At 74.3% G+C, this 56,729-nt stretch carries 54 protein-coding genes (2 of these 54 running past the window's edge); 31 read left to right on the top strand and 23 right to left on the bottom strand.

Annotation, left to right across the window (positions count from 1 at the left end; translation table 11 throughout):
* Window positions 1-162: the start of a helix-turn-helix domain-containing protein gene (locus I4I81_RS09490; protein WP_218615978.1), read on the bottom strand. 393 nt of this gene lie to the left of the window's left edge; 162 of the gene's 555 nt are visible here — the first part of the coding sequence; its start codon is at window positions 160-162; its stop codon lies beyond the left edge, outside the window.
* Window positions 163-215: 53 nt separating this feature from the next.
* Here I4I81_RS09490 and I4I81_RS31395 point away from each other — a divergent pair, with 53 nt between their 5' ends.
* Together I4I81_RS31395 and I4I81_RS09475 are read left to right on the top strand one after the other, a co-directional pair.
* The gene (locus I4I81_RS31395; RefSeq protein WP_308187756.1) at window positions 216-1,334 is read left to right on the top strand and encodes an AzlC family ABC transporter permease; all 1,119 of its coding nucleotides are present in this window, start codon (window positions 216-218) and stop codon (window positions 1,332-1,334) included.
* Between the two features lie 27 nt (window positions 1,335-1,361).
* Window positions 1,362-2,777 carry an SDR family oxidoreductase gene (locus I4I81_RS09475; protein ID WP_218615977.1) on the top strand — a complete coding sequence of 472 codons (1,416 nt, stop codon included), beginning with the start codon at window positions 1,362-1,364 and terminating at the stop codon, window positions 2,775-2,777.
* Here I4I81_RS09475 and I4I81_RS09470 read toward each other — a convergent pair.
* Window positions 2,737-3,930 (bottom strand): MFS transporter, encoded by a 1,194-nt coding sequence (locus I4I81_RS09470; protein ID WP_218605987.1) that lies wholly within the window; start codon window positions 3,928-3,930, stop codon window positions 2,737-2,739. The genes I4I81_RS09475 and I4I81_RS09470 overlap by 41 nt on opposite strands.
* A 10-nt stretch (window positions 3,931-3,940) precedes the next feature.
* On the bottom strand, window positions 3,941-6,046 hold the full coding sequence (locus I4I81_RS09465) for an elongation factor G-like protein EF-G2 (protein ID WP_218615976.1): 2,106 nt from the start codon (window positions 6,044-6,046) through the stop codon (window positions 3,941-3,943).
* A 117-nt stretch (window positions 6,047-6,163) separates the two neighbouring features.
* On the opposite strand from I4I81_RS09465, the gene I4I81_RS09460 reads away from it, so the two are divergent.
* Complete coding sequence (locus tag I4I81_RS09460) at window positions 6,164-7,558, top strand: NAD-dependent malic enzyme (protein WP_218605913.1); 1,395 nt, start codon at window positions 6,164-6,166, stop codon at window positions 7,556-7,558.
* 3 nt (window positions 7,559-7,561) lie between these two features.
* Here I4I81_RS09460 and I4I81_RS09455 read toward each other — a convergent pair whose 3' ends face one another.
* Entirely contained in the window at window positions 7,562-7,738 is a 177-nt protein-coding gene (locus tag I4I81_RS09455) for a hypothetical protein (RefSeq protein ID WP_218605912.1), read from the bottom strand.
* A gap of 261 nt (window positions 7,739-7,999) precedes the next feature.
* On the opposite strand from I4I81_RS09455, the gene pdxT reads away from it, so the two are divergent.
* Window positions 8,000-8,617: a pyridoxal 5'-phosphate synthase glutaminase subunit PdxT gene (gene pdxT / locus I4I81_RS09450; RefSeq protein WP_218615975.1), complete on the top strand. Its 618-nt coding sequence runs from the start codon at window positions 8,000-8,002 to the stop codon at window positions 8,615-8,617.
* 46 nt (window positions 8,618-8,663) lie between these two features.
* Here the strand turns inward: pdxT and I4I81_RS09445 are convergent, their stop codons facing one another.
* A complete protein-coding gene (locus I4I81_RS09445; protein ID WP_218615974.1) occupies window positions 8,664-9,671 on the bottom strand; it encodes a hypothetical protein in 1,008 nt (335 codons plus the stop codon).
* Window positions 9,672-9,982: 311 nt separating this feature from the next.
* Here I4I81_RS09445 and larE point away from each other — a divergent pair, with 311 nt between their 5' ends.
* From larE to larC, 3 genes are read left to right on the top strand one after another with little or no spacing between them, the layout of a single operon-like run.
* Entirely contained in the window at window positions 9,983-10,801 is an 819-nt protein-coding gene (larE, locus tag I4I81_RS09440; protein WP_218604785.1) for an ATP-dependent sacrificial sulfur transferase LarE, read from the top strand.
* Complete coding sequence (gene larB, locus I4I81_RS09435) at window positions 10,798-11,463, top strand: nickel pincer cofactor biosynthesis protein LarB (protein WP_218604786.1); 666 nt, start codon at window positions 10,798-10,800, stop codon at window positions 11,461-11,463. Before larE ends, larB begins: the two co-directional genes overlap by 4 nt.
* Entirely contained in the window at window positions 11,460-12,620 is a 1,161-nt protein-coding gene (gene larC, locus I4I81_RS09430; protein ID WP_226363848.1) for a nickel pincer cofactor biosynthesis protein LarC, read from the top strand. The genes larB and larC overlap by 4 nt, the downstream gene beginning before the upstream one ends.
* On the opposite strand, the gene I4I81_RS09425 is transcribed toward larC, so the two are convergent.
* The gene (locus tag I4I81_RS09425; protein WP_218604787.1) at window positions 12,525-12,944 is read right to left on the bottom strand and encodes an OsmC family protein; all 420 of its coding nucleotides are present in this window, start codon (window positions 12,942-12,944) and stop codon (window positions 12,525-12,527) included. The two genes, larC and I4I81_RS09425, sit on opposite strands and share 96 nt — an antisense overlap.
* 84 nt (window positions 12,945-13,028) lie before the next feature.
* Here I4I81_RS09425 and I4I81_RS09420 point away from each other — a divergent pair, with 84 nt between their 5' ends.
* Complete coding sequence (locus I4I81_RS09420) at window positions 13,029-13,352, top strand: hypothetical protein (RefSeq protein ID WP_218604788.1); 324 nt, start codon at window positions 13,029-13,031, stop codon at window positions 13,350-13,352.
* A 4-nt stretch (window positions 13,353-13,356) separates the two neighbouring features.
* Here the strand turns inward: I4I81_RS09420 and I4I81_RS09415 are convergent, their stop codons facing one another.
* A complete protein-coding gene (locus tag I4I81_RS09415) occupies window positions 13,357-14,334 on the bottom strand; it encodes an AIR synthase related protein (RefSeq protein WP_218604789.1) in 978 nt (325 codons plus the stop codon).
* A 47-nt stretch (window positions 14,335-14,381) separates the two neighbouring features.
* On the opposite strand from I4I81_RS09415, the gene I4I81_RS09410 reads away from it, so the two are divergent.
* The 6 genes from I4I81_RS09410 to I4I81_RS09385 are packed head-to-tail and all read left to right on the top strand — an operon-like array spanning window position 14,382 to window position 22,046.
* Window positions 14,382-15,167 (top strand): phosphosulfolactate synthase, encoded by a 786-nt coding sequence (locus I4I81_RS09410; protein ID WP_218604793.1) that lies wholly within the window; start codon window positions 14,382-14,384, stop codon window positions 15,165-15,167.
* Window positions 15,164-16,102, top strand: coding sequence for an XcbA family protein (locus I4I81_RS09405; RefSeq protein WP_218604790.1), 939 nt, complete (start codon window positions 15,164-15,166; stop codon window positions 16,100-16,102). The genes I4I81_RS09410 and I4I81_RS09405 overlap by 4 nt, the downstream gene beginning before the upstream one ends.
* Window positions 16,087-18,381, top strand: a complete 2,295-nt coding sequence (locus tag I4I81_RS09400) for a pyridoxal-phosphate dependent enzyme (protein WP_218615973.1) — start codon at window positions 16,087-16,089, stop codon at window positions 18,379-18,381. The genes I4I81_RS09405 and I4I81_RS09400 overlap by 16 nt, the downstream gene beginning before the upstream one ends.
* Complete coding sequence (gene argH, locus I4I81_RS09395) at window positions 18,378-19,889, top strand: argininosuccinate lyase (protein ID WP_218615972.1); 1,512 nt, start codon at window positions 18,378-18,380, stop codon at window positions 19,887-19,889. The genes I4I81_RS09400 and argH overlap by 4 nt, the downstream gene beginning before the upstream one ends.
* Window positions 19,889-21,280, top strand: a complete 1,392-nt coding sequence (locus I4I81_RS09390) for a YlbE family protein (RefSeq protein WP_218606138.1) — start codon at window positions 19,889-19,891, stop codon at window positions 21,278-21,280. Before argH ends, I4I81_RS09390 begins: the two co-directional genes overlap by 1 nt.
* 1 nt (window position 21,281) lies before the next feature.
* The gene (locus tag I4I81_RS09385) at window positions 21,282-22,046 is read left to right on the top strand and encodes an oxamate carbamoyltransferase subunit AllH family protein (protein WP_218615971.1); all 765 of its coding nucleotides are present in this window, start codon (window positions 21,282-21,284) and stop codon (window positions 22,044-22,046) included.
* Here I4I81_RS09385 and I4I81_RS09380 read toward each other — a convergent pair.
* Window positions 21,962-22,579 (bottom strand): helix-turn-helix domain-containing protein, encoded by a 618-nt coding sequence (locus I4I81_RS09380; protein WP_218615970.1) that lies wholly within the window; start codon window positions 22,577-22,579, stop codon window positions 21,962-21,964. The genes I4I81_RS09385 and I4I81_RS09380 overlap by 85 nt on opposite strands.
* Before the next feature lie 119 nt (window positions 22,580-22,698).
* Here I4I81_RS09380 and I4I81_RS09375 point away from each other — a divergent pair, with 119 nt between their 5' ends.
* The 6 genes from I4I81_RS09375 to I4I81_RS09350 all read left to right on the top strand — a co-directional run bounded on the left by I4I81_RS09375 (window position 22,699) and on the right by I4I81_RS09350 (window position 26,541).
* A complete protein-coding gene (locus I4I81_RS09375) occupies window positions 22,699-24,048 on the top strand; it encodes an FAD-dependent oxidoreductase (RefSeq protein ID WP_218605779.1) in 1,350 nt (449 codons plus the stop codon).
* Window positions 24,049-24,050: 2 nt separating this feature from the next.
* The gene (locus I4I81_RS09370) at window positions 24,051-24,317 is read left to right on the top strand and encodes a hypothetical protein (RefSeq protein ID WP_218605780.1); all 267 of its coding nucleotides are present in this window, start codon (window positions 24,051-24,053) and stop codon (window positions 24,315-24,317) included.
* A gap of 40 nt (window positions 24,318-24,357) precedes the next feature.
* On the top strand, window positions 24,358-24,843 hold the full coding sequence (locus I4I81_RS09365) for an MSMEG_0572/Sll0783 family nitrogen starvation response protein (protein WP_218605781.1): 486 nt from the start codon (window positions 24,358-24,360) through the stop codon (window positions 24,841-24,843).
* 74 nt (window positions 24,844-24,917) lie between these two features.
* Window positions 24,918-25,589 carry a nitrile hydratase subunit beta gene (gene nthB / locus I4I81_RS09360; RefSeq protein WP_218605782.1) on the top strand — a complete coding sequence of 224 codons (672 nt, stop codon included), beginning with the start codon at window positions 24,918-24,920 and terminating at the stop codon, window positions 25,587-25,589.
* On the top strand, window positions 25,586-26,167 hold the full coding sequence (gene nthA / locus I4I81_RS09355; protein ID WP_218605783.1) for a nitrile hydratase subunit alpha: 582 nt from the start codon (window positions 25,586-25,588) through the stop codon (window positions 26,165-26,167). Before nthB ends, nthA begins: the two co-directional genes overlap by 4 nt.
* The gene (locus I4I81_RS09350; RefSeq protein ID WP_218615969.1) at window positions 26,164-26,541 is read left to right on the top strand and encodes a nitrile hydratase accessory protein; all 378 of its coding nucleotides are present in this window, start codon (window positions 26,164-26,166) and stop codon (window positions 26,539-26,541) included. The genes nthA and I4I81_RS09350 overlap by 4 nt, the downstream gene beginning before the upstream one ends.
* Window positions 26,542-26,655: 114 nt before the next feature.
* On the opposite strand, the gene I4I81_RS09345 is transcribed toward I4I81_RS09350, so the two are convergent.
* From I4I81_RS09345 to I4I81_RS09335, 3 genes are read right to left on the bottom strand one after another with little or no spacing between them, the layout of a single operon-like run.
* Window positions 26,656-27,813 carry an MSMEG_0565 family glycosyltransferase gene (locus I4I81_RS09345; RefSeq protein ID WP_218615968.1) on the bottom strand — a complete coding sequence of 386 codons (1,158 nt, stop codon included), beginning with the start codon at window positions 27,811-27,813 and terminating at the stop codon, window positions 26,656-26,658.
* On the bottom strand, window positions 27,810-29,354 hold the full coding sequence (locus I4I81_RS09340) for an AllF/FdrA family protein (protein WP_218605018.1): 1,545 nt from the start codon (window positions 29,352-29,354) through the stop codon (window positions 27,810-27,812). Before I4I81_RS09340 ends, I4I81_RS09345 begins: the two co-directional genes overlap by 4 nt.
* Window positions 29,351-30,322 (bottom strand): carbamate kinase, encoded by a 972-nt coding sequence (locus I4I81_RS09335; protein WP_218605019.1) that lies wholly within the window; start codon window positions 30,320-30,322, stop codon window positions 29,351-29,353. The genes I4I81_RS09340 and I4I81_RS09335 overlap by 4 nt, the downstream gene beginning before the upstream one ends.
* Window positions 30,323-30,372: 50 nt before the next feature.
* Here I4I81_RS09335 and I4I81_RS09330 point away from each other — a divergent pair, with 50 nt between their 5' ends.
* The 3 genes from I4I81_RS09330 (at window position 30,373) to I4I81_RS09320 (ending at window position 32,664) form a co-directional block, all read left to right on the top strand.
* Entirely contained in the window at window positions 30,373-30,987 is a 615-nt protein-coding gene (locus I4I81_RS09330) for a hypothetical protein (protein WP_218605020.1), read from the top strand.
* A gap of 80 nt (window positions 30,988-31,067) precedes the next feature.
* Window positions 31,068-32,186 carry an MSMEG_0568 family radical SAM protein gene (locus I4I81_RS09325; RefSeq protein ID WP_226363847.1) on the top strand — a complete coding sequence of 373 codons (1,119 nt, stop codon included), beginning with the start codon at window positions 31,068-31,070 and terminating at the stop codon, window positions 32,184-32,186.
* Window positions 32,187-32,199: 13 nt separating this feature from the next.
* Window positions 32,200-32,664, top strand: a complete 465-nt coding sequence (locus I4I81_RS09320; protein WP_218605022.1) for an MSMEG_0567/Sll0786 family nitrogen starvation N-acetyltransferase — start codon at window positions 32,200-32,202, stop codon at window positions 32,662-32,664.
* A 7-nt stretch (window positions 32,665-32,671) separates the two neighbouring features.
* On the opposite strand, the gene I4I81_RS09315 is transcribed toward I4I81_RS09320, so the two are convergent.
* On the bottom strand, window positions 32,672-35,824 hold the full coding sequence (locus I4I81_RS09315) for an ATP-binding protein (RefSeq protein WP_218615967.1): 3,153 nt from the start codon (window positions 35,822-35,824) through the stop codon (window positions 32,672-32,674).
* Between the two features lie 65 nt (window positions 35,825-35,889).
* Here I4I81_RS09315 and I4I81_RS09310 point away from each other — a divergent pair, with 65 nt between their 5' ends.
* Window positions 35,890-36,642: a YebC/PmpR family DNA-binding transcriptional regulator gene (locus tag I4I81_RS09310; RefSeq protein ID WP_218605875.1), complete on the top strand. Its 753-nt coding sequence runs from the start codon at window positions 35,890-35,892 to the stop codon at window positions 36,640-36,642.
* A gap of 97 nt (window positions 36,643-36,739) precedes the next feature.
* On the opposite strand, the gene I4I81_RS09305 is transcribed toward I4I81_RS09310, so the two are convergent.
* Window positions 36,740-38,947 (bottom strand): TerD family protein, encoded by a 2,208-nt coding sequence (locus I4I81_RS09305; RefSeq protein ID WP_218615966.1) that lies wholly within the window; start codon window positions 38,945-38,947, stop codon window positions 36,740-36,742.
* A 134-nt stretch (window positions 38,948-39,081) separates the two neighbouring features.
* Window positions 39,082-39,504 (bottom strand): nucleotide exchange factor GrpE, encoded by a 423-nt coding sequence (locus I4I81_RS09300; protein ID WP_218603248.1) that lies wholly within the window; start codon window positions 39,502-39,504, stop codon window positions 39,082-39,084.
* Window positions 39,505-39,532: 28 nt separating this feature from the next.
* Here I4I81_RS09300 and I4I81_RS09295 point away from each other — a divergent pair, with 28 nt between their 5' ends.
* From I4I81_RS09295 to I4I81_RS09280, 4 genes are all read left to right on the top strand, one after another.
* Window positions 39,533-41,215: an Hsp70 family protein gene (locus I4I81_RS09295; protein WP_218603249.1), complete on the top strand. Its 1,683-nt coding sequence runs from the start codon at window positions 39,533-39,535 to the stop codon at window positions 41,213-41,215.
* Complete coding sequence (locus I4I81_RS09290) at window positions 41,208-43,196, top strand: hypothetical protein (protein WP_218603250.1); 1,989 nt, start codon at window positions 41,208-41,210, stop codon at window positions 43,194-43,196. Before I4I81_RS09295 ends, I4I81_RS09290 begins: the two co-directional genes overlap by 8 nt.
* Window positions 43,197-43,307: 111 nt before the next feature.
* Window positions 43,308-44,432, top strand: coding sequence for a DUF475 domain-containing protein (locus I4I81_RS09285; RefSeq protein ID WP_218603251.1), 1,125 nt, complete (start codon window positions 43,308-43,310; stop codon window positions 44,430-44,432).
* On the top strand, window positions 44,429-45,007 hold the full coding sequence (locus I4I81_RS09280) for a TerD family protein (RefSeq protein ID WP_218603252.1): 579 nt from the start codon (window positions 44,429-44,431) through the stop codon (window positions 45,005-45,007). The genes I4I81_RS09285 and I4I81_RS09280 overlap by 4 nt, the downstream gene beginning before the upstream one ends.
* A gap of 48 nt (window positions 45,008-45,055) precedes the next feature.
* Here I4I81_RS09280 and I4I81_RS09275 read toward each other — a convergent pair whose 3' ends face one another.
* The 7 genes from I4I81_RS09275 to I4I81_RS09245 are packed head-to-tail and all read right to left on the bottom strand — an operon-like array spanning window position 45,056 to window position 51,477.
* Window positions 45,056-45,511 carry a tellurite resistance TerB family protein gene (locus I4I81_RS09275; RefSeq protein ID WP_218603253.1) on the bottom strand — a complete coding sequence of 152 codons (456 nt, stop codon included), beginning with the start codon at window positions 45,509-45,511 and terminating at the stop codon, window positions 45,056-45,058.
* Between the two features lie 30 nt (window positions 45,512-45,541).
* On the bottom strand, window positions 45,542-46,384 hold the full coding sequence (locus I4I81_RS09270; RefSeq protein ID WP_218603254.1) for an HAD family hydrolase: 843 nt from the start codon (window positions 46,382-46,384) through the stop codon (window positions 45,542-45,544).
* Window positions 46,381-47,520 (bottom strand): cysteine protease StiP family protein, encoded by a 1,140-nt coding sequence (locus I4I81_RS09265; RefSeq protein WP_218603255.1) that lies wholly within the window; start codon window positions 47,518-47,520, stop codon window positions 46,381-46,383. The genes I4I81_RS09270 and I4I81_RS09265 overlap by 4 nt, the downstream gene beginning before the upstream one ends.
* Complete coding sequence (locus tag I4I81_RS09260; protein WP_218603256.1) at window positions 47,517-48,911, bottom strand: phosphoribosyltransferase family protein; 1,395 nt, start codon at window positions 48,909-48,911, stop codon at window positions 47,517-47,519. The genes I4I81_RS09265 and I4I81_RS09260 overlap by 4 nt, the downstream gene beginning before the upstream one ends.
* A gap of 29 nt (window positions 48,912-48,940) precedes the next feature.
* Window positions 48,941-50,119: an HpcH/HpaI aldolase/citrate lyase family protein gene (locus I4I81_RS09255; RefSeq protein ID WP_218603257.1), complete on the bottom strand. Its 1,179-nt coding sequence runs from the start codon at window positions 50,117-50,119 to the stop codon at window positions 48,941-48,943.
* 55 nt (window positions 50,120-50,174) lie between these two features.
* Entirely contained in the window at window positions 50,175-50,894 is a 720-nt protein-coding gene (locus tag I4I81_RS09250) for a TerD family protein (protein ID WP_218603258.1), read from the bottom strand.
* A gap of 7 nt (window positions 50,895-50,901) precedes the next feature.
* The gene (locus I4I81_RS09245; RefSeq protein ID WP_218603259.1) at window positions 50,902-51,477 is read right to left on the bottom strand and encodes a TerD family protein; all 576 of its coding nucleotides are present in this window, start codon (window positions 51,475-51,477) and stop codon (window positions 50,902-50,904) included.
* A gap of 172 nt (window positions 51,478-51,649) precedes the next feature.
* Between I4I81_RS09245 and I4I81_RS09240 the strand changes: the two genes are divergently transcribed.
* The 3 genes from I4I81_RS09240 to polA all read left to right on the top strand — a co-directional run bounded on the left by I4I81_RS09240 (window position 51,650) and on the right by polA (window position 55,919).
* The gene (locus I4I81_RS09240; RefSeq protein WP_218603260.1) at window positions 51,650-52,120 is read left to right on the top strand and encodes a GNAT family N-acetyltransferase; all 471 of its coding nucleotides are present in this window, start codon (window positions 51,650-51,652) and stop codon (window positions 52,118-52,120) included.
* Window positions 52,121-52,251: 131 nt separating this feature from the next.
* A complete protein-coding gene (locus I4I81_RS09235; RefSeq protein ID WP_218615965.1) occupies window positions 52,252-53,100 on the top strand; it encodes a hypothetical protein in 849 nt (282 codons plus the stop codon).
* Between the two features lie 38 nt (window positions 53,101-53,138).
* The gene (gene polA / locus I4I81_RS09230) at window positions 53,139-55,919 is read left to right on the top strand and encodes a DNA polymerase I (RefSeq protein ID WP_218615964.1); all 2,781 of its coding nucleotides are present in this window, start codon (window positions 53,139-53,141) and stop codon (window positions 55,917-55,919) included.
* Window positions 55,920-55,941: 22 nt separating this feature from the next.
* Here the strand turns inward: polA and I4I81_RS09225 are convergent, their stop codons facing one another.
* Both I4I81_RS09225 and I4I81_RS09220 read right to left on the bottom strand, forming a co-directional pair.
* The gene (locus tag I4I81_RS09225; RefSeq protein WP_218605849.1) at window positions 55,942-56,439 is read right to left on the bottom strand and encodes a hypothetical protein; all 498 of its coding nucleotides are present in this window, start codon (window positions 56,437-56,439) and stop codon (window positions 55,942-55,944) included.
* Window positions 56,440-56,484: 45 nt separating this feature from the next.
* On the bottom strand, window positions 56,485-56,729 hold the 3' end of the coding sequence (locus I4I81_RS09220; RefSeq protein WP_218615963.1) for a long-chain-fatty-acid--CoA ligase. Its footprint extends 1,306 nt past the window's final position; the window shows 245 of its 1,551 coding nt (coding positions 1,307-1,551); the start codon falls outside the window, past its right edge; it ends in the stop codon at window positions 56,485-56,487.

Below are 56,729 nucleotides of genomic sequence, written 5' to 3'. Positions count from 1 at the left end.
CAGCGTCTCCACGCTCGGGTTGCCGGCGCCCGACTCCAGCTGCGACAGCGTCGACTTCGCGATGCCCGCCCGCCGGGCCAGCTCGGTGAGGGAGATCCCCATCCGCTCGCGCTCGCGGCGCAGGGCGGCGGCGATCGCCGCCAGCGGTGCTGTTCGTTCCATCGGACTCCTCGTTCGGCTTGACGAACGCTATGCGGGTGTTCAGTGTAAGGGACATGCGTTCGCTGAATCGAACGAACGGCCTGCGCGACGTCCTCGCGCTCGCCTCGGCGGTCGGGGTGGTCGGGGCGTCGTTCGGGGCACTCGCCGCCGCGGCCGGGATCCCGCCCGCGCTCACGATCGGGATGTCGTTGCTCGTGTTCGCAGGGGGATCGCAGTTCCTGGTGGTCAGCGTCGTCGCGGCGGGCGGGAGTCCGGTGGCCGCGGTCGTCGCCGGGCTGCTGATCAACGCCCGGCACCTGCCCTTCGGGCTCGCCATGGCGCCCGTCGTCGGCCGGTCGTGGCCCCGGCGCCTGCTCGGCGCGCACATCCTCATCGACGAGTCGGTCGCGTTCGCGCGGGGTCGGGAAGAGCGGGGCCGCGCGTACTGGACCAGCGGGATCGCGCTGTTCGTCTTCTGGAACGTCGGCACGGTGGTCGGTCTGGTCGGCGGCTCCGCGGTGCCCGACACCGACGGGTTCGGCATCGACGCCGCCTTCCCGGCCGCCCTGCTCGCGCTGCTGTTCCCCGGCCTGCGTGCGGCCGATGCGCGCCGGGTGGGGCTGACGGCCGCGGCACTCGCGCTCGTCGCCACGCCGTTCCTCTCCCCAGGCCTCCCGGTGCTCGTCGGCCTGCTCGGCCTGGTCGTGGCCGGGCGGGCGCCGGCCGCCGGAACACCGGCCGCCGGGACGCGTGGCGCCGGGCCGTCCACCGCCGGGCCGTCGAGTGCCGGGCCGTCGAGTGCCGGGCCGTCGAGCGCCGGGCCGCCGGCAGCCGGCACGCCGGGCGCAGACCGGCCCGCGGACCGTCCGGATCGGGGGGGCGTCGTGAACTGGGCCGCCGTCCTCGCCCTCGCCGCAGGCACCTACCTCATGCGCCTGTCCGGGCTCGCCCTGCGCGACCGCATGACGCTCACCCCCCGCGTCGAGCGCCTGCTCGACCTCGGAGCCACCGCCCTGCTCGTCGCCCTCCTCGCCACCGCGGCGTTGACGCAGGACGGCGGGTTCGCGGGGTGGGCGCGGACCGGGGGCGTCGCCGTGGGGGCGCTCGCCGCGTGGCGCCGGGTGCCGTTCGTCCTGGTGGTGGTGCTGGCCGCCGCCACGACAGCGGGACTGCGCCTCCTCGGGGTGCCGTAACGGGGCGGGTAGGGGAGGCTCGGACGCGTGCACTGTCTGGTGATCGGGGCGACCGGCTACGTCGGCGCCCGCCTCGTGCCCCATCTGCTGTCCGCGGGCCACGACGTCCGCGTCCTCGTCCGCGACCCGGCGAAGCTCGACCGCCTGCCGTGGGCCCACGACGTCGAGCGCGTCGTCGGCGACGTCGACTCCGCGGCGGACGAGGCCTGCACCGGCGTCGACGCCGTGTTCTACCTCGTGCACTCCATGGACGGCCCCGGGTACGCGGGCCGCGACCGCGCCGCCGCCGAGCGCCTCGCCGCCGCCGCGGGCGACGCGGGGGTGGGCCGCGTGGTCTACCTGGGCGGGCTGCAGCCGGTGGGGGAGAAGAACTCCGAGCACCTCGCGTCGCGCCGCGAGACCGGTGACGCCCTGCTCGCCGGCCCGGTGCCCGCCGCGGTGCTGCAGGCCGGGATCGTCGTCGGGGCGGGGTCGGCGAGCTTCGAGATGATCCGCCACCTCGCCACGATCTCCCCGGTCCTGCCGCTGCCCGACCGCGCCTGGAACGCCGTGCAGCCCATCGGCATCGACGACGTCCTGCACCACCTCACGGCCTGCCTCGACCTCGCACCCGAGGTCAACCGCACCTTCGACATCGGCGGCGCCGAGGTCCTGTCCTTCCGCGAGCTGATGACCGGCTTCGCCACCGTCGCGGGGAGGCTGCGCCCGCTGACCGTGCCGCTGCCGGTGTCGGCGCCGAAGATGCTCGCCCGCGCGGTGGAGGCACTCACCCCGGTCGACCGGCACCTCGCCGGGCCGCTGTTGGAGTCCATGGCGCACGACCTGGTGGTCCGCGACGACCCGCCGAACGGCCCCCCGCCCGGCGGCCCGACCCCGTACGCGGAGACGGTCCGGCGCGCGCTGGCCGAGGAGGGCGCGGCCGGGCGCGCGGCCACCGACCTGCCCGAACCGGTGCTGCACGGCGAGCACGTCGAGGCCGTCGACGCCCCCGCGGCGGTGCTGTGGGAGGTGATCAGCGGCATCGGCGGCGACAACGGCTGGTACACGGTGCCCGGGGTGTGGGCGCTGCGCGGCGGGATCGACCGGCTGCTCGGCGGCATCGGCGCGCGCCGCACGAAGGGGACCCGGCCCGTCGAGGGCGCGGCTCTGGACTGGTGGCGCGTGGAGGAGGTCGACGAGGGCCGCTCGCTGACGCTGCGCGCGGAGACCAGGCTGCCCGGCACCGTGCACCTGGAGCTGCGCGCCGAGCCCGTCGACGCGGGCCGCAGCCGCTACGTCCAGCGCGTGACGTTCCGACCGGACGGCCTCACCGGGCGCGCCTACTGGTACGCCCAGCTCCCCGCGCACGACTTCGTGTTCGCGGTGATGGCCCGCACGATCGCGGGGGTGGCCCGGACCCGGGCTAGGCGACGGGCGGCGACGCGGCGGGCGCAGCCGGCCTGACCAGCCGCCGCGCCGCGGGCAGGGCCAGCAGGGCCGCGCACACCGCGATGACGACGGCGAGCACGCCGAGCGGGCGGGCGAACCCGGCGTCGCCCCCGGCGAGCGAGAGCAGCAGCGGCACGCCGAAGCCGAGGTAGGCGCACGCGTAGAAGGTGCCGGTCAGGGCTCCGCGGGCGGTGGGGGAGGCGAGCTCGCCGACCATCGTCAGCCCGGCGGCCAGGCACAGGCCGTAGCCGACGCCGAGCAGCAGCGCGACCGGCACGAGCAGCGGCCAGGCACCGGTGGAGACACCCAGGAGGCTCAGCCCGAACCCCGCGGCCCCGACCGCGAGCCCCGTCGGTCCGGCGGCGACGTAGCCGATCCGGCGGCCCAGCGGCTGGGCGAACACCCCGGTCAGCAGCGTCACCCCGGCCACGAACCCGGTGATCGCCACCGCGATCTGCGGCATCGAGGGCGTCAGCAGCAGCGGCAGCACCGTGACCGCCGTGGACGGGAACGTGAACACCCCGATCGCGACGGGCAGCACGACCAGCACGAACGCGGTCCGGGTCCCGGGCGGCACGCCGAGGTTGATCCACGGGCCGCGACGGCGGTCGGCGGGGGCGAGGGTCTCCGGGACCCGCGGCAGCAGCGCGAGCCCGACCAGCATCAGGGCGACGTGCACGAGGTAGGGGAGCACCGTCGGCAGCGGCAGCCACTGCGCCAGCAGGCCCGACACCAGCGGCCCGATCGCCCAGCCGCCGCCCAGCGCCGCCGTCGTCAGCCGGGCGGCGCGGGCCGGGTCCCCGACGAGCTCGCCGAGCCACGCCGTGCCGACGCTGAACACCACGCCGGACACCGCGCCCTGCAGGAACCGGCAGACGAACAGCAGCAGCACCGACCCGGACGCCCCGAGGAACAGCAGCGACGTGACGACCGACAGCACCACGAACGGCACGACCACCCGGCGGCGCCCGAAGCGGTCCGACGCGGGCCCGGCGAGCAGCAGCGCGGGCACGAGCCCCGCCGCGTAGACGCCGAACGCGCCGGTCAGGGCGTCCGAGGACAGGCCGAGGAGGTCGCGGTAGACCAGCAGCAGCGGGGTGGGCACGTTGGTGCCGAAGGCGACCACGAACACCGCGGTCCACAGGGCGGCCACGGCGCGTCGGTGCACCCGGCGCACGCTACCCCGCGGGAGCCTCGTCGTAGCGGGCGAACCGGCGGGTGAACACGGCGGTGCCCGACGTCATCGCCCGCAGGTCGACGGCGTAGCGCAGCAGCTCGACGCACGGCACCTCGGCCCGGACGAGCGTGCGGCCGGGCGTGTCGACCTCGGTGCCCAGCACTCGCCCGCGCCGCCCGGACAGGTCACCGAGCACGGTGCCGAGGTGCTGGTCGGGGATCCGCACGTGCACCTCGTCGAACGGTTCGAGCAGCACCGTGCCGCAGGTGGCCGCGGCCTCGCGCACCGCCAGCGCCCCGGCGGTCTGGAACGCGGCGTCGGAGGAGTCGACGGAGTGCGCCTTGCCGTCGACCAGTACCGCCCGGACGTCGACGACGGGATGGCGGTCGTCGTCGAGACCGCGGTCGAGCTGGGCGCGGATGCCCTTCTCGACGCTCGGGACGAACTGCGTCGGCACGGCACCCCCGACGACCGCGGACCGGAACTCGACCCCCGACCCGCGCGGCAGCGGCTCGAACTCGACGTGGCACACGGCGTACTGCCCGTGCCCGCCGCTCTGCTTGACGTGCCGTCCGGTGACCTGGCCCGGACCGGCCAGGGTGACCCGCATCGCGACCCGCACGGGCTCGGTGTCGATCCCCGCCCCGCCCGCCCGCAGCCGGGACAGCACGACGTCGGCGTGGGCCTCGCCCATGCACCACAGCACGCTCTGGTGGGTCTCGGTGTTGCGCTCGAGCACCAGCGTCGGATCCGCGGCGACGATCTTGCCCAGGGCCTTGACCAGCGCGTCCTCGTCGCCGCGGGTGCGCGCGACGACGGCGATCGGCAGCAGCGGCTCGGGCAGGTCCCAGCAGGACAGCAGCAGCGGCCGGTCGGCCGCCGACACGGTGTCGCCGGTCTCGGCCGACCCGAGGCGGGTGAGCGCGGCGATGTCCCCGGCCACGACGGCGTCGACCTCCTGCAGCGTCGCCCCCAGCGGCACGTGGACGTGGGCGAGCCGCTCGTCGTCGTCGTGGGCGTGGTCGGCACCGCGCTGGCGGGGGACCGCGGTCCGCCCCCAGGCGGCGTGCCCGCTGACGTGCACGGCGGTGTCGGGCCGCAAGGTCCCGGAGAACACGCGGACCAGCGAGACGCGTCCGACGTAGGCGTCGACCGAGGTCCGGACGACCTCGGCGGCGAGCGGGCCGTCCGGGTCGGCGGACAGGGCGTCGCGGGGGCTGCCGTCGATGCCGCAGACCGGGGGCAGCGGGTGCTCCAGCGGCGAGGGGAACCCGCCCGCGAGCACCTCCAGCAGGGCGTCGAGCCCGATCCCGCCCGCGGCGCAGACCGGGATCACCGGGTGGAACGACCCGCGGGCGACGGCGGTCTCCAGGTCGGCGACGAGCGTGCCCAGCTCGAGGTCCTCGCCGTCGAGGTAGCGCTCCATCAGCGTCTCGTCCTCGGACTGCTCGATGATCCCCTCGATCAGCGACGCCCTGGCCTCGCGCGCGCCGTGCGGGGCCTGGCCCGCGGGGGTGCGGGAGAGCAGGCCGTAGATGCCGGTGAGGCGCTCGCCGATGCGGATCGGCAGGTAGAGCGGGGCGACCCCGGCCCCGAACGACTCCTGGCACGCGGCGATCGTGGCCTCCAGGTCGGCCCGCGGGCCGTCGCAGCGGGCGACGACGACGGCCCGCGGCATGCCCACCGCCGCGCACTCCTCCCACTGCGCCACCGTCGCGGGGTCGATCCGACCCTCGCGGCCCTCGTCGGCCGCGACGACGAACAGCGCGGCGTCGGCGGCGCGCAGGCCCGCCCGCAGCTCGCCGACGAAGTCGCCGTAGCCGGGGGTGTCGATCAGGTTGATCTTGACGCCGTCGTGGAGCACGGGGGCGACCGACAGCGCGACGGACCGCTGCTGGCGCACCGCGGCGGGATCGTGGTCGCCGACCGTGGTGCCGTCGGTGACCGACCCGGCCCGCGGGATCGTGCCGGTGTGCGCGAGCAGCGCCTCCACCAGCGTCGTCTTCCCGGACCCGGACGGTCCGACGAGCACCACGTTCCGGATCTGCGCGGGGGAGACGGCCGCCCCGACCGTCCGCGTCCGCACGCCCGCCGCTCTGCCGGCCATGGTGACCACCTCGTCCCCGTCGACGTGAGCGCCATCACACACCCCTGCTCCCGGTCGCCACAAGACCAGAACGGTCAGAACCCGGAGCCCCTGGTGCCCGCCGGTAGGGTCTGCGCCGTGGCTGTCCCCGGTCCTGGTTACGCGATCACCGCCCGTGTCGAGGTCCCCTCCTCCGCGAGTGCGGCAGGCGATCTCACGATGGCCGTCGGCCGGGTCGGGGGTGTCGTCACCGCGTTCGACGTGGTCGAGGCGGCCACCGCCACCCTCGTCGTCGACATCTCCTGCAACGCCCTCAACGAGGCGCACGCGCAGGAGATCACCGCGGCCCTGGAGGCGCTGCCCGGCGTCTCGGTGCGCAAGGTGTCGGACCGGACGTTCCTGCTGCACCTCGGCGGCAAGATCGAGGTGACGTCGAAGGTCAGCCTCCGCAACCGCGACGACCTCTCCCGCGCCTACACCCCCGGCGTCGCCCGGGTCTGCCAGGCGATCGCGGCCAACCCGGCCGACGCCCGGCGGCTGACGATCAAGCGCAACACCGTCGCCGTGGTCACCGACGGGTCCGCGGTGCTCGGGCTGGGCAACCTCGGCGCGGCCGCGGCGATGCCGGTGATGGAGGGCAAGGCGGCGCTGTTCAAGCGCTTCGCCGGCGTCGACGCCTGGCCGGTCGCCCTGGACACCCAGGACACCGAGGAGATCATCCGGACCGTCCAGATCCTCGCCCCCGCCTACGGCGGCATCAACCTCGAGGACATCGCCGCGCCCCGCTGCTTCGAGATCGAGGCCCGGCTGCGCGAGATGCTCGACATCCCCGTGTTCCACGACGACCAGCACGGCACCGCGGTCGTCGTGCTCGGGGCGCTGCGCAACGCGCTGCGGGTCGTGGACAAGAAGCTCGACGAGTGCAAGGTCGTGGTCTGCGGGGTGGGCGCGGCGGGCTCGGCGATCATCCGGCTGCTGCGCTCCGGGTCGCCCGGCGACGTGCTCGCCGTCGACATCGACGGGATCGTGCACTCCGACCGGCCCGGCCTCGACGACAACCTCACCTCGATCGCGGGGATGACGAACCGCACCGGGGTCTCCGGCACCCTCGCCGACGCCCTCGTCGGGGCCGACGTGTTCATCGGCGTCTCCGCGCCCAACCTGTTCGGCGCCGACGAGCTCGCCACGATGGCCGACGACGCGATCGTGTTCGCGCTCGCCAACCCGGACCCCGAGGTCGACCCGGCCGTCGCGCTGCAGCACGCCGCCGTCGTCGCGACCGGGCGGTCGGACTACCCGAACCAGATCAACAACGTGCTCGCGTTCCCCGGGGTGTTCCGCGGCCTGCTCGACGCACAGGCCCGCGACATCACCGACGCCATGCTGCTCGCCGCGTCCGCCGCGATCGCCGACGTGGTGACCGAACCCAACGCGAGCTTCATCGTGCCCAGCGTGTTCGACGCGGCGGTGGCACCGGCGGTCGCGGAGGCCGTGCGGAGCGCGACGGCGAAGAAGGACGTGGCCCCCGCCTGAGGCTCACCGAGGTGTGCGCACGGTCCGGGCAGGCACCGGCAGGCCGAGTACCGCGGTCGCCGCGCACACCACGGCCACCGCGACGACGAACGCCACGTCCGCGCTCGAGGAGTGCGAGTACCGCGGGCGTCCGAGGTCCATGAACGCGAACCGGGCGAGCCCGAGCCCGGCGGACAGCACGATGGCGGCCCGCAGCGCGCCGCGGCCACACCGTCGCCGTGTCCCACCGCCGTGTCAGCACGCCCACCCCGACCCAGACGACGACGAGCACGGCCGCCGACGGCGCGAACCGGACCGGCACCCGGTCCACCCAGGTCGCCCGGGCGAGGACGGCGACCACGACGGTCACGGGGGCTCCCGGGCGGGTCGGCTGATGACCGACAGGAGGGTTGCCCACGCCCGCGGGAGTGCTCCCCGGGAGACGGCGCCTACCCTGTTTGCGTGGTCCCCGTGATCGGTGTGCTGGCCCTGCAGGGCGATGTCCGTGAGCACGTGCGCGCTCTGGAGGCGTGCGGCGCGCGGGCGGTGACGGTCCGCCGCCCGGTTGAGCTCGCCGCCGTCGACGCGATCGTGCTGCCCGGCGGCGAGTCCACCACGATGAGCCGCCTGCTCGTCACGTTCGAGCTGCTCGACCCCCTGCGCGCCCGCATCGCCGACGGGATGCCGACCTACGGATCGTGCGCCGGGATGATCCTGCTCGCGCGCGAGGTCCTCGACGGCCGCCCCGACCAGGAACAGCTCGGCGGCCTCGACGTCGTGGTGCGGCGCAACGCGTTCGGCCGCCAGGTCGACTCCTTCGAGACCGATCTCGACGTCACCGGTGTCCCGGGCGACCCGGTGCGCGCGGTGTTCATCCGCGCCCCGTGGGTGGAGAAGGCGGGCGACGACGTCGAGGTGCTGGCGACGGTGCCCGACCACACGGTGACCGGCGCCGACACCGGTGCCGCGGCCGGGCGCCCGGTCGCGGTGCGGCAGGGCCACGTGCTGGCCACGGCCTTCCATCCCGAACTGACCGGCGACCTCCGCATCCACGCCCTCTTCCGCAAGATGCTGCCCTAACCCCCCACCCCCACCCCCCCCGCCCCCCGATTGCAGTGGGGTGGCTCTACTCCAACCAGGTTGGAGCAGAGCCACCCCACTGCGACGGCGGGGAAGGGTTGGTGCGCTCGGCGAGCACCGCGGGTCTCGGGCGAGCGCCGGCTGCGGTGTACGAGGCCCGGAGCTCGGCCAGCACTTCCCTGGGCTGCGTGCGCAGACGGGTGGGCAGCGTCGGGAGCACCGCCACCCCGACGGCGGTGAACCTCGCCCGCTTCTCCTGCTCCCGCGCGTAGTCCTCGGGTGCGAGGTGCCACTGGTAGGAGTTGATCTCCCAGACCAGCGCGACGTCGTCCCACCACGCGTCGGCGATCCCGAGGAAGCGGCCCGCGGCGTCGTGGACGGGCGCGTTCCACCACGGTTCGGGTAGCCCGGACCGGCTCCACAGCCTCTTCGCGTCCAGCTCGGCGGCGGAGCGGACCCCGTCGCGCACATCGCGCAGTACCCGCCGCGGGGTGGCGGATCCGTGTTGGCCGCCGGCGTCGAGCTCGGTCACCAGCTGCGCGACGGTGCAGAGGTTCTTCTGCACCGCGTCGGAGAACAGCTCCGCGATCTCGCGCTCCGAGCGCAGCAGGCGCACCGCGTCGGCGACGGCCCGTGCGACCGGCGCCAGCGGGATCCTGCCCCGGTAGACCGGGTGCGGCAGCCGGCGTGTCCGGTCGATCCGCAGGAACCAGGTGTTGCGGACCTGACGCGTGTGCGGCACCAGGAGCTGCAAAGATCCACCGGACGACGGGCCGCGGCGGATCCGGTGGCGGCGGCAGGCCTCGAGCCCCGTCAGCACGGCGTCGGTGCCCCCGTGGAGCAGCGCTGCGACCACGAGCTGGTCCGACGTGGGCGGCCCGGTCGACAGCAGCACGACGCCGGGTGCGAGGCGCTGCCACGGCCCGCCGTCACGGCAGCGGTGGTACACCGTCGACTCCGGCACCCCGAGCGCCACGAGGGTGCGGGCGGTGATCACCCCGCCGCGCGACGCGGCCCAGATGGCGGCCCGATCGGGCCCACTCTTTCGTCTCACGCCGCAGATGATGCGTCCGCAGGACCCGCCGGCGAGGCGTTTCGCACCAAATGGTGCCGGTCAGGTCCCGCCGGAGTTGCAGTGGGGTGGCTTCACTCCAACCAGGTTGGAGTGAAGCCACCCCACTGCAAGATCGGGCGGGCCGCGGGGGCCGCGGGGGCCGCGCCGGGGCGGCCGGTGACCACCAGCGAGCACCGTGGAGTGTGTCCCATCGGGAACCGTTGTCGATTCAGGTCAAGGTGCGACGATCAAGGCACCGGCCCGCGAAGCGTCTAGACTCGCCCCGGGAAGATCGCTCGCGGAGGTGTCGCATGGATGTGCCCCCGACCGCTGAGCGGCTGCGGGAGCGGGTCCGGGATGCGGGCCGCCTGCTGGTCGCCTACTCGGGCGGGGTCGACTCCGCGCTGGTCGCCGTCGTCGCCGCGCAGGAACTCGGATCCGCCGCCGTCGCCGTCACCGCGGTCTCCGCGAGCCTGCCGCGCAGCGAGCGGGTCGCGGCGGCCGCGTTCGCCCGGGCGCAGGGGATCGCCCATGTCGAGGTCTGCACCGACGAGCTGGAGCGGCCCGAGTACGCCGCCAACGACGGCGACCGCTGCTACCACTGCAAGTCGGCCCTGCTCGACGTCCTGACGCCGCTGGCAACCCTGAGCGGCGCGGAGATCGCACTCGGCACCACGGTCGACGACCTCGGCGACCACCGGCCCGGGCAGCGCGCGGCGGCCGCGCGGGGGGCGATCGCGCCACTGGTCGACGCCGGGCTGGGCAAGTCCGACGTCCGCCGGATCAGCGCCGAGCTCGGGCTCGTCACCGCCGACAAACCGGCCGCCGCGTGTCTGTCGTCGCGCGTGGCCTACGGCGAGCCGGTCACCGCCTTGGTGCTGGGACGCATCGAGCGCGCCGAGGACGCCGTGCGCGCGCTCGGCTTCGACGTCTGCCGCGTGCGCTCACACGGTGACGGCTCGGTCGCGCGGATCGAGGTCCCCGCCGCCGACGTGTCCCGCGCAGCCGACCTCCGTGCGGAGCTCGACACCGCGGTACGGGCGGCCGGGTTCGCGTTCTGCGCGCTGGACCTGCAGGGATTCGCCAGCGGCCGGATGAACGTGCTGCTCGGGCTCCCGGCCGTCCGGTGAACGAGGGCTTCGCCGACCTCGGCTACGCCCGCCCGGACCTCGACCGCGAACAGCGGTCGGGGCTGCCGGAGGTCGTCTACGGCCCCGGCAAGTCGCCGGAGGCGATCACCGGGGTGGTCCGTGAGCTGCTGGCCGCCAACACCGGACCGGTGCTGGTCACGCGGATCGAGGCCGGGGCGGCCGCGGAGGTGGCGGTGCCCGGCGGCACCTACGACGCTGCGGCCCGGCTGCTCGTCTGGCGCCCCGCGTCGGCGCGGGGGTTCCGGGTCGTCGTCGCCTCGGCCGGCACCTCGGACGCCCCGGTCGCGGCGGAGGCGGCGGCCGTCGCCTCCGCGGTCGGTCTGGACGTGCACGAGATCCGCGACGTCGGGGTAGCCGGGCTGCACCGGTTGCTCGCCGAGCGCGAGGTGCTCGGCGCGGCCGACACCGTCGTCTGCGTGGCCGGGATGGAGGGTGCGCTGGCGAGCGTGATCGGTGGGCTCGTCGGCTGCCCGGTGATCGCGGTGCCGACCTCGGTGGGGTACGGGGCCGCGCTCGAGGGCGTCACGGCGCTGCTCGCGATGCTGACCTCGTGCGCGGCCGGCGTGGTCGTCGTCAACATCGACTCCGGGTTCGGCGCGGCGATGGCCGCGCACCGCCTCGCCCACGCGGCGCGCCGGTGATCTGCTGGCTCAACCCCGTCGGCGGAGTCTCCGGCGACATGCTGCTCGGGGCGCTGCTCGACCTCGGTGCCCCGCTCGACGACGTGCGCGCCGCCGTCGCCGCGACCGGCCTGCGGGGGTGGAGCCTCGATGCCGAGCGGGTCCGGCGGGGTGCGTTGACCGCCACCCGCGCGGTCGTCACCGTCCACGACACCGCGACCGAGCGCCGGGCCGCCGTGCTGCTCGACCACGTGGCGGCGTGGCCGACCGCGGTGCGCGCGGTGCGGGCGATCGCCGAGGTGGAGGCGCGCATCCACGGCGTCGACCCGGCGCAGGTGCACCTGCACGAGATCGGCGGGCTCGACACCGTCGTCGACACCGTCGGCGTCGCCTCGGCTCTGGACCTGCTCGGCGTCACCGACCTGCACTGCGGCCCGCTCCCGTTGGGGCGGGGCACGGTCACCACCCGGCACGGCGTGCTCCCGCTCCCGGCCCCGGCCACGACCGCGCTGCTCGCCGCCGCGGGTGCCGCGGTGACGGGGGCGGGGGAGGGCGAGACCGTGACGCCGACCGGTGCGGCCCTGCTGATCGGGGCCGCCTTCGGGCCCGTCCCGCCGATGCGGCTGGGCGCGGTGGGCTACGGGGCGGGCGGACGCGACGACCCGGACCGGCCCAACGTGCTGCAGGCGCTGCTCGGCGAGGCGCAGGGAGCGGTCGCGCCGATGATCCTGCTGGAGACCAACGTCGACGACGTCACCGGCGAGGTACTCGGGCACCTCGTCGCCCGGCTGCTCGACGCGGGGGCGGCCGACGCGTGGATCACGCCGATCGTCATGAAGAAGGGGCGGCCGGCGCACACCGTGCACGTCCTGACCGCGTCGGAGCGGACCGCGGACTGCGAGCGGATCGTGTTCGCCGAGACGGGCAGCCTCGGCCTGCGGCGCAGCCCCGTGGACCGGGTCGCGCTGCCCCGTCGGGAGTCGACGGTCGACGTGGGCGGGCACTCCGTCCGGGTGAAGCACGGGCCGTGGGGGTCCAAGCCCGAGCACGACGACGTCGCCGCGGCCGCCGCGGCACTGGGACTACCCCTGCGCGAGGTCGCCCGGCTGGCCCGCGACGACGGTGATGGCCGGACCGAGCTTGAGCGTCCGGGTCACGTAGCAGACCCGTTCCGCTGAGGCGACGAGCTTGTCGAGCTCCTCGCCCGTCGGCGACTCCGTGGTGACGGTGATCCGCAGGGCGGAGAACTGCGGCCCGTCGTAGGTGCCGGTGACCACGACGTCCAGCCCGACGAGCTCGACCTCGCGCTTGCGGGCGGAGTAGGCCATCGCGAGCGTCATGCAGGAGGCCACCGAGGCGAGCAGCAGCTCGGTCGGCTGCGGCCCCTTGCCGGTCCCGCCCTCGACGGACTCCGGCTCGTCGACGACGAGCTCGAACCCCCCGGCGTCGACGACGGCGCGCAGGCCGCCGTCCCAGCGCGAGCTGACCGTGCGTTCGATCACGAGTACCTCCGGTAGTGGGACGTGCAACACACCTGCAATGAACAACTGGGAACGTGACCGCTCGCCCGACCCGAGGAGCTGTTCATGACGATCGTGACGTGTGCCGGAGCGACCGCGACGCGGGCCGCCGCCTGCACCGGCGGCTGCAGCGTCGATCCCGCCCTGCGCGCCCACCACGACCGGCTGCTCACCGTGGAGCACGACGCCGACGAGATGATCGAGCTGATGGAGCTCGCCGTCACCTGGGGCGAGCTGGAGTACGACGACCAGCCGCTGGTCGGACCCGACCAGTGGGTCGAGTTCGCGGCCACGCACATCTGGGTCGACGCGGAGCGCGCCGAACGGATCTTCTCCCTCGCCTCCGACATCGCGGCCCGCTCGACGGCGCGCGTCCGGGTCGCGGCGTAGCCGCTCACCGCGCCAGCCCCGTCACCGGCTCGCGCCCGACGTCGAACACCGTCGCGGTGGCGTCACCGAGTCTCAGGGCGAGGTGCCCGGTGTCGTCGAGGGTGCCGAGCACGGCGGCGTGCAGGCCCCGCGCGTCGAACGCCGCGGTCAGCTCGGCGGCGCGGCCGTCCGGGGCGCAGAGCAGGAACCCGAAGCTCGGGAAGCACGTGAGCCAGGCGGCGAGATCGACGCCGTCGGGGACCGGCAGAGCGGCCAGATCGACGGTGACGCCGAACCGCCCCTGTTCCAGCAGCATCGCGAGCGACCCCGCGAACCCGGCCATGCTGATGTCCTTCGCGGCCACGCACGACCCGGCCGCCGCGACCTCGGCGAGCAGTCGGACGTCGTCGGCGCACCGTGAGCCGCGCTGTTCGAAGGCGGGGAAGAACGGGAAGTCCGGACGCATCGTCCCGTCGAGCGCGTAGGCCGCCACCAGCTCCTGCCCGACGTCCATGCGCGTCACCGACAGCGGGTGCGTCGCCGCGCCGACGCCGAACGCCGAGATCGCCGGCTCCCCGTCGTGCTCGGTGAGGTGCCCGCCGATGACCGGGACGCGCAGCAGCTCGCACGCCCTGCGCATGCCCTCCAGCGCGCGCCGAGCCGTCCCCGCGTCCGCGACGATCGTGTCGACGATCCCGAGCGGGACCGCACCCATCGCGGCGAGGTCGTTAACGTTGGTGAGCACCGCGGCGAACCCGGCCCCGAACGGGTCGGCGCGCACGAACGGCGGCCACATCGCCTCGCCGCACGCCACGACCGACCCGCCGAACGCCTCGACGACCGCGCCGTCGTCGCCCGGCCCGCCCAGCCAGTCGCCGTTGTGGATGTCACTGCCGCCCAGCACCTCCGACACCAGGCCGATCGCGGCCTTGCCCCGCATCCCGGGATGGGAGCGCAGCACGGCGACGAGAGCGTCGAGCGAGTCCTGATCAGTACGAGGCACGTCTCCTATAGTAGGTGTCTCTCCACTATGTGACCTATCATCTCCTCGTGGTCGACCCGTCGTTCCTGGATCTCCCCGCGCGAGCGGCCAAGCCCCGCAGCACCGGGCTGACCCACGTGCTCGACCCCGGCATCCCGCCCGGCGCCGCCGCCGACCTGCTGTCCTCGGCCGCGGCGCACGTCGACATCTGGAAGGTCGGCTGGGGCACCGCGTACGTCGACGCCGCACTCGACGCCAAGCTCGCGCTGCTCGCCGCCCAGGGCGTCCCGGCCTGCCTGGGCGGCACCCTGCTGGAGATCGCGTTCGCGCAGGGCCGCGCCCGGGAATGCCTGGCCTGGGCGTACGACACGGGTTTCGCGATGGTCGAGGTGTCCCGGGGCACCGTCGACATGACGGTGCCCCAGAAGCGCGCGCTGATCGGCTCGGCCGCGGACCGGTTCACCGTGCTCGCCGAGGTCGGAGCGAAGTCGCCGGGGGAGCAGCTCGCGGCCCGCACCTGGCCCGCCGAGGCGCTGTCCGACCTCGACGCGGGTGCGAGCCTGGTCGTCACCGAGGGGCGGCAGAGCGGAACCGTCGGCACGTTCGACTCGTCGGGGCGTGTCCGGCCCGACGTCGTGGAGGCCGTCGCGGCGGCCGTCGGCGTCGAGCGGGTGGTGTTCGAGGCGCCCCGATCCTCGCAGCAGGCCTGGTTCATCCGCCGTTTCGGGGCCGACGTCAACCTCGGCAACGTGGCGCTCTCGGAGGTCCTGTCGGTCGAGACGCTGCGCCTGGGCCTGCGGTCGGACACCGCCGCCGCCCGGCAGGAGGACGCGGTCGGGACGGGGCCGGCGTGAGTGCACCCGCCCCCGTGCCGGCCGTCCCGACCGGGCCCAACGTCGTCCCGGGTCGCTACCGGGGTGTGTCCGTGGCGGCCCTGCCGCCCGACGTCGGCCTCGACGCGGCCTCGCTGCGCGCGTACTTCGTCGGCCGCGACGCCTACCGCCGCACCCGATTCGTCGTCGCGCGCTCGGCGGCGGGCCTCGCGGTGCTGCACGTGGAGAAGGTGCCGAACCCGCCCGACGACCCGGACGGCCCGCTGTTCGCGCCGATCGTCGGGACGACGCTGCTCGCCGGCCCGGACGAGTGCGCCTGGGTGCACGACCCGGAGGTCGACACCGCGATCCCGTCGGCGCTGGCCGCGGCCGCGGCCACGGTGCCCGGGGCGCGCGCGGTCGTCGTGCAGGGCCGCTACGAGCACGTCAACTTCATCCTCGACGCCCGCCCGCTGCGGATCGTCGTGCGCGAGGTCGTGCCCCCGGAGCCCGCGAAGCTCTTCGACCAGGCGCAGCGCCTCCTCGCGATCACCGAGGACCTGCCGCCGATCGAGCTGGTCAGCGAGCTGACCGATCTCGGCGCGCTGGCCGCGGAGCACCCGGCGCAGCACTACCTGCTGCCGTGCCGCGGTTCGGGGAGCGACGTGGAGGGTGCGCAGGTCTCCTACCTCGACGAGCACCCGCCGCAGGCCGACTGGACCCTGCTCGGCTGCACCCGCTCGCAACAGATCCACGAGTGGTTCTACGGCACCGAGGTACCCGTCGTGGACTTCTGCCCGAAGCGCGCGCCCGGCCCGCGCCCGCCGGTGCTGCTCACGAAGTGCTGCATGCAGGAGGAGCACACCGATTCCGGTCCCGGCTGGGCGACGGTGCCGTGGGGCTCGTCGCTGGAGCACGTCCGCGAGGCGCTGCGCACCCTCGCCGCGCAGCAGGAGCCGGTGTGGGCACCCGTCTGAGCAGCTCCACCCTCTACGCCCACCTCTGGGGCACCCCCGAGCTGACGGCGGTGTTCGACGAGCGCGCGATGCTGCAGACCTGGCTCGACGTCCTCGCCGCGCTCGCCCGCGCGCAGGCGTCGCTGGGCATCGTCCCCGACTCGGCGGCCGCGGCGCTGTCGGACGTCGGCATCGGCGCGCTGGACCTGGGGTACGTCGCCGAGCAGACCCGCGCCACCTCGCACTCGACGCTCGGCCTGATCCGGGGACTGCTGCGCGTGCTGCCCGAGCACGCCCGCGAGCACGTCTACGTCGGGGCGACGGTGCAGGACGTCACCGACACCTGGTTCGGGATCGTCATGCGCGACGTCGGTGCGATCGTGCGGCGCGACCTGCTCGCCGTCGAGGAGCGGTTGCTGGAGCTCGCGCGGGAGCACCGCGGCACCGTCATGGCCGGGCGCACCCACGGCCAGCCCGGGGCGCCGATCACGTTCGGCTTCAAGGTCGCGTCCTGGGCCGACGAGGTGCGTCGCCACCTCGACCGGCTGCGCGAGGGCGCACCGCGCTGGTCGGTCGGGCAGCTCGGCGGGGCCGTCGGCGCGCTCGCGTTCTTCGGCGCCGACGGCCCGGAGCTGCGGGCCCGGTTCTGCGCGGAGCTCGGGCTCGGCGACCCCGGGATCTCCTGGCTCACCGCGCGCGACCGCGTCGCGGAGTTCGGCGGGGTGCTCGCCGGGGTCTGCGGCACGCTGGCGCGGATCGGGACCGAGGTCTACGAGCTGGCGCGTCCCGAGATCGGCGAGCTGGCCGAGGCCGCACCGCCGGGGGCCGTCAGCTCGATCACGATGCCGCACAAGCGCAACCCCGAGGGCAGCGAGCACCTCGACACCCTCGCCCGCCTGGCCCGGTCCTCGGCCGCGGTGCTGCTGGAGGGGATGGTCGGCGGGCACGAGCGCGACGGGCGGTCGTGGAAGGCGGAGTGGATCGCGCTGCCCGAGGTCTGCCAGCTGACCGGTACCGCGACCTCGCTGGCGCTGCGCCTGCTCGACGGGCTGGAGGTGAACACGGCGGCGATGGCCGCGAACGCGCAGCGCTACGGCGGCGGGCTCACCTCGGAGCGGGTGCTGGCCGGGCTGTCCGGGGTGCTCGGGAAGCACCGCGCCCAGCAGGTGCTGCACGAGGTGCTGCGCGAGTCCGGCGAGGACCTGGTGGCCGGGCTCGTGGCGCGCGGTGTCGCCGACGAGGCGCAGGTCCGGGCCTGGGCTACCGGGCCCGCGGTCGACGCGGCGGCGGGGATGGTCGACGGGGTGCTGGCACGCTCGTGCGCGGAAACCGTTGCCCCGGCCACTGCTCCCGCGCACGACCGGTTCCCGCTGGGCGTGTTCCCGACCCCGCTGCACCGCGCCCGCCGGCTGGAGACCGCGCTCGGCTGCGGGCCGGTGTGGGTCAAGCGCGACGACCTCGCCGGGTTCGGCGTCGCCGGCAACAAGACGCGCCCGCTGGAGTTCCTGGTCGCCGCCGCGCTCGCCGAGGGCGCCGACGTGCTGGTCACCGGGGGAGGGGCGGGCTCCAACTTCGCCCCCGCCGCCGCGCTCGCCGCCCGCGTCGCGGGGCTGGACTGCGAGCTGCTCGTCGCCGGCGCCCCGGGCGGCGCCCTTGCCCCCAACCTGGCGCTCGCCGTCGCGTCCGGGGCCGTGCTCCGGTACACCGGCGCGGACCGCAGCCGGCTCGACCGGGACGTCGCCGACCGCGCCGCCGAGCTGCGCGCCGCGGGCCGCCGCCCCTACGCCGTGCCGCGCGGGGGATCGACCGGGCTCGGGGCCGTGGGGTTCGCCGCCGCGGCGGCCGAGCTGCTCGCGGAGCTGACCCCCGCGCTCGTCGTGCTGTCGGTCGGCTCGGGCGGCAGCATCGCCGGGCTGACGGCCGGGTTCGCCGCGGCCGGCGTCGACGTGCCGGTGCTCGGGGTGTCGGTGAGCCGCCCGCCGCCCGACATCGCCGCCCACGTCGCCGGGCTGGCCGCGGACTGCGCCGCGCTGCTGGGCGGGCCCGTCCCCGCCGCCCCGGAGTGGGTCGACGCCCGCGGCGCCGGGTTCGGCGTCGCGTCGGCGCGCGACCGCGACGCCGCCCGCCTCGCCCTGCACACGGAGGGCCTGCTGCTCGACGACTCCTACGGCGCGAAGGCGTTCTCGGCGCTGCTCGACCGCCTCCCCGCCGCCGGCCCGGTCGTGTACTGGCACACCGGCGGCGTGCTCCCCGCCCTCACCCACCTACCCGCCAGCCCCGACGTGGAGGCCCCGCAGTGACCACCCCCCGCCGCACCCGCGAGGGCGGCCCGCCGCAGGGCGGACCGGCCCGCGAGCTGGTCGAGTCCGGGTTCGCCCTGGAGAACGCCGACGCCCCGTTCCTGCACCGCGGCCTCAACCTCGCCGACATCTCCCACGTGCTCGACCTCGCCCGTCGCGGCATCGTCGCCCCCGACACCGAGCGGGAGCTGCTCGCCCTGCTGCTCGACGTCCACGAGATCCCCGCCGAGGACTTCCCCTACGACCCGGAGTTCGGCGAGGCCTACAACTCCCGCGAGCACTACTTCGTCGGCCGCATCGGCGACGCCGCGGGCTGGCTGCACGCCGGGCGCCCGCGCCGCGAGGCCACCCGGATCGCGCTGCGCCTGCACCTGCGCCGCCAGCTCGCCGAGCTCGTCGCCGAGGCCGTCGCGTTCGCGCGCGTGGCGTGCGACCGCGCCGAGGAGCACGCCCACACCCTGCTGCCGGACCAGACCTACCTGCAGCAGGCCCAGCCGTCGACGTTCGGGCACTACCTGCTCTCGTTCGTCTACTCCTGCGTCCGCGACGCCCGCCGCCTGCTCGACGAGCTCGACTGGGTCGACTGCTCACCCGGCGGGGCCGGCTGCGTCAACGGCACGCGGCTGCTGGAGGACCGCTCCTTCATCGCCGCCTCGCTCGGGTTCGAGGGCGTCATCGAGCACACCCGCGACGCGATGTGGCAGGTCGACGGCCTGATCCACGTGCTGGCGACGGCGTCGAGCCTGCTGTCGAACTTCTCCAAGCTCGCCGAGGACCTGGAGATCTTCTCCTCCAGCGAGTTCGACTTCGTCGACCTCGACGACTCGTTCACCCGCAGCTCGGTCCTCATGCCGAACAAGCGCAACCCCTACGCGCTGGCCATCGTCCGCGGCGCGTCCGGGGTGATCATCGGGCGGCTCTCGGGCTTCCTCGCGGTGACGAAGAGCCCGTCGGCCCGCAGCGACAACCTGATCTTCGCCTACGGCGAGGTGCCCCGGGCCCTGGACCTCACGCTGCGGATCACCCGGCTGTTCACCGGCGTCGTGCGGACGCTGCGCGTCAACGCCGACCGGATGGCCGAGGAGCTCGCCCGCGGCTACACGCAGGCCACCGACCTCGCCGAGCACCTCGTGCAGCGGGTCGGTGTCGACTACCGCACCGCCTACGTCGTGGTCGGGCGGACGGTCCGCGCCGCGAGCAGGGCGGGCATCCCGGGCGGCGGGATCACCGGCGACATGATCGACGAGGCCGCGCGCGAGCACACCGGCCACGACTGGGGCCTCGCCGGGGCGGACCTGTCGGAGGTGCTCGACCCGTGGCGGATCGTGCTGTCGCGGGCGGCCCAGGGCGGTGCCGCCCCCGACGCCGTCGCCGCGATGATCGCCGCACTGCGCACGAAGCTCGACGGTCTCGACGCCGAGGCCGCCGCCCGCACCGCGGGGTTCGACCGCGTCGAGGACGCCCTGCTCGAGACCGCCCGTGCGGTCGTGGACCACAAGGAGAACTGATGTTGACGCTCCCCACCGACGTCGCCGTCGTTAACGTCGGGCTGCCGATGTTCGCCGACTCCGTCCGCGATCAGGGCAGACCCGTCCAGCAGGTCGACTGGTCGCCCCCCGCGGGCGGTGACGCCGACCTCGTCGCCGCGCTCACCCGCGTGTACGGCCCGCGCGCCGCGGAGATCGACGCCGCGAACGCCGAGGTGGTCCGCCGCCTCGACGAGGGCGTGCCCACCCTGACCGGCGTCTCCCGGGTCTCCGACGTCCTGCCGGGGCTCGGCGGACGCACGCTGCTGCACTGCGGACCGTCGATCGGGTGGGAGCGCGTGTGCGACCCGCTGCGCCGGTCGATGCGGGCCGCCGTCGTCGCCGAGGGCTGGGCGTCCGACGTCGACGAGGCAGGTCGGGCCCTCGCCGACGGCACGGTGACGCTCGCCCCGGCCAACGCGCACGACATGGTGGTGCCGATGGCCAGCGCGATCGGGCCGTCGGCGCCGGTGTGGGTCGTCGACTGCCCGCAGGGCGGCACCCGCGCCTACGCCCCGATCAACCAGGGACCCGGCGAGGTGCCGTGGTTCGGCCGCGAGACCCCCGCCGCGATCGAGCGGCTGCGGTTCCTGCGCGACGTCGCGGGTCCCGCCCTCGCCCGCGTCGTCGACGAGGCGGGCCCGCTCGACGTGTTCTCCCTCGCCAAGCAGGGCGTCGCGATGGGCGACGACCTGCACATGCGGACCCAGGCCACCACCAACCTGCTGATCCGCACCTGGCTGCCGCAGATCGCCGCACTGCCGTCGCCGGAACGCGAGCACGTCGCGCGGTTCCTGTCCGGCAACCACCTGTTCTTCCTCACCGTCGCGATGGCCGGGGCGCGGTCGCTCACGGCGTGGGCCGGACAGGTGCGGGGGTCGAGCATCGTCACGACGATGAGCCGCAACGGCACCGACTTCGGCATCCGGCTCGCGGGCTCGGACACCTGGCACATCACCGACTCCCCGCCGGTCGGCGACGCGCTCTACAACGCGGGCATGGGCCCGGACGACGCCGCACCCGACATCGGCGACAGCGCCGTGCTGGAGCTGACCGGGCTCGGGGGTCCGGCGGCGGGTGGCTCACCCGCGGTCGCCGGGTTCCTCGGGGGCACCATGGCCGCGGCCGCGGAGGCCACCGAGCGGTTCGCGCGGATCAGCGCCGGTCGCAGCAGCCGGTTCACGTTGCCGCCGATGGGCTTCGTCGGAACGCCGCTGGGAGTCGACGTCCGACGCGTGGTGGAGCTGGGGATCCGCCCCCAGGTCACCACCGGGATCCTGCACGCCCACGACGGCAGCGGGCAGGTCGGCGCCGGAGTGGCGACGGCCCCGGCCGCGTGCTTCGAGGCGGCGCTGAAGGAGCTGGCGGGCTGAGGTGACGACGACGCTCGACGTGGGTCTCGGCGTACGGGAGGTGCTCGACGCACCCGCGGTCGGGACGGTCGTCGGCGTCCACCGGGTGGCGGCCTACCTGCGCTTCCCGGCCGGGCTCGTCGCCCTGACCAGCGGACTCGCTCCGCGCGGCCCCCTCCATCTGCGCGTCGCCGTGCTCCCGGTGCTGCGGGTGGGGGAGCCGGTCGCCGTCGGCGGCACGACGCTGTCCGGGCGGGCCTGGTCGCGGTCCCTCACCGCCCCCACCTGGACCGGCCCCCTCCCCCCGCACATTCCTCCCGGGGGCCGCACACGGTGCCGGACCGGTGTGCCGGGCACCGCACCCGTGTGCGAGCTGCGGGACCTCGCCGCGCGCCTCGGCGGCCGCGGCCCGGGGCTGACCCCGGAGGGCGACGACGTGCTCGCCGGGGCCCTGCTCGCGACGCGGGCCGCGTGGGGACCGGCCGTCGAACCGGAGCTGCGGGAGATCGCGGCGTCGGTGCGCACGACCGAGGTGGCGGCGGCGTTCCTGGCCTGGACCGCGCGCGGCCAGTGCATCGAACCCGCCCACGACCGGCTCACCGCCACCGAGGACCACGCCCGGCGCAGCGCGGAGCAGCGGTTGCTGGCGATCGGGGCCAGCTCGGGCGCCGCCCTGCTGCGGGGCCTGCGGTGGGGGAGCGCTCAGGCCTCCGGCACCGACATCCAGATCGCACGGCTCGGCGCGGAGCCACTGTTGGACCAGCTGTGCGGACGGTCGGTGGGGTAGTGCAGCGAGTCACCGTCGCGCAGGGTGTAGCGCTCACCGGCCACCTCGAAGTCGAGCGTGCCCTCCAGCACCAGCACCAGCTCCTCGCCGGGCCGCGGCCGGGCCCGCCCGCCGGCCCCCGCCGCGACCGTGGCGACCGCGCCCGCGGCCCGGAACCGCTCGGGCGGGCCGCTGATCCCGTCCAGGTCCACGCCCTCGATCTCGGAGCGGACGGCCGGGCGCGCGTCGGCGGGGACGTGCGCGGCCACCGGGGCGGCGTCGGCCCCCTCCACGAAGTGCCCGATGGGCCGCTCGAGTGCGGACGCGAGCTTCAGCAGGGTGGTGATGGTGGGCACCATGTCCCCGCGCTCCACCTTGTGGATCGCGGCGGCCGACACCCCCGAGCGCTGTGCGAGCTGCTGCAGCGACAGCCCGAGCTGCTGGCGGAGGTCGCGCACCTTCGGGCCGATGGCACCGACGATCGGCTCCCACGCCGCCGTCCCACCCGAACGAGGGTCGCCTGAGCTGCGCGTCTCGGGCGGTGCAGCGGTCATGTCGGCTCTCCTTGACACAGTGATCACGTTCAGTATAGTGGATTTCTCGTTGCTTATGGTGGATGCAAGCGTGATCGTCCACCGCCATTACACCTCGACCTACGGAAGCGGGTTCCACCTTGCCTCGCAAGACGGTGATCATCGGCGGTGGCGCGGCCGGTCTGGGGTCCGCCGGTGGGGTCAAGGCCGCGGATCCCACGGCCGACGTCGTCGTCTACACGGAGAACGAGGACGTCGCCTACAGCCCCTGCGGCATCCCGTACGTGCACGGCGGCGAGATCCCCGACTTCGAGCGGTTGTTCCTGGCCGGTAAGCAGGCCTACGTCGACGCCGGCATCGACGTCCACTACGAGACCGCGGTCACCGCGATCGACACCGCGGCCAAGACGGTCACGGTGGCGGGCGAGGGCGCCGTCGCCTACGACCAGCTGATCATCGCCACCGGCTGGAACTACGCCGACCCGGGTGTACCCGGCGGCGAGCTGAGCGGCCTGTACTACGTCAAGAACATCCGCCGGGCCATGGAGTGGGACAAGGTCATCTCCGAGACGAAGAGCGCGGTGGTCGTCGAGGCCGGCCCGCTCGGGCTGGAGATGGTCACCGCGCTCGCGCACCGTGGCGTCGAGACGCACCTCATCGACCCCAACCCCTACGCGCTGGCCATGATGGCCGACCCGGACATCATGAAACCGGTGGAGGACTCCTGGCGCGAGCTCGGGGTGCACCTGCACTTCAACACCACGCTCGAGGCGTTCCTCGGCGACGACGACGGCAAGGTCCGGGCCGTGCAGACCTCCGGCGGCGAGATCGCGGCCGACCTCGTCGTCATCTCCACGCACAAGACCCCCGAGAACTCGCTCGCGAAGGCGGCCGGGATCAAGCTCGGATCCACCGGGGCGATCATCGTCGACGAGCGGATGAAGACCTCCGCCCCCGACGTGTGGGCCGCGGGCGACGTCGTGGAGATCCCGCACGGACTCACGCGCACGCCGCTGCAGGGGCTCACCGGGTCCCACGCCTACGCCCAGGGGAAGACGGCGGGCACCAACGCAGGCGGCGGTGACCGCGCCTACCGCGCGGTGTACGTGCCGTGGGGCACGCCCGCGGGCAAGTGGGTCATCGGCGGCGCCTCCTTCGGTGAGGCCACCGCCACCGCGCTGGGCATCCCCTACGTCAAGGGCGAGGCGCAGGGCATCTCGCGCGCCCGCTACTACCCGGGTGTGCAGCCGGTGCGGGTCAAGCTCCTCGCCGAACCGGGCACGCTGCGCCTCATCGGGGCGCAGATGGTCGGCGGCGGCGAGGGCATCAAGGAGCGGGCCGACTTCCTCGCCCAGGCCATCCGCTTCGGCATGACGCTGCACGACCTGTCCACGATGGAGAACGTCTACTCGCCGGCGATCGGCGCGCTGAACGAGCCCATCGTGGTGGCGGCCACGAACGGCGTGGCCGAGTCGAAGAAGAAGGCCTGATCATGGCGGGCACGGGCTTCTTCGGCTGGCTGCGTAGCAACTCCGAGCACTACCTCCTGATCGCCGCCCACCAGAAGCTGGCGAAGGAACAGGGCTCCCCGGCCCCGCGCCCGCCCAAGGGTGCGAAGGAGATCTTCTGGCTGAAGGTCTTCGCGCCGACGTACGCGGTGCTGCCCTGGCCGCTCCGCAGCCGGATCATGCGCGCGATGCCCGGCAGCCACCGTCAGACCTGGGCGGCACCGCCCCGGTCCCAGGGACCCGCGGTCTGACCGCGCCCACCATTTCACCCGCACGAGAAGGAGAAACACCGTGGCTCAGATCAGCGGCGAGCGCCTCAACGAGGGCGACGCGATCGTCGACTACGACGAGAAGCTCTTCGACGACATCCAGGCCAACGAGGGCGAGAAGGCCTACATCTTCATGCACACCGTGCCCTACGAGGGCTCGGTCGGCTTCGTCAACATGCTCACCGCCACCCGGATCAACCGGAAGGGCTTCGACACCAGCATGGTGCTCTACGGTCCCGGCGTCCTCATGGCGTCGGCCACCCGCGGTTTCCCCACCGTCGGTGCGGAGGCCTTCCCCGGCCACATGAACTTCAACAACCAGCTCAAGACCTTCATGAAGGAAGGCGGCAAGATCTACGCCTGCCGCTTCGCCATGGCCGCCCTGTACGGCATGCGGGAGACCGACCTCATCGAGGGCGTCAAGCCGATGCACCCGCTCGACGTGCTCGACGCGACGCTCACGGCCCGCCGTGAGGGCGCCCTGGTCCTGCAGACCTGGACGCTCTGACCCGTACCGACACGTGGGGCGGGCGGCTGCAGCACTGCGGCCACCCGCCCCTTTCGGCCATCGAGAGGGAGACGATGAGCAGCATCGCCAACATGGGCGGCACCGACGGCTGGGGCCGCGCCACCGCGCCGACGCCGGACGAGCCGCCGTTCGCCGAGTCGTGGGAGGGTCGCGCGTTCGCGATGACCCTGCTGACGATGGGCCGCATCTCCGGCCGCAACCTCGACTCGTTCCGGCACGCGCTGGGCAGCCTGGACCGCGAGGCCTACCTCGACGACGGCTACTACGGGCGCTGGCTCAACGCCGCCGAGCTCATGCTCACCGAGAGCGCGATCCTCGCCCCCGGTGCCGTCGACGCCCGGGTCCGGGCCAACCGGGGCGAGTCGGTCGAGCAGCCGCCCGCCCCCGAGCAGGACGCGAAGCCGGACTACAAGGCCACCGCCGCGGGGTCGTTGCGCACCGTGGAGGAGGCGCCCCGGTTCGCCGTCGGCGACCGGGTGAGGGTCAAGGACGAGGACCCCACCGGGCACACCCAGCTCGTCGGGTACCTGCGCGGGCGCACCGGCGTCGTCACGATCCTGCAGCCCGCCGCGCTGCTCCCCGACACCCACGCGCACTTCCTGGGCGAGAACGCCCAGCACGTCTACGCGGTGGAGTTCGACTCGCGCGACCTGTGGGGCGCCGACGCCGAGTCCTTCACCCTCACCGCCGACATGTTCGACAGCTACCTGGAGCCGGCCTCATGACGACCATCAACCCCGACCGCCTGTCCCCGGCGCTGCGCACCGAGGCGCTCGAGCAGCTCCTCACCGAGCGTGGGCTCGTCGACCCGGCCGTGATGAACAAGTTCATCAGCACCTACGAGAACGACGTGGGCCCGCTCAACGGTGCCAAGGTCGTCGCGAAGGCGTGGACCGACCCGGAGTACAGGGCGCGGCTGCTCGCCGAGGGCACCGCGGCGATCAAGGAGCTCGGGTTCGCCGGGCCGCAGGGCGAGCACATCGTCGTGCTGGAGAACACCGGGACGCTGCACCACGTCGTCACCTGCACGCTGTGCTCGTGCTACCCGTGGCCGGTCCTCGGCCTGCCGCCGGGCTGGTACAAGGACCCCGCCTACCGGGCGCGGATCGTGCGCGAGCCGCGCACCGTGCTGGCCGAGATGGGTCTGACGCTCACCGACGACATCGAGGTGAAGGTCTGGGACTCCAGCAGCGAGGTGCGCTACCTCGTCCTGCCGCTGCGCCCCGCCGGTACCGAGGACGCCTCGGAGGAGGAGCTGGTCGGGCACGTCACGCGCGACATGATGGTCGGTGTGGCGCGGTGACGACGCCGGTCCTGGAGATCGACGGTCCCGCGGCCCCGCCGCGCGACAACGGCGAGCTGGTGTTCGCCGAGCCGTGGGAGAGCCGGGCGTTCGGGCTCGCGGTCACGCTGCACGACGCCGGCTCGTTCACCTGGGACGACTTCCGCGACCATCTCGTCGCCCGGATCGCCGACTGGGAGCGCTCGCACCCGGCGGGGGAGTGCTACAGCTACTACCGCTGCTGGCTCCAGGCCCTGGAGTCGGTCGTGCAGGAGCGCGGGCTGCTGGCGGCCGGTGAGGTCACGGACCGGGCGGGCGAGCTCGCGGAGCGCCCGGCCGGCCACGACCACGAGCACGCCGACGACCACGGGCACGGCCACGGCCACGGGCACTGACCCGCCCCACTGCACCCCAGCCCGCGCCCCGACTTGCAGCAAAGCCACCTTCCCGCCATCTCGTGGCGGCAAGGTGGCTTTACTGCCATCCGGGGCGGGGCGGGGCGGGGTGGGTCAGCGGCGGGCGGCTCGGATGTCGGCGTAGACGTCGCGGTGGCGCTGCGCGCTCGCGGCCCATGTGTAGCGCCCGGCCACCGTGTGCCCGGCGGTCCGCAGCCGGTCACGCAGGGCGTGGTCGGTGATGATCCGCTCCAGTGCGGCGGCCAGCGCCGGGCTGTCGCCGACGGCGGGGAGCAGGGCGTCGACGCCGTCGGTGAGGTACTCCCCGAACACCGGCAGGTCGCTCGCGACGACGGGCAGGCCCATGCTCAGCGCCTCCAGCACGACGAGCCCCCAGCCCTCCTTGACCGACGGGAACGCGAGCGCGTCGGCCGCGGAGTACCAGCCGGCCAGCTCGGCCTCGTCGACCGTGCCCAGCTGCACGACGTCGACGCCCAGCTCCAGCCCGAGCGAGGGCAGCGACTCCAGCGCGGCGTCGCGGTAGGCGGTGTAGTCCTGGAAGGAGTGCCCGCCCACGACGGCGAGGACCGGGCGCCGGTCCAGGTCCCGGGCCAGTGAGCCGAGCGCCTCGAAGAGGTGGTGGGTGCCCTTGCGGGGCTCCACACCACCGACGGCGAGCAGCAGGAACCTCTCCCGCGCCCCGACCCGCTCGCGCAGCGCGGCCCGCTGCTCGGCGGTGACCGGCGGGAACCGGGCGGTGTCGACGCCGTTGGGCACGATCTCCGGCGTCACTCCGTAGGAGTCGCGCAGGATCCCGCGCCACTGCTCGCTGACGACGAGCACGCGGTCGGGCTGGTGGATCGCCTTGGCCTGGCAGTCGATGAGGGCCTGCGTGGTGAAGTCGTCGACGTGGTGCACGGTGCGCACGACGGTGACCGGGGCGCCCTCGTCGCGGACCGTCACGGCGGCGCGCGCGGAGATGCAGTCCTGCGGGTGCAGGATGTCGAAGTCGCCCGCGATCGCGCGCAGGCCCTCGGTGAGGGCGTCGATCGCGGCGAACACCCGCTCGTCGAGCGTGCCCGCGCGCTCGCGCACGGGGACGATCGTGTGCGGCACGTCGACGGGGCGGAAGAAGCCCACGTCGGGGTCGCCGAGGGTGACCACGTGCACCGGGTAGCCCTGGCGGTGCAGCTCCTCGGCCAGGCACAGCGTGTGGACGACGCCGCCGCGCGGCTTCGTCGAGTAGGTCAGCAGCGCGACGCCCCGGCTCACACCGCCCGCCCGACGATCTCCGGGTCGCGCGCGGCGATGGCCGCCGCGGCGAGTGCCGCGCGGGCGGCCGTGGCCGTGACCACGCACCCGGCCTCGGTGAACACCCGCCGCTGGGCCTCGAGTCCCTGAGGGTCCTGGTCGGAGCCCAGCACGTAGACGACGACCCGCGGCCCACCGCCGGCGATGATCTCGGCGCAGACCGGGGCCAGCTCGGAGGCCGGGTCCGGGTGGGCGCCGTGACCGAGCACGACGTCGAGCACGATCACCGCCACGTCCGGGTCGGCGCCGTCGGAGCGCAGCATCTCCAGCCGCGCCTCCGGGTCGATCATCGGGTGCGGGCGGCCCTGCGTGTACTCCTCCTCGCCCAGGTCCAGGCAGGTGTGGGCGCCGTCGGGGGCAGGCAGGCCCAGCGCCTTGTCGACGGGGGTGTTGGAGTGCACCTCACCCAGCGCACCGGCCAGGATCACCAGCGCCTCGTAGCAGAGCGTGCCGCCGGAGTAGAGCCCGCGCAGCAGCGTCCGCTCGGCGGGCAGGTCCGCGATCGCGGCGGCCACGGCGTCGCGCAGGCCCTCGGTGGGGTCGGGGGCGGTGCGCCCCAGCGCCTCCAGTGCCCGTACGACACCGGTCTCCAGCGATCCGGCGAGCACGACGCCGTCGGGCACCTCGATCGAGCCGGGTTCGAGCCCGATCAGCGCGGCCACCACCGGCTTCCCGGCCGCGGCGGCGAGCACCGAGCGCGCGACTCCCGCGTCCGGCGGCTTCGAGACGAACAGCACGACCTCGGTGGCGTCGTCGGCGCGCAGGGCGGCCAGCGCCTCGCGGGCCATGATGCCCCCGACCGCCGCGGACATGTCGCGCCCGCCGAGTCCGATCACGTGGGAGACGCCGATGCCCCAGCGGTCGAGCAGCGTCATCGCCTCCTGCGCGCCGGTCCCCGCCGCGGCGACGACGGCGACGGGGCCGGGCGTCACGACGTTGGAGAAGCCGAGGCAGGTGCCCCCGAGCATCGCGGTGCCCGCGCCCGGGCCCATCACCAGCAGGCCCAGTCCGGCGGCGCGCTCCTTGAGCTCGACCTCGGCATCGACGGACACGTTGTCGCTGAACAGCAGCACGTGCAGCCCCGCGGTGAGGGCCTGGTGGGCCTCCAACGCCGCGTAGTCACCGGGTACCGAGACGACGGCGACCGTGCTGTCCGGCGCGAGCTCCAGCGCCTCGCGGACGGTGCGGGCCGAGCGCACCGGCCCGTCCGCGGAGCCGGACGGGGCCCGGGTGAACATCGCCTCCCGGCCGGCCTCGGTGCCGGCGTCCACGGCCTCCTCGGACTCCCCGCGCACCGCGATGAACAGGTCGCCCGCTCCCGCACCCGACCACTCGCCCGCGTCGAAGCCCTCCGTGCCGAGCGTGTCGAGGTTGGCCGGGGTGGCCATCGCGGCCGACGCCCACTCGACGCCGTCGACCTGGCGCATCGTCCGGGTCCCGGAGAGCTGCACGACCGAGTCGAGGTAGGTGTCGCGGAACAGCGTCACCTTCTGGGCACTCACAGCGCGGCTCCGATCGGAGAGTGTGCGGCGAGGATCCGGGTCCCGGCCTCACCGTCGTGGTCGGGATCCAGCGAGGCCCGCACGTGCGCGACGTCCGTGATCACCGCGGCCTGGCCGCCGTGCCGCACGAAGTCGATCGCGGCGGCCATCTTGGGGCCCATGCTGCCGGGCGGGAACTGCCCGTCGTCGTGGTGGCGCTGGGCCTCGTCGACATCGATGTCGAGGATGGAGCGCTGCCGGTCGGTGCCGAAGTCGAGTGCGACACGGTCGATGTCGGTGATCAGGACGAGGGCGTCGGCGCCGAGCTCGGTCGCGACGAGACGGGCCGTGAGGTCCTTGTCGATCACACCGTCGACGCCGCGGTACCCCCCCGCCTCCTCGACGACCGGCACGCCGCCCCCACCGCAGGTCACGACGATCATCCCCTGGTCGACGAGCGCGCGCACCGCGTCGATCTCGAGGATGCGCCGCGGGGCGGGCGAGGCGACGATCTGGCGGTAGCCGCGCCCGGAGTCCTCCACGATCGCCCAGCCGCGCTCGGCGGCGAGCCGCTCCGCCTCGTCCTTCGCGAAGAACGGTCCGATCGGCTTGGTCGGCTTCCCGAACGCCGGGTCCCCGGCGTCGACGACGACGTGGGTGACCATCGCGAGCACGGCGGGCGGGGCCTCGCTCACGACCTCGTGCAGGGCGAGGACGAGCAGCGTGCCGAGCTGTCCCTGGGTCATCGCCCCCTGCACGAACAGGGGGAGGGCGGGTACCTCCTCGGCCGCCTCGTGCTGCTGGATCGCGAGGTTGCCGACCTGCGGTCCGTTGCCGTGCACGACGACGACGACCCAGCCGGCGTCGCGGAGCTCGCAGATGGCCTGGGCCATGGATCGGGCGTTGGCCGCCTGCTCGGTGTGCGTACCGGCCTGGCCGGCGCGGATGATGGCGTTGCCCCCGAGGGCGACGACGGCGGTCCTCGGCATGTCTCGTACTCCAGCCGTACAGGATGATGATGGCAAATCAACTATAGTGGATGAACCTGGGTGAGTGGAGGATCGGCGTGCACGGAGCAGCGGCAGAGGAAGCGGCGCAGGCCCGGTGGCGGGCCGCGGAGGACCGGCTGTACCCGGTGGCGATGAGCGATCCCGACGGCTACCGCAGGGGACTGGAGTCCGTGCAGGCCCTCGTGGGTGAGCTTCGTCGCACCACCGGTTCCCTCGACGACCTGATCGCCGTCGAGGCCGACCCGCAGGCCCTGCTGGCCGCGCTGCCCGCCGACCGTCCGGGCCTCCCCGTGGACCTGCTGGTGGGAGCCGCGTGCGGGACCCGGGCCCGGGAGGTCCTCGCCGAGCGGGAGGGGGAGCGTCGGGCGTCGGTGATCGCCACCGCACGGGCCGAGGGCAGGCCGTGGGCGGTGCTGCAGGGTCCGGAGCGGATCGAGGAGCTCTACGGCGGCTCGACGGTCGCGACCCACCTGCGGACCGGCCGCACGCTGATGGCGGCGGTCGACCCGTACGCGGGCGCCGAGCCGTACCGGTTGCAGGAGTTCGGTGCCGACGGTGAGCCGGGCCGGGATCGGGGGTTCGCCGATGCCGCCGCGTGGGTCGCGGAGCGGGACCGCTGGCGCGCCGAGATCGAGTCCTCTTGACTGATCACGACGGGAAGGGTCTCCTATACGACATGACCGCTCTCTATAGTGAATCCTCGTCGACGGGGCGGAGCACGGGCGTGGACGTCACCTCGCTGATCATCGACCTGCAGAGCGTCGGTCTCCGCGTCGAGGCGCCGGTCGAGTCCCGGCGCGGGGGAGCGGGTCCGTCCGACTCCGGGATGCTGTGGATCGAGGGCGTGCCGGTCACCGTGCCCACGCAGACCGACGGGCCCTCCCCGTACGTCCTGAAGGCCGAGGACGACGGCCAGGGCATCTACCGCGACGGCGTCAAGCTCGCCTCGGTCGCCACCAGCAACCGGCCCCGGTTCTACGACATGACCACGGCCGACGGCGTGCCGTACTGGAAGATCGCGCTGCTGCACCTCGACTCGCTGGCCAGCACCGTCCTGCAGACCTGCAACTACTGGGGCAACTCCGACCAGTGCAGGTTCTGCGGCATCGGCGTCTCGCTCGACTCCGGGCGCACCATCGCGAAGAAGACCCCGGCGCAGCTCGCCGAGGTGGCGGTCGCCGCGCGCGACCTCGACGGCGCCGTCGACGCCACCCTCACCACCGGCAGCACCCGGGCCCCCGACCGCGGCGCCTACTACGTCGCCGAGTGCGGTCGGGCCGTCAAGGAGGCGTCCGGGCTGCCCGTCGAGGTGCAGTTCGAGCCGCCGCACGACCTCGCGGTGCTCGACCGGGTCCACGGCTCGGGCGTCGACGCCGTGGGGATCCATGTGGAGTCCTTCGACCCGAAGGTGCTCGCGCACGTCGCACCGGGCAAGTTCCGGACGGGGATCGAGACCTACTTCCGGACCTGGGAGCGGGCCGTGGAGCTGTGGGGTCCCGGGCGCGTGTCGACCTACGTCATCCTCGGCATGGGTGAGGACCCGGACCTGACGATCGCCGCGTGCAAGCGCGCCGTCGAGATCGGCGTCTACCCGTTCGTCGTGCCGCTGCGGCCCGTCGCCGGTTCGCTGATGGAGGAGGTCGCCCCGCCGACCGCGGAGTACACGGAGCGGGTCTACCGCAAGGTCGCGGGCTACCTGGAGGAGCGCGGCATCGGGGCCGACACCGCCGTCGCCGGGTGCGCGCGTTGCCAGGCCTGCTCCGGGATCAACGGCCTGCAGAACGAGCTCAGCGGGGGCAAGCCGCTCCTGCAGATCGGCTCCCGACCGGCCGGAGCGTCATGAGCAGGGGCCGGGCGTGACGCGTGTGCTAGGCGCGCGGGCGCAGGTGTCGTGCCGCGTCGCCGACGACGACGACGACCTGGCCGCCCACCACCGCGTCCGGCACGCCGTCTTCGTCGCGGAGCAGGGGATCTTCCCGGAGTCCGACCGGGACGCCCATGACGACGACCCGGCCACCCTGCACGTGCTGGGGCTCGTCGACGGCGAGCCGGCGGGCACGGTGCGCCTGTTCCCGCTCGGCGGCGGGCTGTGGCAGGGCGACCGGCTCGCCGTCCTCACGGCACACCGCACGTCGGGCCTCGGCGGGCCGCTGGTGCGCTTCGCCGTCGCCACCGCGGGTGCGGCGGGCGGGGTGCGGATGATCGCCCACATCCAGCCGCCCAACGAGCGGTTCTTCCTCCGGCTGGGCTGGACCCGGATCGGTGACGTCGAGATGTACGTCGGCCACCCGCACCTGCGCATGGAGATCCCGCTGCGCTGACCGGGGTTCACGGCAGTCGCGTGTAGTCCGCCCGCAGTTCCGACGGCAGCGCCCGCGCGATCCGGGCCCTGGCCGCCCTGCGGTCGACCGGGGTGCCCAGCTTGCCGACGAGCAGGTCCGAGCCGATCCGCCCGGCGACGCGCGCGGCGGCCTCGTGACGCCCGAGGTGTGAGAGCGCCAGCGCCTGGTACTTCGGGGAGTCGTGGGTGCGGGCCTCCTCGAACAGCGCCTCGGCCCAGGTGCGGTCGAACCGCGCCCGCATCTCCAGCAGCCGCATCGCCGCCCGCGGCCGGAACGGCAACGAGCGCTCCAGCATCGGCGCGGCCGCCTCCACGCGCGCACCGGCGTCGTCGGGCCGACCGATCAGCAGGTCGCAGTCGGCGAGGGCGAGCAGCGCGTGCAGCTCCTGCTCGAGCTCCAACGCGCCGCCGCCGCGGTGGGCGAGGTCGACGGCCAGCTCGGCGTGCTCGCGCGCCCGGCCGACGTCGCCGAGCTCCTGCCACAGCCAGGACGTGGTGGTCTCGATCCCGGCGCGGTAGAAGCTCACGCCGTAGCCGTCGATCAGGGCGCGGGCGCGGTCGAGCGACCGCAGCGCCCCGGCGAAGTCGCCGACGTCGCCGCGGGCGAGCCCGATGAAGAACAGCGTCTGCAGCAGCGGGCGGAACTGCCCGGTGCGCCGGCACAGCACCGCGGCCCGCTCCAGCACGGCGCGCGCCTCGGTGAACCGGTCCTGGTGCTGCAACAGCGCACCCTGGTACGCGAGCGCCATCGCGGTGGTGGCGTCGCCGGAACCCTCGGGCTCCGAGCGGAGCACCTGCTCGTACGCCGAGCCGGCGGCGGCGTAGTCGCCGTCCCAGTGCCGCACCCGGCCCAGCAGCAGCGTGGCGCTGGGCAGCGCGCCCTTCGCCGCGGCGGCGGACTCGGCCAGCTGCGTGGCGCGCTCGGCCAGGTCGACGGCGCCGAGGACGTCGCGGGCGTAGAGCGCGGTCCAGCCGAGCTGCTCGAGGACCCGGGCCTCCAGCTCCTCGTCGTGCAGCTCACGGGCCAGCACCAGCGCGTGCTCGTGGTCGTCGCGGGCCTCGTCGTGGCGGCCCAGCTCGGTGCGGACCTCGCCGCGGCGCAGCCGCATCACGGCGAGCAGCGCGTGGTCGTCGCTGTGCTCGGCCGCCCCGAGCGCGTCGGTGAGCAACCGCTCGGCCTCGTCGTTGGCGAAGGTCAGGTGGGCGGCGTGCGCGGCGAGCTGCCAGGCCCTCGCCGCCTCGCCCCAGTCGTGTGCCGCCGCGAGGTGCCGGGCCGCCGCCTCCGGCCGCGCGTCGGCGAGCCGGGCGGCGCGGCGGTGCCTGCTGACCCGGATCGGCTCCGGTACGGAGTCGTAGGCGACCGTGCGGACGATGTCGTTGGGGAAGCGGAACCGCTCACCGCGGGTCGCCAGCAGGCCCGCCCGCAGTGCCCGCCCCGCCCGTCCCGCGCAGTCCTCGACGTCGAGTCCGCTCACCGCGGCGACGTCGTCGAGGGCGAAGGCCCCGCCGAGGACCGCACCGAACGCGAGCAGCGTGGTGACGTCCTCGCCGGCGTGCTCCAGCCGCTGCGCGACCGCCTCGTGCAGCGAGCCGGGGATGGCGAGGGTCCCCGTGCCCGACGTCGGGTGGGCCAGGAGCTCGGTGACGAACAGCGGGGACCCGCCCGTCCACGCGTAGAGCTTCGCGACGTCGTAGGCCAGACCGGACCCGCGGACCAGCTCGGCCACGGCCGGCTCGGCCAGCGGCCCGACCTCGTGCACCTCCGCCACGTCGCGCAGCGCCGCGGCGACCGACGGGTCCTCCCCGGTGCGCTCGGTGACGACGACGAGGATCCGGCCGCGCGACTGGTGCGTGGCGAGGAAGTGCAGCGCCTCGACGGTCGACGCCCCGGCGTGCTGCAGATCCTCGACCACCAGCAGCACGGGCCGTTCCTCGGCGAGCCCGCCGAGGAACGTGGCGAGCGCCTCCAGGCTCCTGCGGTGCTCCAGTTCGGCACCGACCCGCTCGTAGGGCTCCGGTCCGGTGCTCGTCGCGATCTCCGGCACGAGCTCGATGAGCGTGCCCAGCCACTCGCCGGCCAGATCGCGCACCTGCTGCGGCGCCATCCGCTCGACGCCCCCGCGCACCGCGTCGAGCAGCGGCTGCAGGTACAGCGACCGCTCCGCCTCCCGGCACCAGCCCGTGAGCACCAGTGCACCGGACTGCCGGGCCCGCGCCGCGAGCGCCTCGACCAGCGCGCTCTTGCCGATCCCCGCCTCGCCGACGACCAGCACCGGCCCCGACCGCCCGTCGACGGCCTCGTCCCAGCGCGCGACCAGCCCGCTCAGCTCGCTCTCGCGGCCGACGAGGGGGGTCGGTTCCGGGACCGGTGCGGGCGCGCCACGACGGGGTGGGGCCTTCCCGGCGCGCAGGACGGAGAGGAACAGCGTCTGCGTGGCGGGGGAGGGGTCGGCTCCGAGCTGGTCGGCGAGCGCGGTGCGCAGGGCCCGGTAGACGAGCAGCGCCCGACCGGACTCCCCGGCACGCCGGTGTGCCGTCATCGCGGCCCGGGACGCCTCCTCGTCGAGCGGGTCGTCGCGCAATGCCTCACCGGTGACCTCGACGACGGTGCGGTGCTCACCGAGCTCCGACGCCGCGGACCACCAGGCGTGGCGGGCCCGGCGCACCTGGTGCTCGGCGAGCAGGCGCACCTCGGCGGTCCACGGGGCGTCGCGCTCCTCGGTGAGCGGGCGCCCGACCGTGAGCAGCGCGGTGGCCCGGCGCGCGGCCGCTGCCGCGGGGGCGAACCGCCGTGCCGCGAGCTCCTGCTCGGCCGCCACGACGAGGTCGCGGGCCTCGAACAGGTCGACGCTGGTGCGCTCGTCGAGCACGAGGCGGTAGCCGCTGGGCCCACCGTCGAGCCGTTCGCGACCCAGCGCGCGGCGCAGCCTGCTCACCAGCACCGCGATGTTGCGCTCGGCGTGGTCGGGCGGCCGCGCCCACAGGACGTCGATCAACACGTCGACGGGCACGAAGCGACCGTCGTGCGCGGCGAGCACCTTGAGCAGCCGCTGGGCCTGACCGGCGGGCGGCGCCTCGTGGAGGTCGCCGTCGACGCGGAAGGTCCCGAGCAGGGACAGCCTCAGGCGACCGGTTGACACCCCGGGGATCCTATCCCCGTCCGCGCGCCGGGATAGGATCCCCGGGATCCGGAAGGGGTTCGTGGATGAGTGGGCACTCCAAGTGGGCGACGACGAAGCACAAGAAGGCCGTCATCGACGCCCGGCGCGGCAAGATGTTCGCCAAGCTGATCAAGAACATCGAGGTGGCCGCGCGCACCGGCGGCGGTGACCTGGACGGCAACCCCACGCTCTTCGACGCCGTCCAGAAGGCCAAGAAGAGCTCGGTGCCCAACGACAACATCGACCGTGCGCTCAAGCGCGGGTCCGGCCAGGACGCGGGCGGCGCCGACTACCAGTCGATCACCTACGAGGGCTACGGCCCCAACGGCGTCGCACTGCTCATCGAGTGCCTCTCCGACAACCGCAACCGCGCCGCCACCGAGGTCCGGGTGGCGATGACGCGCAACGGCGGCGCGATGGCCGATCCCGGCTCCGTCGCGTACCTGTTCACGCGCAAGGGCGTCGTGATCGTGCCGAAGTCGGGCGACCTGACCGAGGACGACCTCCTGCTCGCGGTCCTCGACGCGGGCGCGGAGGAGGTCAACGACCTCGGCGAGAGCTTCGAGGTGATCTCGGAGGCCACCGACCTCATCCCGGTCCGCACGGCACTCGTCGACGCCGGCATCGACTACGACTCCGCCGACCCCACCTTCGTCCCGTCGATGAGCATCGAGCTCGACGTGGAGGGTGCGCGCAAGGTCTTCCGCCTCATCGAGGCGCTGGAGGACAGCGACGAGGTGCAGAACGTCTACGCGAACTTCGACGTGAGCGACGACGTGATGGCCGAGGTCGGCTGACCGACCGGCCCGACCGCGCAGACCGGGGAACGCCGCGCAGGCCGCCGGTGGTCTGCGCGGTGACCACGGGGTCTGCGACGTGGGGCGGCGGCCGGGGTCAGCGGGCCTCCACCGCGGCGATCGCCTCCTCGGCGACGTCCGCGGGCAGGCGCGGGGCGACGCCGGGCTTGAGCCCCTGCACCACCTCGGCGTAGAACGCGTCGACCGCGGCGTTCACGCTCGGGATGAAGCCGTTGCGCAGGCCGTTGCGCTTCGTGCCGAGCGGGGAGCAGAGCGTCAGCCGGAACCCGCGGACCTCGGCCGTGGGGTCCGGGAGCAGCGCGGCGGGCCGGTCGCGGACGTCCTTGAGCTGCTCGCACGACGTCTGCTCGCGGCGGGCGAACAGCACCTCGACGGTCAGCGCACCGGGAGCGGACCCGAGCTGGCGCAGGACGAAGTTCACGCGCTTCGTGGCGCCGCCGTCGCGCGGGGCGTCGAGCGGGACGGTGGTGCGGATCTGCCCGGTGCGCAGGTCGGCGACGACCTCGACGACGCCGATCGCGCCCGGGATGCGCAGCGTGGTGCGGAGCGTGCCGGTCGTCGCCAGCTCGACGACGGCGGCCTGGGCCCGGGCGGCCGCGTCCCGGGCGACCCGGCGCGGGAACACCGGCGCGACGGTCACGCCGAGCTGGCCGGTCAGCCGCAGGCACAGGTGGCGCACCAGCTTGTCCCAGGACGCGACGACGCCGCCGATCTTGCGGTCGGTCGGGCGCAGCGTGCCCGCGGCGACGGCCTCGCGGACCGGCACCCAGCCCAGCCCCATGTCGTCGAAGCCGGCCGCGCCCGAACGGGGGTGCTCGAGGTAGCGGATCAGCTCGGCGAGCAGCCACGCCTGCATCCGGTCGTCGACGCCGCGGTGCGCGAGCTGCATCTGCGCCTCGTGCAGCACCTCGGACCAGGAGATGTGGTGCAGCGTGACCTTGCGGAGCTTACGGCTGTCGATGTCGAGGGGGTGCGCGCCGCCGGTCGGGGTCAGGTCGTTCGACAGCGTGATCACGGCGTCGTAGCCCTGCTGGCGGGCCAGGTCGAGGTAGCTGTCGACCTGCTCGCGGCGCAGCTCGCTCGACCCGGTCTTGACCTCCAGCAACGCTGTCCAGATCCGGCCCGCCCGCGCCACGCGGATGACGGCGTCGGGCCGGACCGTGCGCTCGTCGAGGGAGAACGGGACCTCGGGGTAGGTCTCGATCGTCCCGGCCGGGCCGCCGAACCGCGACACCAGCGCCCGGCCGAAGTCGCGGACGGCCATCATCGTCGCCATCAGGGTGGAGGTCGCCCGCTTCTCCTGCTCCTCGCCGGTGCCCACCCCCGACACGGAGAACAGGCGCGCGGGCTGCCAGCTGGGGTCGACGGCCAGGGTCAGGGGCGGCAGGGCCGAGCCGGTCGTGCGGCGCTTGCGGGTGCGGACGCCGCGGGCCGGGCGCCGGGTCGCGGCGGTCTCCGCGCTGGGCGCGTCGACGGCCGGCACGTCCGGGGGCAGGAGCTCGTCCAGCGCCGGGCCGGTCACGAGTCCGTCGCCGTCCTGCCCGCTCTCGGGCTCCCCGTCACGGACGTCGTCGACCCCGCCCTCGTCGACCCCGCCCTCGTCGACCCCGCCCTCGTCGACCCCGCCCTCGTCGACCCCGCCGTCGTCGACGATCGCGTCGAGGGCGGCCTCGGTTTCCGGGGTGCCGATCGCGGTGTCGAGCGGGTCGGGCCCGGGCTCCGCGTCCTCGATGCGGATGCCGTGGTCGGTCGCGAGTCCGGCGAGGCCGGAGTCCCAGCCCTGCCCGACGGCGCGGAACTTCCACTCCTGCCCGCGGGCGTAGATCTCGCCCAGCACCATCGTGGTCTCGCTGCCGGCTCCGGCGATGTCGTACCGGGCGGCGGGTGTGCCGTCGGTGCCGAGTAGGACCAGCCCGATGTCGCCGAGGTCGCCGAAGCCGGTCGCCTGGCTCGCGGGGTCGATGCTGGCGGCGATGAGGATGCGCTCGACGTCGGCGGGCAGGGACTCCAGGTCCACCGCGACGCTGTCCTCCGCGGCCGCGTCGTCGGAGCGCTTCCCGAGCAGGCGCACCGCGCCGTCCGCGGCCACGGGGGCGTTGTAGAAGACGAAGTCCTCGTCGGACCGGACCTGGCCGTCGGACCCCAGCAGCAGTGCCGACACGTCGACGTCGGTGCCGCCGACCGGGTCCGACCAGCGCACGACCGCCTGCAACCGCCCCTCCCCGTCGGCGGAGCGCGGGAGCAGCGAGACGTTGGCACCCTTGGCGAGTACATGGTCGGTCACCCACAGCCATCGTCGGACGGGACGAAAGGGTTACGGCGACCGGTTCCGCCCGACCGCGCAGACCGGGGCGCGCCGCGCAGGCCGCCGGCGGTCTGCGCGGTGACCACGAGGTCTGCGACGTGGGGCGGCCGGGGTCAGCGGGTGCGGAACACCGCCACCCGGGCCGGGCGGACGGAGCGGCCGGCGGCGTCCAGGCCGGGTTCGAGGAGTCGGGCCACGGTGCGGTCCTGGGCCGGGTCGTCGGTGGGGACCAGCTCCGCCGCCTCCATCTGCGTTCCGCGGAACGCGTCCCCCGGCGCCGGGACGACGAGGGTGCCCCCGCGTCCCACCACCAGCCGCTCCAGCCCGGCCGCGACCGCGGTGAAGGCGTCCCGTTCGCGGCGGGATCGGGCGGTGGCGGCGCAGGCGAGGGTGTCGCGGTGCAGGGCGTGCAGGTCGACGAGCAGCGGGACGTCGGGGCCGGTGGCCGCGGGGGCGTCGGCGAGTGCCGCGATCGCGGCGGACTGACGGGTCAGCAGGCGGGCGATGTCGTCGATCTTGTCGGCAAGCTCACGCACGCTCCGACGGTATCGCTACGCTCCCGCCGTGGCCGTCCACGGTATCGATCTCGGAACCACGAACTCCGCCATCGCGCGCACCGGCCCGGACGGGCGGCCGCAGGTGCTGGCCGGGATGTCGGGGGAGCCCACCACCCCGTCGGTGGTGCTGTTCGCCTCCGGCACCGAGCACGTCGTGGGGGAGGGGGCGCGGCGCGAGGCCCGGCTGGACCCCGAGCACGTGTGCGCGCTGGTCAAGCGGCGGATGGGCGACGCGGAGTGGCGGTTCGTCGCCCACGGCACGGGCTGGTCGGCGCCCGCGGTGTCGTCGCTGATCCTCAGGTCCCTCGTGGCCGACGCCGGGTTCGCCTCCGGGGAGACCCCGACGTCCGCGGTGATCACCGTCCCCGCCTACTTCGGTGACGAGGAGCGCCGCGCCACCGTCCTCGCCGGGACCTACGCCGGTCTCGACGTCGTCGAGGTGCTGTCCGAGCCGATCGCCGCCGCGCTCGCGTACGGGTTCGGCCGGCTCGACGGGTCCCCGGAGCTGTCCAAGGGGGCGGCGCACGAGACCGTCCTCGTCTACGACCTGGGCGGCGGCACGTTCGACGCCACCGTCATCGAGCTCGCCGACCGCCGCATCTCCGTGCTCGCCGTCGAGGGCGACCACCAGCTCGGCGGTGCCGACTGGGACGAGCGCATCGCGCTGCACCTCGCCCGCCGCTTCTGCGAGGACAACCCCGACGCCGAGGACCCGATGGACGACGCCGTCGGCACCCAGGCGCTCGTCCTCGCCGCGGAGCGCGCGAAGCACCGGCTCAGCGACGCCACCAGCACCGACGTGGTCGTCACCCACGACGGCGCCCGCGCGACCGTCACACTCACCCGGGCCGAGGTGGAGGCGATGACGGCGTCGCTGCTGCGGCGCACCGTCGACCTCACCCGCTCCTGCCTCGCCGAGGCCGCCCGCCGCGGCGTGCCGCGCGTCGACCGGGTGCTGCTCGTCGGCGGCTCCTCGCGCATGCCCGCCGTCGCCGACGCCCTGCTCACCGAGCTCGACCTCGACGCCCGGCTGCACGACCCCGACCTCGCCGTCGCCCGCGGCGCCGCGCTGTACGGGGAGAAGAAGGAGCTGGAGCGGATGGTCGCGGCCGACCTGCGCACCCGCGGGCGCCTGCGCGACGGTGCCCCGCTGGAGGACGCCGCGCCCGCCGACCTCGACGACGCCGCCCGCCGCGTCGCCGACGCCTACGCCGTGCCGCTCGCGCAGGTCCGACGGGCGGTGGAGATCCGCGTCGACACCGTCGTCTCGCGCGGGTTCGGCGTGCTCGCCGTCAACGCGATGGCCGGGCGGCTGGAACCGACCTGGCTGGTGCACCGCAACGACCGCCTCCCGATCCGCACCAGCCGCAGCTTCGGCACGATGCGCGCCGACCAGTCCGTCATCGCGCTCACCGTCGTCGAGCAGCAGGGGCAGGCCGAGTCGTCGCGGGCGGAGGACGCGAAGGTGCTGGTGGAGGGCCAGATCACCGGCATCCCGCCCGGCTACGACGAGGGCGCCGAGGTGCGGGTGGTCTTCGAGATGGGGTTCGACGGGGTCCTGCACGTCACCGCGTCGCACGTCGAGGCCCGGCTGCCGCTCACCCTCACCGTGACGACCGGCGCCACGCTCTCGCAGGCGGAGGTGGCCCGCGAGCGCGACAAGCTGGGCAGGCAGCGCCGCCGTGAGTGAGTTCGCCCCCGGCGACTACCGCAAGCGCGTCCTGGCGGTCGTCCTGAAGCGCGGCGGGCCGGAGACGTCGGACCCGTTCGAGCTCTACGACCTGCCGCTGGACGACGACCCGGGCGACGCCGCCGTCGCCGCACGCGTCGCCGACGTGTGGGGCGCGTGGCAGCGGATGCGCGACCACCCCAAGTACCGCGTGCTGGTCGCCGAGCTGGTGGCCGGGCACGACGCCCGCTCCGCCGAGGTGCTCGACGGCGGGCGTCGCCGCACCGCGGCCGCGCGGGTCCGGGCGCAGCGCGAGCAGCGCGACGCCGGGCGCTACGCATTGCTCGACGCCGCGATCGCCCGGCTCGTCGACCGGCACCGCGGCGTCCCGGCCGACAAGGTCGAGGGCCTGCACGAGGTCGGGGCGCTGGCCGGGCTCGCCCGCGACGAGGTGACCGCGCGGCTGCGCCGGCACCGGGTCGTCGGGTCGGGACCGGCGGCGCCGGGCATCGCGCCCGAGCGCCGCCGCCAGGTCCGCGCCCTGCTCGACGAGTTCGGCCGGCTCACCGACGCCCCCGCCCCGCCGACGCTGCTCGGCCTGCTCGGGCTCGACCCGTCGGCGTCGGAGCGGCAGGTGCGGGCCGGGGCCGCGGCGTGGCGCTCACGCGCCCGCGAGCTGCCGCCGACGCGGCTGCGCACGGTCGTCGACGAGCTGCTCGTGCACGTCGCGGAGCTGGTCGAACCGGGGTCCGCGGCGGTCGCGGGCTACCTCGACGCCGTCGCGGTCGACGTCGCCGAGCACCTGCGCCCCCGCGTGCGCGCCGCGGTGCTGGTGGAGGACCGGCTCGTCGCCGAGGACCACGAGCACCTGCTCGACGAGGCCCGCGCCCTCGGCCTGGACGACGTGCGCGCCCGCCGGGTCCTCGCCGACGTCGCCGCGGAGCTGGGGGCGCCCATCGAGCAGAGCGGCCCGCCGCCACCACCCCCGGACCGGCCGCGCGGGCGCGAGTGGGAGGCCCCGCTCAAGGCCGCCCGCGCCGCCCTGCGCGGGGGCCGCCCGACCGAGGCCCGACGGCTCGTCGGCGACGCGCAGCGCGTCGCCGGGACCGACGGGGCGACCCCGGTGCGGGCCGTCGCCGACGAGATCACCGCCGTGCTCGACGAGGCCGCCCGGCGGTGGCAGGCCGCGGTCGCGGCCGTCGCCGCCCGCCGGTCCACCGAGGCGCTGGAGCACCTGGAGCACCTGGGACGCACCGCGGCCGACGTCCCCGGCCCGGGCGGCGCCGACCTCGACCGCCTGCTTTCCGCGGCCCGGCGCGACGTCGCCCGCGCCGACGCGGCGGTGGCCGCCGCCGTCGGCGGTCCGCCCGCGGACCGGGCCGCGGCCCTGCTCGCGGTGCTGGACACCTGCCCCGGCCACCCCGGGGCGCAGGCCGCGCTCGCCGCCGTCCCGGTGGCCCCGCCGGCGTGGGTCCGGGCCGCCCGCGACGGCCGCGGCGACGTCCTCGTCGTCTGGGAGCCCTCGCCCACGCCGCAGGTGCGCTACAAGGTCTCGCGGCGCCGTCCGGACGGGACGTGGCAGGTGGTCGGGCGCGTCACCGACACCTCCGTCCTCGACGGCGGCGCACCACCGGCCGTCGAGGCTCCGGTGTACGCGGTGGAGGCGGTACAGGCCGGGCGCAGCTCGGCGGCGGTGCGGTCGGACGAGCAGACGCCCCCGAGCACGCCGCCCGCCCCGGCTCCCGCCGCGGGCCCGCCCGCTCCGACCCGGGTCCGCGCCGAGCGCCTCGCCTCCGGGTCGGTCCTCGTGCGCTGGGACGGGCCGGCGGGCGCCGAGTTCCGCGTCCGCTGCGCCCTGCCCGACGGCCGCTGGCGGGTCGTCGGACGCACCCGCGAGCACCGGATCGAGGACGGCGGCGCCCCCGACGGCCCGGTGCCGGGCTACACGGTCAGTGCGGCCGTCGACGGCGGGCGGTCCGCAGAGACGGCCTCCTCGGGCTGACCCGGGCACACTGGGCGGCGCACTCCGTCCGTGGTGACCCGTACCGGCTACCGTGGCGGCGCGTCGCACGCGCTATTCGGGACTTCGACAGGGGAACAGGACCATCAGGACATGAACCTTCGCATCTTCGGCTGGTCGTACGCGGTGACGATCGTGTCGCTCGTCATCGCCTTCCTGTACGGCGGCTGGACGGCGCTGATCCTCTGCGCGATCCTCGGCGTACTCGAGATCTCGCTGTCGTTCGACAACGCGGTCGTCAACGCCACGATCCTCGAGCGGATGAGCGAGTTCTGGCAGAAGATCTTCCTCACCATCGGCATCTTCATCGCCGTGTTCGGCATGCGGCTGGTGTTCCCGCTGGTCATCGTGGCCGTCACGGCCGGACTGAACCCGGTGGAGTCGTTGACGCTGGCGCTGGAGCAGCGCCCGGAGAGCGACCCCACCAGCTACGCGGCGCTGCTCGACGAGGCGTACCCGCAGATCGCCGCGTTCGGCGGCATGTTCCTGTTCATGCTGTTCCTGGACTGGATGTTCGAGGACCGCGACATCAAGTGGCTGCAGCCGATCGAGAAGTTCCTCTCCCGCATCGGCCAGATCGAGCGGATCTCCATCGTCATGGCCGTGCTCGCGCTGGTGCTGCTCTCGCAGTTCCTCGCCGAGGACCCCGCCGTCGTGCTGCTCGCCGGATCGCTCGGGCTGATCACCTACCTCGCCGTGCAGGGTCTGGGCCAGTTCTTCGAGCAGGCAGGCCAGGCGCAGATGGAGGAGGTGGAGGGCGAGGACACGGCGCCGTCGACGAACGGCGGCCCGAGCAACCTCGCGAAGGCGACCGGCAAGGCGGGCTTCTTCCTGTTCCTCTACCTCGAGGTCCTCGACGCCGCGTTCTCCTTCGACGGGGTCATCGGCGCGTTCGCGATCACCCCGGACCCGATCATCATCGCGCTGGGCCTCGGCCTGATCGGCGCGATGTTCGTCCGCTCGCTCACCGTGTTCCTGGTGCGCAAGGGCACGCTGGCCGACTACGTCTACCTCGAGCACGGCGCGCACTGGGCGATCGGCGCGCTGGCGGTCATCCTGCTGGTCGGGATCGGCTACCACGTCAACGAGATCCTCACGGGCCTCATCGGCGTCGCGTTCATCGGTGCCGCGCTGCTGTCCAGCATCCTGCGCAACCGCAGGCTGGCCGCCGAGGGTGTCGACACGCACAAGTCGGCCGACGAGCTGGCGGCGAAGTGACCGTCAGCCTGCAGAAGGGTCAGAAGGTCTCGCTGGCCAAGCGCGGCGGCGGCGCCCTGTCCGTCGTCCGCATGGGGCTGGGCTGGGACGCGGTGAAGAAGCGCGGCCTGTTCGGTTCCAGGAGCCAGTCGATCGACCTCGACGCCTCGGCGTTGCTGTTCGACGCGGGCAGCCAGCTGGTCGACGCCGTGTGGTTCCGGCAGCTGCGCAGCAAGGACGGCTCCGTGCAGCACACCGGCGACAACCTCACCGGTGCGGGCGACGGCGACGACGAGTCCGTGATCGTCGACCTCGCCCGGCTCTCACCCGCGGTCGCGCAGATCGTGTTCACGGTCAACTCGTTCACGGGCCAGGACTTCTCGCAGATCGAGAACGCGTTCTGCCGCCTGGTCGACGAGACGACGAACGAGGAGCTGGCCCGCTACGAACTCTCCGGCTCGGGGAAGCACAACGCGCAGATCATGGCCAAGGTCGCGCGCGACGGGCAGGGCGGCTGGAGCATGACCGCGATCGGCGCGATCGCCTCCGGCCGCACGTTCCAGGACCTGCTGCCGGCGACGGCGGCGCACCTGTAGGTCGTGCGCGGAAACGGTGGGCCCGGCCACCGTTTCCGCGCACGTGCTTCAGAGATCGAACTCCGCGGGCGAGATGCCGACGGCGAGGCACGCCTCGCGCACGGCCTGCTGCTCGTCCTTGTCGAAGTCGCCGTCGGCCCCGCCGACGATGATCCCGACCTGGATGACGGCCCGGGCCGCGGGCTGGTCCTTCTTCAGCTTGCCGATCGTGGCGATCGCCTCGAGCTTGCCGAAGTCGTAGTCGGACTCCAGCTTCGAGGCGTAGAACGTGAAGTGGTCCTGCAGCTCGCTCGGCGGGAACACCTTCAGCGCCTCGTTGCTGCCGATGAACCCGGCGGTCTTGCGACGCTCCTCGGCACTGATCGTGCCGTCGGCGGCGGCGATGAGCGCGCACATCGCCATGCTCGCCTTCGCGAAGTCCTTGGTCTTGAACTTGGCGACCTCGGTGGTGGCCGTGGCCTGCAGGCCGGCCATCTTGGTCTTGAGCTGGTCGAAGAAGCCCATGGTGTCGCAATCGTCCCTTCGTCGGAGGGTTCACACCCTGCCACGCGCCGGTGATCGGCCCTGCACCGCCGACGCCTGCACTGCCAACTCCCGGAGCACCCCCAGGAGTTCCGCCCCGGCCGCGCCACCCGTCGCGGCGGTGACGACCAGTCCGTCGCGGGTCCAGCCGGTGTCGTGCAGCTCGCCGTGGGCGGGGCGGACGGCGTGGTCGGCGGCGTCGAGGAGGTCGGCGTCGAGCAGGGAGTCGCCCGCGGCGAGGAGAGCGCGCGCGCCGAGCCGGGTGGCGACCTCGCGGGCGGCTGCGGACTTCGTCAGCGTCCGCGGCACCGCGTAGACCTTGCGGCCCTGCAACGACACCGTCCACCCGCGCTCGCCGCACCAGCCGGTGAGGTCGCGCACCCAGCCGTCGGGGACGTCAGCGCGCTCGACGACGGCGTAGCAGAACAGCTCGCTCGCGGTGCGCCGGTTGAGCACGAACGCCCCGCTGACGGCGTCGAGGTGGGCCTGCACCTGCGCCAGCGGCGCGCACTCCGCCAGCCGCTCCCGCACGACGTCGGCCCAGTCGGGGTCGGGCACGCCGTCGACGAGCAGGTGCCCGCCGTTGGCGGCGATCGCGTACCGCGGCGGCGGGCCGGGCAGGTGCACGCGGGCGAGCTGCTCGGGCGTCCGCGTCGTCGTGGGGACGATCTCGGCGGCCTCGCGCAGTGCGTGGAACGCCACCACGGCGTCCTCGGTCATGAACGACAGCGGGGCGTTGCGGTAGACCTCGACGCACAGCAGGCGCGGGGCCTCGTGGTCGGGCATCCGCAGGTCCAGCGAGCGCGCGGAGTAGATGACGGTGCGGTCGAGGTCGAGGCACGCGACGACGCTCATCGGCTCGCGGCCAGCCCGTCGGCCCCGGTGGCGCCCCGGGTGTAGCGCGGGTGGATGAGCCCGACGCAGCTGTAGGGCAGGTCGTCGACCTCCTCCACCGGCACGCCGCGCTGCGCCGCGAGCAACCGGACGTGGGCGAGATCGGCCTCCGGGGCGCCAGCGCGCGTCAGCACCTTCCACGGGACGCGGCGCAGCAGCACGCGGGTGGTCTCGCCGACGCCGGGCTTGACCAGGTTGACGTCCCCGATGCCGTACGCGTCGACGATCCGCTCGACCGCGGCCCAGCCGGCGTGGTCGGGCTCACGGTCGGCGGGTCCGGTGGTGCCGGCGAGCTGTGTGTCGGTGACGCCGGGGAACTCCGCGGTGACGGCGTCGAGGAACGCGTTCGAGACGTCGGAGCCGGCGAGCTCGGCGTAGAACTTCGCCCCGTGGTACTGCCCGGGGCCGATCAGCCGGTCGTTGAGCACGGTCCGCGAGACCAGCCCGGAGACCGTCGAGTTCAGGCACGCCGAGGCGATCAGCCAGTCGTCGCGGGTGCCGAAGGTGCGGGCACAGCGACCGGGGTCGGCGAGGACGGCGAGGTCGGGATCGAAGCCCCGCCCGTCGCGCCCCAGCGCATCGGCCAGCTCGCGGTTGATCGCGCCCTTGCCCGTCCAGCCGTCGACGAACACGACGTGCGCGGGATCGTGGTGCGCGGCGAGGTGGTCGAGGGCGACGGTGTCGATGCCGCGGCCGCGGACGATCGACACGGCGTAGTGCGGCAGCTCCAGGCCGTGCCGGGCCGCGGCCCAGCGGCGCAGCAGGATCCCGACGGGGGTGCCCGCGCGGGCCAGGGAGGCGAGGACGACGTCGGGGCCCCGCTCGCGCAGGATCAGTTCGGTGACGGTGCCGACGGCCTGCGCGAGCCGGGCGGCGGTGGCGGCGAGCGCGGAGCGGTAGACGTCGAGGTAGGCCGCGTCGGGCTGGAACTCCACCGGCAGCGACTCCGCGTAGTGCGCGCCGCCGCTCTGGATCGCCTCCTCGCGCTCCTCCGTCGGCGCCTCCAGCTCGACGCCGGACAGGTCGGTGAGCAGCCACGCGACCTCGTCGGGGGCGTAGCTGCCGAACGCGGGGCCCCGTAGGGGATCGGGGGTCATGGCGTGATCACCAGCGTGGTCCTCCTGGTCAGGGGGGCGAGTGCGGCGAGCAGCCCGTCGTGCAGGGCGGGAGTGTCGGCGGACGGGTCGACGACGACGACCACGTGGTCCCAGCTCCCCGGCCCGCCGAGGTTGTAGGCGAAGCGCGGCCCGGGGCCGTCGGCCGGGTCGTCGTGTGCTCCGAAGGTGAGCCCGGTGCGCAGGGCGTACCCCGGCTCGTCGACGACGACGGCGGGGGAGCGGGTGGTGGTGGAGAACCGGACCGCGCAGCCGGCGTCGGCGAGGGTCTGGGCCAGGCGCAGCGGGAGCGCCATGAGCTCCTCGGTGCCGAGCACCAGCGTGCTCTCGCCCGGCCGGGCGCCGAGGGAGCGGGCGAGGGCGGGCAGGGCGGCGTCGAGGGCGCGGTGGTGCTCGGCGAGGAAGCCGTGGCGGCCCCCGACGGGCAGCCCGTCGGGCCACCCGCACCCACCGAGCACGACCCGGGTCGTCTCACCCCGGGTCGTCTCACCCCGGGTCGCAGTGGGGTGGCTCTGCTCCGACCCGGTTGCAGTGGAGCCACCCCACTGCGACCCGGCCGGGGCGACAGGTCGCCGGGCGGGGTCCGCCAGCGCTGCCCGGACCTCCGCTACCCGCTCGTGCACGTCCGGTGGCACCGTCACCTCGGCCCGGCACAGCGCCACCACGTCCAGGCGCGCGCCCAGGGCGGCCACCCCGTCGACCAGGGTGTCGTCCGGGCGGGCGTCCACCAGCGTCGCCACGACGTAGCGCGCGCGGGGGTGGGTCGCGTGCAGGGCGGTGATGGTGTTGAGGACGGTGCGCCCGGTGCTCAGCTCGTCGTCGACCAGCACCAGTGGGCGGTCGCCGCGGAGCAGGTCCGGGTCGGCGGGGAGCAGCAGGTGGTCGGTGGCATGCGAGTGTTCCTCGCTGAACCCGCCCGCCGCGGAGAACCCGTCGACGGGACGGCGGGTGGAGTGCAGGTAGTCGGCGGTCAGGGCCTCCGCGACGCAGTGCCCGAGCGCTGTCGCGGTCTCCGCGTAGCCGAGCACCAGCGCGTCGACGGACGTCCGCCCCGCCCCCGCCGTCAGCCCGAGGGTGATCGCGGCGCTGCGGTCCCCGCCGACGGCCGCGTGCAGCAGGTCGACCGGCAGCGGGCGCGGATCGCGTCCGGCCAGGACGTCGGCCACCAGGCCGCCGAGCAGCAGCCCGGCCGCACGCACCAGCCGCGGGTCGGTCGGCACGTGCTTGCCCAGCACGCGGGACACGAGCAACTGGGCGCGGCGCGGGTTGCGCCGCAGCGCGAGCCCGAGCAGGACCGCGGGGTCGGCGCCGGGCCCGATCGCGCGGACGTGCACGCCGATCCGGTCGGTGAGGGGGGACGTCGAGAGAGTCACCTGCGCAGTGTGTGTCACTTCGGCGTGTGTCACCTCGGCAGGCTGGCGGCCAGCAGGTCGACGAACGAGACGCCCTCGCGCGCGACGCCGAACACCTGCGCGCGCAGCGCGGTGAGCCGCGCCCAGGCCATGTGCGGGCGGATCTCGTTCATCTTGTTGCCGTGCCCCGACGCCATGACCCCGCTGCCGCGCCCGGCGCCGAGCACCGCCGTGGCGTCGCGGTACTCCTCCGACGACACCACCGACAGTGCGTTGACGACGGCGACGTGGCTCGGGTGGATCGCGGTCTTGCCGTGCAGCCCGTTGGCCTTGTCCATCTCGACCTCGCGGATCAGACCGTCGATCGCCCTCGACACGAGCCTGCTGCGCAGCTCGCGCTCGTCGTGCTCGTCGAACGGGGCCTGCCGCAGCTGTGGCTTGAAGATCCGCTCCGCGGCGGCGTAGTACTCCCAGACCGGTCCGGTGACGGTGAACCCGGTCCCGTCGGCGCGGCCCAGCACGTTGACGACATCGGCGATCAGGTTGCTCACGACCTTGACGTCGTAGATCGTCAGCTCGGGGGAGCGGCGCAGCCCGTAGAGGGCGCAGAGGTCGGTCGCGCCGAGTCGGACGGCGAGGATGCGGGCGCGGTCGCGGTGTAGCAGGGCGCGCAGCCGCGTCAGCTCGTCGACGCGCGTCTCGGCGTAGAGCACCGCGCCCGACTCGATCACCGGCATCGCGAGCAGCCTGCGCCCGCCCCGGACCGGGTCGACCAGCCGGTCGGCGGCGTCGAGGGCGTGCAGGTAGTCGGTGCCCGAGAGAGCGGTGAACTTGGGCAGCACGAAACCGTCGAGGACGCGCACGGCCGCCCCCAGGCGGGCGACGAGGGCCGGCATCTGCCGGGGGTCACGGACCCGGACGAACAGCAGGGGCAGCTCGGCGCCGGGGTCGGCGTGCAGTTCGGTGAGGGCGCGGACGAGGTTGTCCTCCGCGAGCTCCACCTGCTCGTCGGCGATGGAGTCCTCGAGGCAGACGACCACCGACGTGACGCCGGCGGACGCCTGCTTCGTGACGTCGGCGACCAGTGCGGGCCGGTCGGCCGGCATGTAGAGCGTGGCGCCGAGGCCCACCGAGAGCAGGTCGTGCCCGCTCTCGCGGGAGAACCGCTCCGGCGGCCGCTCGAACAGCTCGTCCTGGTCGGACGCGCTCAGGAACCCGAAGTGCCTCATCGCAGTGCCCCTCTCGCAACGGAGCCACTGCGTTGTGGCGCTCCCTACCGTCGTGTCACTTGCGTCCGCGGGCCCATTCCATGCCCCAGCCGTACGCCTTGTCGACGTCGGCCTGACCGCCCCGGATGTAGCGCACCTCCCGGTTGACGACGAGCTCGCCGCCGCGGTTCTCCAGCAGTGCGATCACGCACGTCGGAGAGCCCGTGTCGGCCTCGTCGAGCCGGACCTCGATCTCCGGCCCGGCCGTCGGGAACAGGGTCACGACACCGTCGGCGCTCGCCCAGTTCGGCGTACCCTCGTAGATGAACGTGAACACCAGGATGCGGCGGATCTCGTTGATCCGCGACAGGTCGATGAACATGTTCTCGCCGCCGACGTTCGATCCCGAGCGGTCGTCGCCGTCGAGCCGGATGATCGGTGCGCCCTGGTACGGGGCCTGGAACGCGTTGCCCAGGGCCTGCACCACGCCCTTGGTGCCGTCGGTGAACTCCCACAGGCACGCCAGGTCGAGGTCGACGCCTCCGCCGCCCCCGCCCGTCAGCTTGCTGAACAGCCCCTTCTTGGCCGGGGCCGCGCCGGTGCTCCACTGCAGGTTGACCCGCAGCTGACCGCTCCCGCCGCCGCCCTTCTTCAGGGAGATGCTGGGCGCCGACTTCGTCAGGGTGACCTTCGACAGCGACACCCCACCTCCGCCCGCGGGCCCGGCTGCACCCGCAGGTGGAGCCGACGCGGGCTGCTCGGGCTTGGACGGTCGCTTGTTGTAGTCGATGGCCACGGCGACCTCAGACGTTGACGCCGAAGTCGCGGGCGATGCCCGCGAGGCCCGAGGCGTAGCCCTGGCCGACCGCACGGAACTTCCAGTCCGCCCCGTTGCGGTAGAGCTCGCCGAAGACCATGGCGGTCTCGGTGGAGGCGTCCTCGGTGAGGTCGTAGCGGGCGATCTCGGCGCCGCCGGCGGAGTTCACGACGCGGATGAACGCGTTGCGGACCTGGCCGAAGCTCTGCGAGCGCGTGTCGGCGTCGTAGATGCTGACCGGGAAGACGACCTTGTCGACCTCGGCGGGCAGGCCGGCCAGGTTGACCTTGACCTGCTCGTCGTCGCCCTCGCCCTCACCGGTGAGGTTGTCGCCGGTGTGCTCGACCGTGCCGTCGGGCGTGGTGAGGTTGTTGAAGAAGATGAAGTGCTTGTCGGAGACGGCCTTGCCCTCCGCGTTGAGGACGATCGCGGAGGCGTCGAGGTCGAACTCCGTGCCGGTGGTGGTGCGGACGTCCCAACCCAGGCCGACGATGACGTCGGTGAGGCCGGGGGCCTCCTTGGTGAGGCTGACGTTTCCACCCTTGGTGAGGCTGACTCCCACGTACTTGCTCCGAATCTGTAGCGGGGGGCTCGTTCCCCCCAGTTCTCGCCCTGCCCATCGCGCTCTGCACAGCCGAGTCGAACCGGGCCGAGCATATCGGGACGGACCGGACCCGCTGTCAAGATGCCAAACGGTGAACGACGACCGGTGGTTCCCGCCTACGGTGCCCGATATGGAGCAGTTGCGGGTGGACCGGCCGGGCCCGGAGCACGCGGGGGAGCTGTGGACTGTCCAGCGCGCCGCCTACGTCACCGAGGCCCAGCGCTACGACGCCCCCCGGATCCCCCCGCTGCTGGAGACGCTCGACGAGGTGCGCGACGACCTCGCAGGGGACGTCCCCGCGGCCGCGGCGTGGCTCGGGCCGCGACTTGTGGGGTCGGTGCGCGGGCGCGTCGGGGTCGGGCGGATGGAGATCGCGCGGCTCACGGTGGCGCCCGACGTGCAGCGGCGCGGGGTCGGCCGGGCCCTGCTGACGGCGGTGCACGCGGCGGCCCCGCCGTCGGTCGTGCGGTTCTGGCTGGTCACGGGCGCGCGCAGCGACGACAACCGGCGGCTCTACGCCGCGGCGGGCTACCGCGACGCCGGGACCGTCGTCGACTCGGCGGGGGTGGAGCTGGTGCGGATGGAACGGAGGCGCTCCTGAGGTATCAGCACGGTGTGGTCACGGCCCTTGAAGTGGTCCCCGCGCGGCGATGAGACTTCCGGTCGCCGTCGGGGTGCCTCGTTCGTCGCGCCTGGCCGGGCCCGCGGGTCCGGCGGATCGGAGATCGCACCATGAGCACCCCGTCGGGTCCGCCCCCGGGCTGGTACCGGGCCGCGGACGGCCGCTGGTACCCGCCGCCCGCGCAGCGGTACGCGCCGCCACCGCAGCAGTACGCGCCGCCACCGCAGCGGTACGCGCCGCCACCGCAGCGGTACGGGCCGGCGCCCACGCCACCGCCCGCTCCGCGCCGTCGCGGCCCGGGCCGCGCGCTGCTCGTCGTCGGGGCGGTGGTGCTCGTCCTCGTCGTGCTCGGCGCGATCGCGCTCAACCGGCTCGTCACGGGGATCGGGGAGGGTGTCGGGGGGCTGGCCGGTGGCGCCGACTGCGCCGCGGTGTCGACCGACGCCGTCGACTCCGCGCTGGGCGGGACCTACGACGTCGTCGAGCTCGGCGCGCTGGGGGCGATCGCCGCGCCCGTGCTGGACTCCCGCGTGCTCGCCGACGCGCCGTCGTGCTGGGCGGTCGAGTCCGGTGACTCCGGCGGGCGGCTGGCCCGGATCGCCCGCTACTCCGGCGCCGACGCCGCGGAGCGGTTCGCCGCCGAGAAGGCGGCCGCGATGGGCACCTCGGAGGACCGCGGCGGCGGGATCACCGTGTCGAGCGCGGCGTACTTCAACAAGGACGTGGCGGCCGGGGACGAGGCGTTCTGCACCACCGGCGACTTCACCGCGTCGGCCGGGGTGCTGGTGCGCACCGGGGACCTGCTGGTCTACGTCTCGACCACCGCCGCGGGCGACGGCGCGGAGTCGATCCCGGACATCGACTTCGACCAGGCGGGCGGCGCGTCGGACGCGATCCGGTTCGGCACCGACGACGCCAACTGCGACCGGGCGGTGGCGCTGGCGACCCAGGTGCGGTGAGCGGTTCTGTCGGGGGTCGGTCCTAGACTCCGGCAGCGATGAGCCCCGCAGCCCGCACCCCCGCCGCCACCCCGCCCGCCGCGCCGCCCTCCACGGGTCGCCGGTTGCTGCTGCTCGACGGTCACTCGCTGGCCTACCGGGCGTTCTTCGCGCTGCCCGCGGAGAACTTCCGCACGGGCACGGGCCAGACCACCAACGCGGTCTACGGGTTCACGTCCATGCTCATCAACCTGCTGCGCGACGAGGCGCCGACGCACCTCGCGGTGGCCTTCGACGTCTCCCGCAAGACGTTCCGCTCGGAGAAGTTCACCGAGTACAAGGCCAACCGCTCGAAGACCCCGGACGACTTCCGCGGCCAGGTCGACCTCATCAAGGAGGTCCTCACCGCACTGTCGATCCCGTTCTTCGCGGTCGACAACTTCGAGGCCGACGACGTCATCGCCACCCTGGCCACGCAGGCCGAGGCCGACGGCTTCCAGGTCGCCATCACCACGGGCGACCGCGACGCGTTCCAGCTGGTCAGCGACAACGTGATGGTGCTCTACCCCACGCGCGGGGTCTCGGAGCTGGGCCGGATCGACCCGGCCGCGGTGATGGACCGCTACGGCCTCACCCCCACCCAGTACCCCGACTTCGCGGCGCTGCGCGGCGACCCCAGCGACAACCTGCCCAACATCCCCGGCGTCGGGGAGAAGACGGCGGCGAAGTGGGTCCGCGAGTTCGGTTCGCTCGGCGAGCTGGTCGACCGTGTCGACGAGGTCAAGGGCAAGGCGGGCGACGCGCTGCGCGCCCACCTGGCCAACGTGCTGCTCAACCGCCAGCTCACCGAGCTGATCCGCGACGTCCCGCTCTCCGCGGTGCCGGCGGAGCTCGAGGTGCGCCCGTGGGACCGCGACGCGGTGCACCGGCTGTTCGACGAGCTGGAGTTCCGGGTGCTGCGCGAGCGGCTGTTCTCCACGCTCGTCTCCGCCGAGCCCGAGGCCGAGGGCGGCATCGAGGTGCAGGGGTCCGCGGTCGAGCCGGGCGGGGTGCGGGCCTGGCTCGACGCGCACGCCCGCGACGGCCGCCGCGTCGGGCTCGCGTTCCACGGGATCACCGGTGGTGCGACCTCGGGCGACCTCGCGGGGATCGCGCTGGCGGCGGGGGAGCCGTCGGTGGAGGCGCGGGCGGCGGGAGCCGACGCGGGTGTCCCGCAGGGCGGCTACCTCGACGTCACCACGCTCACCCCCGACGACGAGGCGGCGCTCGGCGGGTGGCTGGCCGATCCTGCGGTTCCCAAGGCTGCACACGACGCCAAGTCCGCGCTGCACGCCCTGCGGGGCCGCGGCTGGACGCTCGCCGGGCTCACCAGCGACACCGCGCTCGCCGCCTACCTGACGCGGCCCGGCCAGCGCAGCTTCGACCTGGCCGACCTCGCGCTGCGGCACCTGCGCCGCGAGCTGCGTGTCGACGGGGAGGACACCGGCGGCCAGCTGTCGCTGCTCGGCGGCGAGGAGGAGGCCGACGCCGCCCGCGCGAGCGGGCAGATGGTGGCGGCATCGGCGGTGGCCGAGCTGGCCGACGCGCTCGACGTCGAACTGGCGGAGAAGGCGGCCACGTCGCTGCTCACCGGCCTGGAGCTGCCGCTGGAGTACGTGCTGGCCGACCTGGAGACGGCGGGCATCGCGGTCGACGGCGAGGCACTGGCCGCGCTGGAGGCCGACTTCGCCGGTCAGGTGAAGCAGGCCGCCCAGGACGCGTACGCCGTCATCGGCAAGGAGATCAACCTCGGCTCGCCCAAGCAGCTCCAGGTGGTGCTGTTCGACGAGCTGAACATGCCGAAGACCAAGCGCACCAAGACCGGCTACACGACCGACGCCGACGCCCTGCAGACGCTCTACGAGCAGACCGGCAACGAGTTCCTGCAGCACCTGCTGCTGCACCGCGACGCCACACGGCTCAAGGTCACGGTCGACGGCCTGCTCAAGTCGGTCGCCGACGACGGCCGCATCCACACCACCTACAGCCAGACGATCGCCGCCACCGGCCGGCTGAGCTCCACCGAACCCAACCTGCAGAACGTGCCCATCCGCACGGCCGCGGGCCGCCGGATCCGCGAGACGTTCGTCGTCGGGGACGGCTACGCGGAACTCATGACGGCCGACTACAGCCAGATCGAGATGCGGATCATGGCGCACCTGTCCGAGGACGCCGCCCTGATCGAGGCGTTCCGGTCGCGGCACGACTTCCACGCGGAGACGGCGGCCCGGGTGTTCGGCGTCGAGGCCACCGAGGTCACCCCCGCGCAGCGCGCGAAGATCAAGGCGATGAACTACGGCCTGGCCTACGGCCTGTCCGCGTTCGGCCTGTCCAACCAGCTGCGGATCTCCACCGAGGAGGCCCGCGGCCTGATGGACGACTACTTCGCCGGGTTCGGTGGGGTGCGCGACTACCTGGCAGGAGTCGTCGACCGCGCCCGCAAGGACGGCTTCACCGCCACCATCATGGATCGCCGCCGCTACCTGCCCGACCTCACCAGCGACAACCGCCAGCGCCGTGAGATGGCCGAGCGGATGGCCCTCAACGCCCCGATCCAGGGCAGCGCGGCCGACATCATCAAGGTCGCGATGCTCGGCGTGCACCGGGCCCTGACCACCGAGGGCCTGCGCAGCCGGATGCTCCTGCAGGTCCACGACGAGCTGGTGCTGGAGGTGGCCGACGGTGAGCGCGAGCAGGTGGAGACGCTCGTGCGCCGCGAGATGGCGGCCGCGGCGGAGCTGTCGGTGGCCCTGGAGGTGTCGGTCGGCTACGGCCGCAGCTGGGACGACGCGGCCCACTGAGCGGGCGCGGCCGGACCGGTGTTCACCGCGGGGGGTGCCCGATGCAGATCTCGCCGGTGACGGTCTCGGTGAAGCTGCCGTCGGGCGCCCCGACCCCGGCCAGCCGGAGGTGGCTGACGCCGCTGTCGACCCCGGCGAGCCGGCCGGTGCCCGCCATGTCGGTCGAGGTCACGTCGAAGGTCAGGGAGCCCGGCGGATCGGTGAACGTGAGGGTGCCCTCGACGTCCACGGCCAGCGTCGCCCCGCCGCCGGTGAAGGTGACGGTGCCGGCGATCAGCAACCCGCCGTCCGTCGGAACGGCGTCGGGGAAGTCGCCGACGGTCCTCCCGGTGAGCAGCCCACCACCCCGGATCGTGGCGACGGTGGTGGTCGGGCCGGTCTGCTGACCGGTTCCCCGGGCGTCGATCGTGTGGCAGGACTCGCCGGCGTGGGCGATCCCGGGTGCGGCGACACTCAGCGCGCCCACGGTCATGAGGGCGGCGAGAATCCGGCGGGCGGTCGTGGTCATGGTCGTGGTCATGGTCGTCTCCTGGGTGTCGTGGGAGGTGCTGGGCCGGTCGCGCCGTCAGTGCACCGCCCGGTCGGATCGGGCCCAGTACGGCGCGCGCAGCTCGCGCTTGAGGACCTTGCCCGCCGCCGAGACCGGCAGGGCGTCGACGAACCCGACGCTCCGCGGCGCCTTGTAGCCCGCTATGCGCGCGACGCAGTGCTCGCGCAGCTCGTCCGGGGTCGCGGTCGCGCCGGGTGCGAGCACGACGACCGCGTGCACCCGCTCGCCCCACTCGTCGTCGGGCACCCCGATGACGGCGC

The sequence above is a fragment of the Pseudonocardia abyssalis genome (genome assembly GCF_019263705.2).
Classification (GTDB): Bacteria; Actinomycetota; Actinomycetes; order Mycobacteriales; family Pseudonocardiaceae; genus Pseudonocardia; species Pseudonocardia abyssalis.
Note: the sequence above shows the minus strand (reverse complement) of the source record. Positions and strands in the feature narration are given on the sequence as shown.

Bases quoted from the DNA above. Each gene is read 5' to 3' on its own strand.
- I4I81_RS31395 (WP_308187756.1), top strand. From the start codon at position 216: ATGCGTTCGCTGAATCGAACGAACGGCCTGCGCGACGTCCTCGCGCTC.
- I4I81_RS09465 (WP_218615976.1), bottom strand. From the start codon at position 6,046: ATGGCCGGCAGAGCGGCGGGCGTGCGGACGCGGACGGTCGGGGCGGCC.
- larE (WP_218604785.1), top strand. From the start codon at position 9,983: ATGGATGTGCCCCCGACCGCTGAGCGGCTGCGGGAGCGGGTCCGGGAT.
- I4I81_RS09420 (WP_218604788.1), top strand. From the start codon at position 13,029: ATGACGATCGTGACGTGTGCCGGAGCGACCGCGACGCGGGCCGCCGCC.
- I4I81_RS09390 (WP_218606138.1), top strand. From the start codon at position 19,889: ATGTTGACGCTCCCCACCGACGTCGCCGTCGTTAACGTCGGGCTGCCG.
- I4I81_RS09380 (WP_218615970.1), bottom strand. From the start codon at position 22,579: ATGACCGCTGCACCGCCCGAGACGCGCAGCTCAGGCGACCCTCGTTCG.
- I4I81_RS09370 (WP_218605780.1), top strand. From the start codon at position 24,051: ATGGCGGGCACGGGCTTCTTCGGCTGGCTGCGTAGCAACTCCGAGCAC.
- nthB (WP_218605782.1), top strand. From the start codon at position 24,918: ATGAGCAGCATCGCCAACATGGGCGGCACCGACGGCTGGGGCCGCGCC.
- nthA (WP_218605783.1), top strand. From the start codon at position 25,586: ATGACGACCATCAACCCCGACCGCCTGTCCCCGGCGCTGCGCACCGAG.
- I4I81_RS09335 (WP_218605019.1), bottom strand. From the start codon at position 30,322: ATGCCGAGGACCGCCGTCGTCGCCCTCGGGGGCAACGCCATCATCCGC.
- I4I81_RS09330 (WP_218605020.1), top strand. From the start codon at position 30,373: ATGAACCTGGGTGAGTGGAGGATCGGCGTGCACGGAGCAGCGGCAGAG.
- I4I81_RS09310 (WP_218605875.1), top strand. From the start codon at position 35,890: ATGAGTGGGCACTCCAAGTGGGCGACGACGAAGCACAAGAAGGCCGTC.
- I4I81_RS09285 (WP_218603251.1), top strand. From the start codon at position 43,308: ATGAACCTTCGCATCTTCGGCTGGTCGTACGCGGTGACGATCGTGTCG.
- I4I81_RS09275 (WP_218603253.1), bottom strand. From the start codon at position 45,511: ATGGGCTTCTTCGACCAGCTCAAGACCAAGATGGCCGGCCTGCAGGCC.
- I4I81_RS09270 (WP_218603254.1), bottom strand. From the start codon at position 46,384: ATGAGCGTCGTCGCGTGCCTCGACCTCGACCGCACCGTCATCTACTCC.
- I4I81_RS09265 (WP_218603255.1), bottom strand. From the start codon at position 47,520: ATGACCCCCGATCCCCTACGGGGCCCCGCGTTCGGCAGCTACGCCCCC.
- I4I81_RS09255 (WP_218603257.1), bottom strand. From the start codon at position 50,119: ATGAGGCACTTCGGGTTCCTGAGCGCGTCCGACCAGGACGAGCTGTTC.
- I4I81_RS09240 (WP_218603260.1), top strand. From the start codon at position 51,650: ATGGAGCAGTTGCGGGTGGACCGGCCGGGCCCGGAGCACGCGGGGGAG.
- I4I81_RS09235 (WP_218615965.1), top strand. From the start codon at position 52,252: ATGAGCACCCCGTCGGGTCCGCCCCCGGGCTGGTACCGGGCCGCGGAC.
- polA (WP_218615964.1), top strand. From the start codon at position 53,139: ATGAGCCCCGCAGCCCGCACCCCCGCCGCCACCCCGCCCGCCGCGCCG.
- I4I81_RS09225 (WP_218605849.1), bottom strand. From the start codon at position 56,439: ATGACCACGACCATGACCACGACCGCCCGCCGGATTCTCGCCGCCCTC.